This is a genomic window from Arthrobacter sp. MYb23 (assembly GCF_002979775.1).
GTDB lineage: Bacteria > Actinomycetota > Actinomycetes > Actinomycetales > Micrococcaceae > Arthrobacter.
Genome location: NZ_PCPR01000006.1, coordinates 1 through 56,402 on the forward strand (window position 1 = coordinate 1; position 56,402 = coordinate 56,402).

A 56,402-nucleotide genomic window follows, 5' to 3' on the forward strand; every position below is an offset into this window, starting at 1 on the left:
ATGAGCCCCACCCCAACGACGAGGAGTGCCATGACCCATCCTCCACACCTGAGGACCATCAAGCGGTGTGCCGTGGTTGGTGGCGGGATCATCGGAATTGCGGTGGCGAGGGAACTCAGCAACAGGCTCGACGACGTCCAGGTCACCGTCTACGAAAAGGAAGACCGGCTGGCCGCGCACCAGACCGGGCACAACTCCGGGGTGGTTCACGCGGGCCTGTACTACGAACCCGGCGGGCTGAAGGCAAAGCTGTGCCGCAGGGGAGTGGAGCTGCTGCAGGAATTCTGTGCCATGAAGAACCTGCCCTACGATCCCTGCGGCAAGCTGGTCATCGCCCAGACCCCTGAGGAATCCAAGCGCCTGGACAGCATCTTCGCCCGCGCCACAGCCAACGGGGTCCCCGGCGTGCGGATGCTTCGGGGAGAGCAGATACGCGAGGTGGAGCCGAACGCCGTCGGGCTCGCTGCTTTGCACTCGCCGGAAACGGCAATCGTTGACTACACGGCCATCACCAACGCGCTCGCCGACGACGTCCGCAGCTCGGGCGGGACCATCCGTCTGGGGCAGGAAGTCATTGCCCTTGATCAGCAGGACAGTGGCGTGGTGGTCAGTACCAAGGACGGCGGCGAACATTACGACCTTGTGGTGGCGTGCGCTGGTCTTCAGTCGGATCGCGTGGCCGAGGCCACCGGTGAACCGGCAACGCCACGGATCGTGCCGTTCTTCGGACAGTACTTCCTGTTGGGCGAGGAAGCCCGGGATCAAGTGCGCGGCCTCATTTATCCCGTCCCGGACCCCAAGCACCCTTTCCTTGGCGTCCACCTCACCAAACGCATCGACGGCGAAATGATGCTCGGTCCGAATGCGTTCATCTCCTTCGGCCGCGAGTCCTACGCGTGGAATGAGGTGAATGTGCGCGACGTCCTGAATTACACGCTTTTTCCGGGGTTCTGGAATTTCGCTCGACAAAACGTCCCCTCAGCCGTTCGGGAATTCCAGACCGTGGTGAGCAAGAAGAAATTCATCCGCGAGGCCATGCGCTTTGTCCCCTCGCTGGAAGGCGCCACCATTCTTCCCGGCACCCGCGGTGTGCGCGCCCAGGCCATGAACGGTGACGGTTCGCTGGTTGACGACTTTGTCATCGCACGACGCCGGGACACAGTCTTGGTACGAAATGCACCGTCTCCTGGAGCTACTTCGTCCATGGCGATAGCGGAGTACATCGTGGAGCAGGCTTTGCAGGACTGAGGAGTTAACATGCTCGTGATCCACTGGAAACCGCCTCCAAACGCGGGGTGGATACCGTTACCGCATGATTCGATCACTAGCCTCGTTTGCCAGTTCAGTCGGCACCACCATAGCGGCCTGGATCGAGGCCGCCTACGTCTCGGATTGCACGGATCCGTCAGCGGAGGAACACGGGCCGGGAGGGCACGGAACCAGGAGCGACTTGACGTGGCTACCTGCCCTCAGCGGCGTCACTGTTGCCAGCGCGCAGGCCATCCAATCCCACGCCCTGAGGGTGCATTCAGAACCGTAGAACCCGCCAGGAATGCTGCAGAATGTCGCGTTGGGCACACTATTCGTTGATCACGTGTAATATGCCCTAAACTGCTTCACTGAGGTGCCGGAATAGGCACTATGCAGCAACGAAAGCGAACCTCAATGGCTACTGATTACGATGCCCCGCGCAAGACAGAAGAAGAGTCTCCCGCCGAATCGCTTGAGGCCCTTCAGGCATCCCGTGGAAACACTGCGCAGACTGCGGTTATCGACGTCGAGGAAAACGATACCGCCGAGGGAATTGACCTGCCCGGCGCGGATCTTTCCGGTGAAGAACTGACCGTCATTGTGGTCCCGGAGCAGTCTGACGAATTCACGTGCGGCTCCTGCTTCCTGGTCCGTCACAGGTCCCAGATTGCGCTGGAAAAGAACGGTCTTAAGTTCTGCAAGGACTGCGAAGGCTAAGTAACGCAAAGGTCTCGTTATCTTCGGTTACGAACATGGGCGCGAGGACCCTTGATGTGGCCGCTGATCACCCAAAAACTGCTCTTGAATAACTCTCTTGTGACCGCAGCTGCGCCCACTTAACGGTTGCGCCCCGAAGCGGCCACAACCCACCCAAACACCCTGATGCACTCCTACTGTTGAAGTATCAACTTCGCCTGAAGGGGGCACAAAAAATGAGGAAACTTGGAGCGGGTTTGGCAGCGGTCATGGCTGCTGCCGGGCTCGGTCTGGTGGCACCGGGGCCCGCCTCGGCAGCTACATATTGCGGTATCTCGTGGGGTTCCATGGCCAAGGCCGACCTCGACTGGAGTTCCGCCAACGTCACCAATGTTCGAACGGGCCAACAGCCCTGCTACGACCGTCTGGTGATTGACATGACCGGCAAGGTGGCCGGCTACGTGGTTCAGTATGTTCCGGTGGTGACCCAGGATGCTACCGGCTACCCCATCCCGGTGCTGGGGGATGCTGATCTGCAAGTGATGGTCACAGCGCCGTCGTACAACCAGGACAACCAGCCGACGTACATGCCGGCAGCCAAGGCCGAATTGTCCAACGTCTCTGGTTACCAGACGTTCCGGCAGGTGGTTTACGCGGGCAGTTTTGAGGGCACCACCAGCATCGGACTGGGTGTCCGGGCCCGCCTTCCGTTCCGGGTGTTCACCTTGGACGGGCCCGACGGCGGCTCGCGTCTGGTGGTGGATGTGGCGCATCGTTGGTGATTGACGGGGCGCTGAAGTGCCCAGAACGCGGGAAAGCTGCCAATTCGCCCGGAGATATCTGGCGAACTGGCAGCTTTCCCGCGATTTCGCGGGGTTACAGCGGCGTCTTACTCCGGCACCACCAGTGCCGGGGTGTCCTTCCGGATGGTCTCGCCACGGAAGAACCCGGGCCGGACGCGGGACATGATCAGCATGACCACGGCGCCCAACGCCAGGATCCCGATCCCGAGCACAAACACGAGCCCCACTCCGAAGATCTCCGAGCCACTGCCGAACTCAGGAGCCCAGCTGTCCACGGCTGTCTGCAGGAACACCACGAAGAGGCCAACGCCACCCAGCAGCGGGCAGACGAGCCGCAGGAAGAAGTTCCTGGCGCTGGAGAACACGCTGTTGCGGAAGTACCAGACGCAGGCGATGGCCGTGAGTCCGTAGTAGAAGCAGATCATCAGGCCCAAGGCCAGGATGGTGTCGTTCAGGACGTTCTCGCTGATCACGTGCATCACCGCGTAGAAGCCCGCGGACAGGACGCCGGCCGCAATGGTGGCGAAGCCCGGCGTCGAGAACTTCTTGCTCATGTGGCTGAAGCGCTCCGGCAGGGCGCCGTAGTGCGCCATGGCCAGCAGGCTGCGGGACGGCGACGTGAACGTGGACTGCAGTGAGGCGGCCGAGCTGGAGAGTACAGCGAGGGACATGAGGATGGCGAACGGACCCATGACCGGTGATGCCAGTGCTGTGAAGACGTTGGCGTGGTTTTCGGCGTTGTTCAGGCCGATTCCCGTGTCTCCGACTCCCGCAAACATCATGGTGGCGATGGTGACCAGCAGGTAGATGCCCAGGACGATCACCGCTGTGAGCGTACCTGCGAGTCCCGCGGTCTTCTTGCCGTTGGCGGTTTCCTCGTTCACGGTGAGGCACACGTCCCAGCCCCAGTAGACGAAGATCGACAACGAGATGCCGGCGGCGATCTGGCCGAAGGTCTCGATCTTGGTGACGTCGAACCAGTCCCAGCTGAAGGGAACAGCGGACTCGGACGTGGACCAGTTGGCGAAGGCCATGGCAACGAACAGGCCCAGAACCAGCAGCTGGAAACCTACCAAGCCGTACTGGACGATCTTGGTGGTGTGAAGGCCCCGGTAGCTGATCCATACGGCCAGCGCCACGAAAACGAAGCAGGTGGCAACGTTCAACAGCTTGTTTGAGGCGAGGTCGGCGAGTTCGGGTGAGCCCGTGGCCTGCGCCAGGAAGAGGTAGAAGAAGTCCACGGCCACGCCGGCCAGGTTGGACAGGACGATGATGTTGGCTGCAAGCAAACCCCAGCCGCCCATCCAACCAACCCAGGGGCCAAAAGCCTTGGTGACCCAGGTGAATGTGGTGCCGCTGTCCGGGGAGTCCGCGTTGAGCTCCCGGTAGGCCAGCGACACAAGGATCATCGGGATGAAACCGATCAGGAAGATGACGGGCAGTTGTAGCCCCACCTCGTTGACGGTTGGACCGAGCGCGCCGGTGAGCGTGTACGCCGGGGCGATGGTTGAAATGCCAAGAACGACGACGGCGAGGAGCCCCAGCTGCCCCGTCTTCAGTCCCTTGCCGCTGATGTCATGCGACTCTGCGGCTTTACTGCCGCTGCGGTGGATTGTCTGGCTCATGTGAGGCCCTTTCTAGATGGCCGAAGGCTGCTGCTGCGTAATGCAGTGGATGCCGCCGCCCCTGGCGAACAGTTCGCGCGCGTCAACACTGACCACGCGGCGGCCGGGGTAGGCATCGGCGAGAATGCGGAGGGCTTTCTCGTCCATGGGGTCATTGAAACTACAGGCGATGACCCCGCTGTTGACGACGAGGTGGTTGATGTAGCTGTAATCCACATACCCCTCGTCGTCGGTGAGTGTTTCCGGGGCGGGAACTTCGATGATGTTCCAGTCCCGGCCTGCTGCGTCGTGGGTGGTGCGCAGGAAATCGATGATCTCGCGGGACACCTGAAAGTCCGGGTGCTCCGGGTTCTGCTGCGAGTGGACCAGCAATGTGCCCGGGCTCGGAATAGCGGCCACGATGTCCACGTGTCCGCGGGTGCCGAACTTTTCGGAGTCGCGGGTGAGGCCCCGGGGAAGCCACACCACATGGGTGGCGCCGATGGTGCGGGCAAGTTCCTCTTCGATGTCGGCTTTCGTCAGTCCGGGATTGCGGCCCTGATCAAGCTGGACGGTCTCCGTGACAAGGACGGTGCCTTCACCATCAACCTGAATTCCACCGCCCTCGTTGACGATCCCTGAGGGGAGGTGCCGGGCGTTGGCGCGGCCGCTGATCTTCTCGGCAATGAGCGAGTCCTTGTCCCAGGTTGCCCAGTCCTGACCGCCCCAGCCGTTGAAGATCCAGTCCACAGCGCCCAGTTGCTGAGTGGAATCCAGGACGAACGACGGTCCGATGTCCCGCATCCAAGCGTCGTTGAGGTCGGCGGTAATGACCTCAACCCGTGGGTCCAGATAGCGCGCGGCCGTTTCGACGTCGTCGGGCGATACCACCATGGTGACGGGCTCGAACTCAAGGACGGCATTTGCCACCGCCGCCCAGGTGGAACGTGCTGCGTGGGCCTCTTCTTCTGTCTCGCCCAAGGTGTAGCCGCCCGTGGGGAAGGCCATCCAGACGCGGTCTTGGGGTGCCGTTTCCGACGGCATCCGCCACGCGCTCATGCGGTAACTGCCTGGGTTTGCTGCGTTTTTACTGTGCCGAGCGGGGCGTTGGGGTCCATCGCTTCGGCAGGGTGCCGGTAGGTAACCGGTCCGGTGGTCCGGGAAGCGAAGGCTTCCACGTGTCTGATTTCAATCATGGGGGGGGGTTTACTCCGTGAGACGACTGTCACTAAATGAATAGCGTTCATTTAGTATGACGGGAGTCACCCTCCAGCGCAAGACGCGGTGTGAGGCGTCTCAGGGAGTGAACCGGTTTCGTTGGTCGGGCGGGCGCGAACGGCGATTTCGCGCTTCCCTGGATTCAGGGCTCGATGGTTTTCCACATAGAACGATGACCGCCTTATGCCAGCCCGTGCTCGCTGGAAGAGTGAGGGTATGGAGAAAAGACGGGCGGAGCAGGCGGCTGATACGTTCGCGATTCCTCCCGCTCCGGACGTTGGCGGTACACCGTCCGGGCCCCCGGTTTCGGAGCTGATCGCACTCTTGGGCGCTGTCCGCCTGGGTACCGAAAGCGCCGATCTGATTGATCAAATCTGCGGTCTGGAAAACCTGAAATCGGCTATTACCGCTTTGCAGGCGCGGGTTGCCGTGGCTTTTGATCTTGTCCAGCGCGCCGAGCAGGCGGTGGCTGGTGTTCCTGCGTCCGAGCGTGGTCAGGGGGTGGGGGCGCAAGTGGCGTTGGCGAGACGGGAGTCCCCGAACCAGGGGTCACGTTTGCTGGGGTTTGCCAAAGCTCTTGTTACGGAGATGCCACATACGTTGGCGGCCTTGGAGTCCGGGCAACTGAATGAGTGGCGGGCTACTTTGTTGGTGAGGGAGACCGCGTGTTTGTCTGTTGATGATCGGTGCGCGGTGGATGAGGAACTCGCTGCCGATACCGGGACTTTTGATGGGGTCGGGGATAAGGCGATCGTTGCGGCGGCTAAGGCTGCTGCGTATCGGCGGGATCCGCGGTCGGTGGCGGGTCGTGCGGCCCGCGCGGCTTCTGAGCGGACTGTGAGTCTGCGTCCTGCGCCGGACACGATGACGTACTTGACGGCGCTGTTGCCGGTGGCTCAGGGGGTGGCTGTTTATGCGGCATTGACCCGGGCCGCTGACTCGGCTCGCTCCACAGGTGATGCAGGTACACGCGGCCAGGTCATGGCCGACACCCTCGTCGAACGCGTCGCGGGGACTCCGGGCGGGGTTTCGGGGATCAATCTGGACCTTGTCATGACCGACCGGACCCTTTTTCAGGGCGACAGCGAACCGGCCCGGCTCAAGGGTTACGGAATCGTCCCGGCCGAGTGGGGCAGGGAACTTCTCGGACTGGGGCCAGGCGGAAGCTCGAGGCCGCTGGCTGACGTCAGGCCTGCCGGTTCCGATCACGCGACAGCGCCGGACACAGAGTTTGACGTTTGGCTTCGCCGGCTCTACACAGCGCCGGGCACGGGAGAACTCCTTGCCGCGGACTCCAAGGCCCGGCTCTTTACTGGCCGGCTCAGGCGATTGATCGAAACCCGGGACGACACCTGCCGGACGCCGTATTGCGACGCGCCCATTCGGCACATTGACCATGTGGTTTCCTGGCGGTCCGGCGGAAAAACGAACCTGACCAACGGGGCAGGGCTGTGCGAGGCGTGCAACCACACCAAAGAAAACCCCGGCTGGACCACCACGTCCCTGCCCGGCGACACACACGAGGACATACACGACGTGCACACCGTGGAAATCAGCACCCCCACCGGGCACACGTACCAATCAAAAGCCCCACCCCTGCCAGGGCATGAGCGTAGGCCAGCGCACGTACGGGACTCAGCGCCGGAGCCTTCTAATATTTAGGGCCGACTAGCCAGCCAGCGCCCGGCTCAGCGCGTCGGCAGGGTCAGAATTTCGGCTCCGTCGTCAGTGATGGCAATGGTGTGCTCACTGTGGGCAGTCCGGCAACCGGTCGCGCTGCGGAGCGTCCAACCGTCGGCATCGGTGACAAGCTGGGCGGTGTCGGCCATCACCCAGGGCTCCAGGGCCAGCAGCAGTCCAGGGCGTAGCTTGTACCCTCGGCCGGGTCGGCCCATGTTGGGAACGTGAGGCTCCTGGTGCATGGTTGAGCCAATGCCGTGGCCGCCGAACTCGGTGTTGACGGGGTATCCGGCCTCGCTAAGGACTGAGCCGATCGCGTAGGCGAGGTCGCCGATGCGGGCGCCGGGGCGGGCGGCCTCTATGCCCGCGCGCAATGCCCGTTCGGTTGCTTCGATCATCGCGACACTCTCAGCCGGCTTGGACTCGCCCACGATGAAGCTGATGGCCGAGTCCGCCGCGATTCCGTCCTTCAGCACCGCCAGATCCAGGGTCAGGAGGTCGCCGTCGGCCAGATTGTAGTCCGTGGGCAATCCGTGCAGGACGGCATCGTTGACGCCGGTGCAGATGTAGTGGCCGAACGGTCCGCGACCAAAGGAGGGAGCGTAGTCCACGTAACAGGAGACGCCCCCGGCTTCGAGGATCATGCTTTTTGCCCATCGGTCTATGTCCAGGAGGTTGGTGCCCACTTTTGCGCGGCCCTTCAGCGTGTGCAAAATGTTGGCCACCAGGGCGCCGGCCTCTTTGGCGCGGCCTAGTTCTGAACGGCTGAGGATCTCAATCATGCGGGACCTTTCGTGGGGCAACCAATAACTATCCCGGCCATATTATCCCGGTATTACAATTGGAGCCATGGTCAGGTTGCCGCTTACACCCGCAGAGGCCGAGCGCGGGCAACGCCTCGGTGCTCTTTTGCGTCGCGCCCGGGGTGAACGCTCCATGCTGGAGACAGCTCTGGACGCCCGCGTCTCGCCCGAAACACTCCGGAAGATCGAGTCAGGCCGGGTGGCTACGCCTGCGTTCCCCACCGTCGCTGCAATTGCGGATGTCCTTGGACTTTCCCTCGATGAGGTGTGGGCGGAGATCAATCAACGGGAGCAAACGGCCGAGCCGGCAGGGGCGCGTCGAAGCGCACGTGAATGGCTGGCTTCGTAACTAGGGGCGGGCAACAAGGGGGCTAGTGACCAGCGTCCAGTAACCAGCATTTGCCGTCTCAGCGTTTGGGGCGGGCCCGCACGTGGAGCCGTTCGCCTTGCTGCCCGAAGAGGGTGAGGAGCTCCACCGGTTCTGTGGTGGCGCTGGCAAACCAGTGCGGCGTGCGGGTATCAAATTCCGCCACCTCGCCCGGCTTCAGGACAAAGTCGTTCTCGCCCAGCACCAACCGGAGCTTGCCGTTGAGGATATACACCCAGTCGTAGCCTTCATGTGATTGCGGCGTGGGGGTCTCCTTGCCTGTGCCGCCTTTGAGGACCATCTTGAAGGCCTGGATGCCGCCGGGGCGTCGGGTCAGTGGAACGGCCGTACCCCATTCGTGAACGTGCGGTTTGAGATGAATGCGGGGATCACCGGTCTCCGGGGCGTCAATGAGTTCTTCCAGGGGGACCTGATGCAGCCGCGCTATGGGGAGAAGAAGCTCCAAAGTCGGTTTGCGTTGACCCGATTCCAGCCGGGAGAGAGTGCTGACGGAAATACCCGTAACGTCCGAAGCCTCCGCGAGGGTCACGTTGCGTTGGGTCCGCATGGCACGCAGACGAGGGCCGACGGCGTCGAGCATGGTGCTGAAATCGGTAGTCATGCCATTAGTTTGCCATAACGGCAAAATTCCTTGCTGTTCAATATCGTCCTGACCAACCATGGAAGGAGCGGCGCAGGGCCGGTGGATACGTGGAGGCATTCGTGAGTACAAAAACTGAGAACAACATCGTGGCGGAGGAGTACGACGTCGTGGTGGTGGGTGGTGGCGCAGCTGGGTTAAGTGCCGCGGTCACACTGGGCAGGGCCTTGCGGTCCGTCCTCGTCATCGACGCCGGCGAGCCGCGCAATGCGCCCGCAGAGGGGGTGCACGGATTCCTGTCGCGGGACGGAATCAACCCCAAGGAACTGTTGGAACTCGGACGGGCGGAGGCGCTCCAGTACGGGGCGGACATTGTGCCCGGCATCGCAGTCGGGGCACGCTCGACGGCGGACCAGGCAAACGGTTCGAAGATCGCCTTCGAGGTGGACTTGGCAGATGGCCGAACGGTCAAAGCGCGCCGTCTGCTTGTCACCACGGGGCTGGTGGACATCCTGCCCGACGTTGAGGGTATCCGGGAACGCTGGGGACGCGACGTCCTGCACTGCCCGTACTGCCACGGCTGGGAGGTCCGGAACAAAGTGATCGGGATCCTGGGGTCAGTGCCAATGGCGTTGCATCAGGCGTTGTTGTTCCGCCAGTGGAGTCCCAACATCACTCTGTTCCTCAATGACATTGTGGAACCGACAGAAGAACAGTGGGACCAATTAGCTGCCCGCTCCATCAGCATGGTGGACGGTAAAGTCCAGGCCCTGCAAATAACTGACGACGCCTTGACTGGTGTGGTCCTGGCATCGGGAAGCACGATCCCGGTGGACGCTGTAGTCACCGGCCCACGGTTGGAGGCAAGGTCCGGCGTGCTGGAATCCCTCGGTGTCCCCATAGTGGAGCACCCGATGGGGGTGGGAAGCCACGTTGAAGTGAACGCTCTGGGAGGGGCAACATCCGTGCCCGGAGTATGGGCCGCAGGGAACGTGACGGATCTGACCGGGCAGGTGATGGCCTCCGCAGCCGCTGGTGTCATGGCCGGAGCGGCAATCAATGCCGACTTGATGATGGAGGAAACCCGGGCTGCTGTAGAGGAAGCACGCCAGGCAGCCCTCGCCCGCTAAGCCAGCTGATCACAACGCACAAAACCATCGACGTGACGTCCCTGTGCGAGGACGATTTAAGGACAGCCGTTGAAGGAGGTTGGGTATGTGCTACGCGTACTACGACGACTTCGAGCGGCGCACGAAGAAGGACTCCGCGCGCAAGCCCGAAGCACGCACACCAGAACCACCCAAGGACCAGGAACCAGCAAAGAGCCGTCCACGGACGGAAGGAACACTGTGGACTTTCCTGGCCCGCCGTCGCAGTGAATCCGAGGTTACCGAACCGAGGATCCACCGCATCCGCGAGAAAGTCTAGGTATCCCGGGAGCAACTGGGCCGGATAGAAGCTGAACCGGCTCAAGCAAGCAAAGGAAAGGCGTTGCGCTCGCAGCGCCTTTCCTTTGCGCGCTGGTTTGGAGAAAGGGCAACGCTAGGACTTGGTGGCCAGGAACTCCCGGGCAGCCGTCACGAGCGCTTCCGTTCCGCGCGCCAGCGTTGGCTGGATAACAGGCGCAAAGTGCGGCGAGTGATTCGAGGGAATGTCCTCTGGGAGGCGACCCGTCGTGGCGAATTCCTTGAACAAGGCAGGCTCGGCACCTCCCAGGAACCAGAAGACAAGGGGAGCGCCAGCGGCCTTCGCCAGGATTCCCACGTCCTCGCTTCCGGATACGGGGCCGGGGTCAATGATCTGTGTTTCGCCGAACTTTGCCGTGAAAACAGCGGACACCCTGGCTGTTGCGGCTGGGTCGTTGAAGGTCAGCGGGAAACGCTCTTCAAACTGAATCTCGGGGTCCTTGGGCGCGCCTGAGGCTGTGGATTCCCCCTTGGCAATGCGCTCAATGGAACCGAGGATTTTATCCCTGGTGGCATCACTGAAGGTGCGGACGCTGAGGCCTAACGTTGCTGTTTCAGGGATGATGTTGTTCTTCGTTCCCGAGTGAATCTGCCCAACAGTCACCACAGCGGAGTCACTGGCGGCGAGCTCACGCGAGACGATGCCCTGTAGCCGCACAGTAGTTGCAGCAGCCATGAGCACCGGGTCAACAGTGGTCTCCGGACGCGATCCGTGACCACCTCGTCCGTGCAAGGTGATGTTGAGGGAGTCGGCCGACGCCATGGTGACGCCGGGACGCATGCCAAACCATCCGGCAGGGAAGGGGGCCACATGTTGGCCCAGGACGATGTCAGGTTTTGGCACCACGTCATACAGTCCGTCGGCAACCATGGTTTCTGCCCCGCCGCCCCATTCCTCGGCCGGCTGGAAGAGAGCGATCAGTGTGCCTTGCCACTCATCACGCTGCGCGGCCAGGACCTCCACCGCGCCAACAAGGCAGCTCACATGCACGTCATGGCCGCAAGCGTGCATGACCGGCATGTCCTTGCCCTCATGATCAACACCCCTTGCCGAGCTTGCATAGTCCAAACCCGTTGCTTCCTTGACCGGCAACGCATCCATGTCCGCCCTGAGCATCACCACCGGGCCGGGTCCATTTTCCAGAACCCCCACAACCCCGGTCTTCCCGATGTTGCGATGAACGGCGAAGCCAAGATCTTCGAGATATCCCGCAGCGATCCCGGCGGTTCGGGTCTCTTGGAACGACAACTCGGGATGGGTGTGCAGGTCTTTGTAAAGCTCTTCGAGGTCAATGGTCATGAGTCTGCCCTTTTCATTCGACGCCATGGTTTGGCCAGTGTATCCAGCCCAAAGCTGCAAACGCTGGGAAGCCCCGGCAGACTGGATGCATGAACGATTCTGAATCAGTCACCACACAGCTATCCACTGTTGAGGAGTGGACCAAGGCGCTGGCAGAATCCAGCGGGTCCCCGGGAGGCGGCGCCGGAACCGGGGTGATGCTCTCCATCGCGGCCTCGTTGACGTCCATGGTGGCCGGCTACACCGAGGCGGAGGAAGCCCAGCGCGAGCAGCTCACCGGCGTTCATTCCCGTGCCCGTGAACTCCGTCAAACTGCGCTTCAACTAGCCGACGACGACGCTTCCGCCTCCAACGCGTTCGGCGCTGCCTTCCGTCTGGATCCCGGACCTGAACGCGAGAAGGCCATTCATCGGGCGTCCGTCGATGCGGCCAAAGCTTCAGCAGTCCTCGGAGAGCGGGCCATTGATGCCATTGAAGACCTCGGCTGGCTCGCTCTCAACGGCAATCCTGCACTGATCGCCGACGTCGTGGTGGGCTTCGGAGCTCTCCGGGCCGCCATAACTGGAGCCCGAACCAACGTGAGCTTCGACCTGACCTCCGCCGGTACTGACCTGGAGCACGTTCGGGAGGAACATCCGCACTTATGGAACACCGTCAGCCGGCTCAGCGACGCCCTCCGCAGAATCGACGAACTGACCGCTGGCGTCGACAAGAAAGCGGCGCCGACCGAAGCCGTCTAGCCTCGGTCAGCACCGCGTTCACTACTGCTTTACTACTGCGCCTTCGGCGCTGTGCCCGCTACTGCGCCTTCGGCACGCTCCTGAGTACAACGGCGGCGAGCACTGCCGCGCCGGCCATCAGTACCAGCCCAATCGCCGCAGTGATGTGGACGCCGGACTCGAAAGCTGTCCGGGCGGCATGTGTGAGCGCCTCCGACAATGGAGCCGGAAGAGCGCCCGCCGCATCAACAGCGCCGGCGAGGGTTTCACCGGAATTCCCGGCGGCCTGCTCGGAGATGCCGTCCGGCATGATCAGGTTGTGCTGGTAGGACGCCGTGAGGATGGAGCCAAGTACTGCCGTTCCCAGGAGCGACCCCAGTTCGTACCCGGTCTCGGAGATGGCCGAGGCGGCGCCGGATTTGTCGGCCGGCACTGAAGCCAGGATGAGGTCGTTGGAGATGGTCTCCGCAGCGCCCACACCAACAGCCAGGACGGTCAGGGCGGACAACAAGAACACCGGTCCGCTGCCGTGATCGCCTACTACGACGATCAGATAACCCACGGCGCTGAGCGTCAGGCCTGCGGCCACAACGAACCCTGGCCGCACGCGCTTGACCAGCGGTACCACCAGCAGGCCGGCGATGACCGTTGCCAGGAGGGCGGGAATCATCGCGATACCGGCCTCCATGGGGGACTGACCCTCAACAAGTTGCAGGTGCTGGGCGAAGAAGTAGATGAAGCCCGTCATGGAGAACAGGGACAGGACGTTCGCCACGATTGCCGTGCTGAACACTTTGTTCTTGAACAAGGCAACATCCAGCATGGGGTTCTCGATCCGCTGCTGGCGACGCACGAACAGGATGCCCATCACCACGCCAAAGCCCATGAAGGCAACTGCGGACGCCCCGAAACCATGAACCGCGAATTCCTTGATGCCGTAAACGAACGGCGCCATGGTGACAACGGAGAGGAGAATGCTGCGCACATCCACACGTCCGGGATTGGCATCCTTGGACTCGGGAATCAAGACCCGGCCGAAAGCGAGCAGGGGCAAAAGCAGGAACGCTGCGACCAAGAAGACGGCGCCCCACCAGAAGTGCTCCACCAGCCAGCCGCCAAAGATCGGGCCAAGAGCGGCGCCACCGGAGAACCCAGCAGCCCAGACAGCGATCGCGAGCCGGCGACGGTTGGGGTCGGTAAAGATGTTCCGGATCAGGGAAAGCGTGGACGGCATCAGCATGGCACCGAAGACGCCAAGGCCGGCGCGGCCGGCAATCAGCCATTCAGCGGACGGCGCGAAAGCTGTAGCAGCCGAAACCGCTGCGAAGCCCGTGCTGCCGACCAGCAGCAACCGCCGTCGACCAATCCTGTCGCCCAAGTTGCCCATTGACACCAACAGTGCGGCGAGGACCAGTGGATACGCGTCAACAATCCAGAGCAATTGGACGCCGCCCACGTCCAAGGAGCGGGCGATTTCAGGCAGGGCAAAGGTGAGCGCGGTGTTGTCGACGGCCACCAGCAGCACCGGAAACATCAGGAGTGCCAGTGCCGTCCAGTCGCGCCACGGTGCTGCCTGACCCTTGATGGGGTTGGCGGAACGGGGTGCTGGGGTTGAGGACGGCGAGAACATTCCTCTACTGTACCGTCCAGACGGTACAGTTTCAAATACACCCCCATGAACCTTTAGGGAATGATGGACACATGCCACGAAAACCAATTGCCCGGGACGCCGTCCTGGATGCCTTTGAAGCCCTCCTCATTGAAGTGGGGGAGCGCGCTGCCACGCTCGACGCCGTTGCCAAGCGTGCGGGAGTGTCCAAGGGTGGGCTGCTGTACCACTTTCCCAATAAGGAAGCGCTGATCACGGCCCTTTTGGAGCGCCTGGACCTGCTGGCCGATGAAGACACCGAGCTGATGAAAGCGGCGCCGGATGGTTCGGCTGCCTATTTCATCAGGTCCTCGCTCTGGGCGGATACGCCCATGGACCGGGCCTTCGTCGCCGCCACCAGGCTGGCTGAGGTGGCCCACGAGGAAACCCGCCGCAGGTTTGCCGCAATCCAACAGCGGTGGCTGGACGTGCTGGCGGAAGACGTCGGGCCGGAGGTTGCCAAGGCCGTCAGTTACATGGGCGATGGCCTCTACTTCAATGCGATCTTTGAAGGCGGCCAGGAGGGCGGCAACGCCGGGCGGGAGGCCGACGTCGAAATCCTCTTGGGTGTCCTCGAGCGGCTGCGGAAGTAGCAGATCATCCATTTGCTGCTGAGGCCGGAGCGTAGGACAATTAGCTCTTGTGGCGTGCCCAGTGCGGTGCCCATATACAACTGAACATGCCTTTGATCTGCGGCGGGAGAGTCCTGCAAGCAAGTGATGCAGGCGCCGTAGGAGCAAACCCTCCCCAGGAATCTCTCAGGCCCACGCACCGCCGCGGCGAGGCAACTCTGGAAAGCAGCAGGCAATCAGCACCTCAGGGTGAATGAGAGCTGTGCTCACCGACGGTGCAAGCGATGGTTGTTTAGGCAACGGCGCGGAAACTCTCAGGTCCAATACAGAGCGGGGAGGAACCCAGCCGCTGTGGCGTACCCAAACGCTGCCCAAGTAATGGAGTTCCTTCGTGACGGTTAGTTCTGCCTCCACCACCTTCGTCGATCGGCATATCGGCGCCCGCCGCCAGGCTGATATTGAGACCATGCTCAAGTCCGTCGGTTACGACACCGTCGATTCCCTGGTCGACACCGCCGTCCCGAACGATATCCGCCAGGACGTTGCCCTCACCCTGCAGAATGCGCTGAGCGAAGTTGAAGTTCTGGCTGAGCTGCGCAAGCTTGCGTCCAAGAACAAGACCGCTGTCCAGATGATCGGCCAGGGCTACTACGACACTGTGACGCCGCCGGTGATCCGCCGCAACATCCTCGAGTCCCCGGCCTGGTACACGGCATACACTCCCTACCAGCCGGAAATCTCCCAGGGCCGCCTCGAGGCTCTCCTGAACTTCCAGACCATGGTGCAGGACCTGGTTGGCCTGCCGATCGCCAACGCCTCCCTCCTGGATGAAGCAACGGCTGTGGCCGAAGCGGTGCTCATGATGCGCCGCGCCAACAAGAACAAGGCCGTCCAGGATGGCAAGACCGTTCTTGACGCCGACTGCCTGCCGCAGACCATCGCCATTGTGAGGGGCCGCGCCGAAGCTCTCGGCTTCGAAGTTGAGGTCGCTGACCTGTCGCTCGGGCTTCCGGAAGGTGCCATCAACGGCGTCGTCCTGCAGCAGCCGGGTGTCTCCGGCCGTGTATTCGACCACTCTGCCGTGATCGCTGACGCCAAGGAACGCGGCGCGCTGGTCACTGTGGCTGCCGACCTCCTCTCCCTCACCCTCATCACCCCTCCGGGTGAGCAGGGCGCGGACATCGCCGTTGGTTCCGCGCAGCGCTTGGGCGTCCCGCTGTTCTTCGGTGGCCCGCACGCTGCTTACATGGCAGTCCAGAAGGGTCTGGAGCGTTCCATGCCCGGCCGTCTGGTGGGCGTTTCCAAGGACGACGCCGGTGTCCCCGCCTACCGCTTGGCGCTGCAGACCCGTGAGCAGCACATCCGCCGCGAAAAGGCCACGTCCAACATCTGTACCGCGCAGGCGCTCCTGGCCATTGTTGCCTCGATGTACGCCGTTTACCACGGCCCCGAGGGCTTGAAGGCGATTGCGGAAACCGCCCACGGCCACGCCCGCACGCTCGCAGCGTCCCTGAAGGCCGCCGGCGTCGAGGTCCTCCACGGTTCCTTCTTCGACACCATCACCGTCCGCGTTCCCGGCAAGGCTGCTGAGATCGTCGCCGCGGCTGAGGCCAAGGGCATCAACCTCCGCGGCATCGACGCTGACACCGTGGGTATCTCGGTTGATGAGACCACAACCTCCGAGATTGTCGGTTGTGTCCTCGATGTCTTTGGTGCTTCGGTCACTGAAGCCGCTGACGGCCCTGCGCTTGAAGGTTCCGTTGAGCGTACGAGCGACTTCATGCAGCACCCCGTGTTCAACACCCACCGCTCCGAAACCCAGCTCCTGCGCTACATCCGCAAGCTCTCGGACCGTGACCTCGCGCTGGACCGCACCATGATCCCGCTGGGTTCCTGCACCATGAAGCTCAACGCCACCGCCGAGATGGAAGCCATCTCCTGGCCCGAGTTCGCCTCCATTCACCCGTTCGCTCCGGATTCCCAGACAGAGGGCTGGCGTGAACTCATCACCGACCTCGAAGCCCAGCTGACTGAGATCACCGGCTACGACCAAGTTTCCATCCAGCCCAACGCCGGTTCCCAGGGCGAGCTCGCCGGGCTTCTGGCCATCCGCGGCTACCACCGCTCCAACGGTGATGACCAGCGCAACGTCTGCCTCATCCCGGCTTCCGCCCATGGCACCAACGCAGCCTCGGCAGTGCTGGCCGGCATGAAGGTAGTAGTTGTAGCCACGGCTCCTGATGGAACCATCGACCATGTTGACCTCAAGAACAAGATCGAAGCCCACCGGGATGCGCTCTCGGCCATCATGATCACCTACCCGTCCACGCACGGTGTCTACGATGCTGACGTCCGCGAAGTGTGCGACGCTATCCACGAGGCCGGCGGCCAGGTCTACATCGACGGCGCCAACCTGAACGCACTCGTCGGACTCGCGCAGCCGGGCAAGTTCGGTGGCGACGTGTCCCACTTGAACCTGCACAAGACGTTCTGCATCCCGCACGGTGGCGGCGGACCCGGCGTTGGCCCGGTCGCGGCCAAGGCCCACCTCGCCCCGTTCATGCCCGGTGACGCAACGTCCTGGACTGAAGGCAACGACGTCCCGATTTCCGCATCCCGTTTCGGCTCCGCCGGTGTGCTGCCGATTTCCTGGGCCTATGTGAAGCTCATGGGCGGCCAGGGCCTCACCGAAGCCACCAAGTCCGCGCTGCTCGCTGCGAACTACATCGCTTCACGCCTCAACGAGCACTTCCCGGTTCTTTACACCGGCGAAGGCGGACTCGTGGCACACGAGTGCATCCTCGACCTCCGCGAGCTGACGGCCAAGACCGGCGTCACCGCTGAAGACGTCGCCAAGCGCCTCATCGACTTCGGCTTCCACGCACCCACCCTGGCTTTCCCGGTTGCCGGGACCCTCATGGTGGAGCCCACAGAATCCGAAGACCTCGTGGAGATCGACCGCTTCATTGAAGCCATGATCACCATCCGTGCCGAGATCGAGCAGGTGGCTCACGGTGATTTCTCCGTGCAGGATTCCCCGCTTCGCCGCGCACCTCACACGGCAGCCGCCGTCGTAACGTCTGATTGGGACCGCGCGTACCCGCGTGAGCAGGCCGCCTTCCCGGTCCACCACCTCAAGCAGGACAAGTACTTCCCGCCCGTTGGCCGGATCGATGGTGCAGCCGGAGACCGCAACTTGGTCTGCTCCTGCCCTCCGATCGAAGACTTCGAGAACTAGGACGGTCCGCAGAAATGACTGAGAACTACACAGCACTTTACGAAGAGCACAAGAAACTCGGTGCCTCCTTCACCGACTTCGGCGGCTGGCAGATGCCGCTCAAGTACTCGTCCGAGTTGGCCGAGCACCACGCCGTCCGCAAGTCCGCCGGCCTGTTCGATCTCTCCCACATGGGCGAAGTCTGGGTCAACGGTCCGGAAGCTGCCGCGTTCCTCGATTACGCCTTGGTGGGCAAGATCTCCGCCATGGCCATCGGCAAAGCCAAGTACTCGCTGATCTGCCAGGAAGACGGCGGCATCATCGATGACCTCATCGTCTACCGTCGCCCCTCTACCGAAGAAGGCGCCGACAAGTTCCTGGTGGTGCCCAACGCCGGCAACGCTGCGGTTGTAGCTGCGGCTCTTCTGGAGCGCGCGGCCGGCTTCGGCGTCGTTGTTGACGACGCGTCCGCTGACACCTCGCTGATTGCTGTCCAGGGCCCGCTTGCCGAAGCGATCCTGCTCCGTCTTGTGCCCGCCGAACAGCACGCACTGGTCACTGAACTCAAGTACTACGCGGCGGTTGATGTTCCGTTCACATTCGACGACGGCACCCAGGACCTGCTGCTGGCCCGCACGGGGTACACCGGAGAAGACGGCTTCGAGATCTTCGTAGCCAACGAGTCCGCAGCAGCTCTCTGGCAAGCAATCGCCGACGCAGCAGAAGAAGGCGAACTCACCCCCGCCGGCCTTGCTTGCCGCGACTCACTCCGCCTCGAAGCCGGCATGCCCCTCTACGGCAATGAACTCTCCCGCGAAGGCAACCCCTTCTCAGCAGGACTCGGACCCGTGGTGGCACTCTCCAAGGAAAGCGACTTCGTCGGCAAAGAGGCACTCACTGCCCTCAAAGCCGACGGCGCCGGCTCCACTAGCGGACGCAAACTCGTTGGCCTTAAAGGCCTGGGTCGCCGCGCCGGGCGTGGACACTACCCTGTCCTCAAAGACGGCGCAGTGATTGGCGAAGTCACGTCCGGTCAGCCCAGCCCCACGCTCGGCTACCCGGTAGCGTTGGCGTATGTCGACGTCGAACACTCAGAGCTGGGAACGGCGCTGGACATTGACCTCCGCGGTAAGAGCGAGCCGTTCGAAGTCGTCGCGCTGCCGTTCTACAAGCGCCAAAAGTAAGCCGGAGCCGTACCCGACGGGTCGCCCAAAAGCCCGTCGGGTCCTGCATCCTCCGCGGGCTCGGTCGCATTGGCGCCCGCTGAGCGGACGCGATGCTCCCTTGGACGCCCGCTTCCGGATACCGTACCCGAAGGGGCCCGCGTAGTTCCGAAGGTCTGACTCGCGTGGCCGTGCGGTGGGGGAGCGGATTCCGGAAGTGTGCGTCAAAGCGACGGAGTGGGCCCACACCGCCAGGGTTCCCTGACCGAGCTTGCGAGGTTAGGGCAGCGGTGGGGCGCAGCACGCGGAGGAATTCGGTGCCCCACGCCCGCGAATCAGCCACGCTCACGGCCCAGACACGACACAATTAGATGTAGCCACTACACGTAAAGGAAACAGAATGCCCAAAGTAGCGCCCGAACTTCAGTACTCCGACGAGCACGAGTGGGTTTCACGCGGAGACGGGAACTCCGTGTCCGTTGGTATCTCCGAGGTTGCCACCGACGCACTGGGTGACATTGTGTACGTTGACCTGCCCGAGGTTGGTTCTTCTGTGACTGCAGGCGAGACCTGCGGCGAAGTTGAGTCCACCAAATCCGTCTCTGACCTATACTCGCCGGTTACCGGTGAGGTCACCGAGATCAACGACGCCGTTGTTTCCGACCCCGCACTGATCAACAACGATCCCTACGGCGCTGGCTGGCTGTTCAAGGTTGCCGCCGAGTCCGAGGGCCCGCTGCTCTCGGCCGAGGAATACGCCTCCAAGAATGGCGGAGACCTCGCCTAAAGTCCGATCCCGAGCGGACATGGCCCGAGGGGCCGACATCCTCTGCGACCTCGGTCGCTTGGGCGCCCGCTGGGCGGACGCGAAGCTCCCTTAGACGGTCGCTGCCGGACGCCGGTCCCAAGGGGCCAGCATCCGGACGCCACGGGTAGCGCCAGTCCGATTCGGGGGTTGGCTGCGGGATGTGCCGTGCGCACGGCATGTCCGGCAGCTAAGCCCCGTTTTGGGCGACCGAGCCCGCGGAGGAGGTCGGCCCAACGGGCCCGAACTCTCGCAGGCAGCACCGGCCCACAAGGCGTAGCGTGGGATTGTAGAACTGAATAGTATTGCGACGCCGGGTTGCCGCCTTTGGGGGCCATCCGGCGTCGTGCTTCGGTCGCCTACCGCCACAAGCGGTGGAGGCCATCCGGCAGGACCATCTGCCGGACCGTTTCAAGCTGTATTAAGGGATCCCGACCATGGCTGTTGGTGTTTTCGATCTGTTCTCTGTGGGTATTGGTCCGTCGAGTTCTCATACTGTGGGGCCGATGCGTGCTGGGGCGGTGTTTGCTGGTGAGCTGAAGGACGCTGGTGTCCTGGGTTCGGTGGCGTCTTTGCGCGTTGATCTGTATGGGTCGTTGGCTGCGACGGGACGTGGCCACGGGACCATGACGGCTACGTTGCTGGGCTTGGAGGGGTACCACCCCGAGTTGATTCTGCCTGACGAGGTGGAGGAGCGGCTCGCGGCGATCGCGGAGACGGGTCTGCTGAACCTTGCTGGCGCTTCCGGCAAGGGCGTGGAGTTGCCGTATGCGGTGGAGGACATGGTTCTGCATCCGTTGACGGTGTTGCCGCGGCATACCAATGGGATGAAGTTTGCTGTCAGTGATGCTGAGGGGAACGTGCTGCGGGAGGCGACGTTCTTTTCGGTGGGTGGTGGGTTTATTGTCCGGGAGGGTGAGGAAGACGCGGCTCTTGAGGATCTTGAGGAGTCGAAGAAGGAGTTGCCGTTGCCGTTTAGGACGGCGGCGGAGTTGTTGGGCCGGTGCGCGTCCAAGGGGTTGGGGATCAGCGACATCATGTTCATCAATGAGCGGGCGTCCCGGTCTGAGGCGGAGATCCGTGAGGGTTTGTTGCATATTTGGTCGGTGATGGAGGCCTGTGTTGAGACCTCGTTGAAGCGTGAGGGTGTGTTGCCGGGTGGTTTGCGGGTTCGTCGTCGTGCACCTGATTGGTTGGAGCGGCTCCTGAAGGAGGACAAGGACCGGAACGATCCGAAGTATTGGCAGGAGTGGGTGAACCTGATCGCGTTGGCGGTCAATGAGGAGAACGCCACTGGTGGGCGGGTGGTGACGGCGCCGACGAATGGTGCGGCGGGGATTATTCCGGCGGTGTTGTATTACGCGTTGAACTACGCTCCGGGGATGGACAAGGCCACGCAGCAGGATCGCGATGATGTGGTGGTGAAGTTTTTGCTCGCGGCGGGTGCTGTGGGTGTGTTGTATAAGGAGCAGGCGTCCATTTCGGGTGCTGAGGTGGGGTGTCAGGGTGAGGTGGGGTCGGCGTCGTCGATGGCTGCTGCTGGGTTGGCTGAGGTGATGGGTGGTACGCCGGGTCAGGTGGAGAATGCTGCGGAGATCGCGATGGAGCATAATCTGGGGTTGACGTGTGATCCGATCGGGGGGTTGGTGCAGATTCCGTGTATTGAGCGGAATGCGATCGCGGCGGCGAAGGCGATTAATGCTACGAAGATGGCGTTGTGGGGTGATGGGACGCATCGGGTGTCGTTGGATGAGGTGATCGTGACGATGCGTGAGACGGGCAAGGACATGTCCACTAAGTACAAGGAAACCGCGATGGGCGGCCTGGCCGTCAACGTCGTCGAATGCTAAGCCCGGTAGGCTGATTCCTTCACAGCATGTCTCTTGGGGGAACACATGAATGATGAAGTAAATCCCATAATTCCCACGGCCTGGGAGGCCGCGGTAGTGGGAGCCGGGGCAGCCGCAGTTCTCCTGGTTGTGGCTGCCCTGATTCTGGTACTCAGCACGAAATCGTTCTCAACCGGAGTTCGGATTGCATTGGTGTTCCTGGCGTTTGTGGCTCCTGTCGCCGGACCACTGGTGGGCATTGTGTTGGCGCTTCTTGAGCGGCGAAAGGCCCGACGCCCTCTTACTGTCAGTCCCTGATGTCATGCTGTATCCATGAGCGGGGGATACAGCAGGGACTTTCTGCGGGCACGGCTTGAACTGCCCAGTCCGCAGGCAACGACGACACTTTTGGATTACACCCACTTCTCCGTGCGGTTCCGGGTTGCCCGGAAGCTCGCGGCCATTGTGGGGGTGAACATCAACGGCAAGGAACTGGTGCCCCTGGCCCGTGAGGGGTCATGGCATGTGGATGACAGAATCCCCCGGGAGCAGCAGGCTGGCCCGGACCTCTACAAGAACAATGCGTTTGATCGCGGCCACCTGGTCAGGCGCCTGGATCCGGTCTGGGGAGACGCAACAACGGCGAAGAAAGCCAACCAGGACACCTTTAGCTACACCAACGCGGCACCACAGATTGATGACTTCAATCAAGGCAAGGAACTGTGGGTAGGCCTCGAAGACCATGTTCTTGGCCACGCCGACGCTTATGACGCAAAGCTGAGCGTGTTCACGGGCCCGGTGTTCCTCGACGACGACCCCATATATCGGGGTGTTAAGATCCCTCGAAAGTTTTGGAAGATCGCGGCCTGGACCAACGACGCCAAGCTGGCCGCCGTCGGCTTCGTCCTGGACCAATCACCCATGCTGGGCAAAGTGGAGCTGAAGAAGGCGGTCAGCCAGCGACTCCTCGAAGGTGAGCCACCCCCACTGGGACCGTTCAGGACGTTCCAAGTACCTATTGGGCAGATTGCGGACTTGACCGGGCTCAGCCTCAGCAGGCTGATCAGCGCAGACCGCTTGGTGAGTGGACAGCTGGAATCTGGCGTGGCACTGAAGGCAATCAAACTGGAGAACACGGACCAGATCAAGCTCTAAGCCCCCGGTAAACCAGCAGAATCGGGCGATATCCACATACCCCGATAGACTTGGGGCTGCATGTCCGCATGCGCACTACGCTTTTGAACACTGCACCAAAACCCTGAGATTGGACACGGCCACCTTGCGAGAATTTACCGCCCGCTTTGCCACCGCCGAGGAAATCGATAACTGGGACAAGCACGTCACGGCGAATCCGAATGGCGGCAACATGCTTCAGTCGGACGCCTATGCCGCAGTCAAGGACGGCAACGGCTGGCTGGCGCGGAGGCTCGTCATCGAGACTCAGGAGTACTCCAGTTACAACCTGCTCTTGGAGAAGAAGTTCCCCATTCTGGGTCGGCTCTGGTACCTCATCAAGGGCCCGGACGTAGTGGATGTCAGCGACGTCCAGCCTGCCCTGAAGGCAGTAGCCACCCTGGCCCGTGAGAAGAAGATGAACGTCTTCACCATCAAAATCGAACCGGATGTGGTGGCTTCCGCTGAAGCCGCGGCACAGTTCAAAGCCGCCGGCCTGGTGAAGGCGCCCAACATTCAGTCGAACGACTCCACGGCCATCCTGGACATCTCGGCCCCGTCCAACGAGGTCCTGCGCAGTATTTCCTCACGTGCCCGTAACGCTGTCCGCAGGGCGGAGCGTGAGGGGTGCGGGGTCCTGGAGGCTGAGCCGGGCGAAGACAGCTACCGCAAGCTCTACGCCCTCATGCGGAACACCATGGACGCTAAAGGTGCCATGCCGCTGCGAAGCTACGACTACTACTCCAAGTTCTGGGAAGAGTTCTGCAGCCGAGGGCAGGGCCACTTCTTCTTCGTATATGAGGACGGCGCACCAAGTGTTGGTGCTTTCGTCATCAATTACGGCTCCAAAGCGACGTACAAGGATGGCGGTTCCACCCAGAACCGCAAGCAGTACGGGGACTCGCACTTGGCACAGTGGGCAGCAATCCAGCGCATGCAAGAGCTTGGATGTGTGGAGTACGACTTCTGCGGGACTCCGCCGGCAGCACACATCAAGGACAAAACCCACCCGCTGTATGGCCTGGGATCTTTCAAAACCAGCTTTACCAAGACCGTGACGGATTTCGTGGGCTGTTACGACCACGTGGTGGAGCCATTCCGCTACAAGCTGTGGATCAAAGGTGCTGAACGCATTTTCCGTCGACTCGAAACCATGCGTACCGGTGGTCAGTTCTACTGACGGCCACCCGCAGCCAGCAAGCCAACTTCAGGCCCGCCCCGGCCACCAACGGGTGCAATCTACTTTTAGGTGAGGAAATTTCTTTGACTCCGATTGAGGCTGGAACCGCCATGGATTTCGTGATTCTCAGTGACGCTGATTTCGAGACATTCGCCAAGGGACACCCGCAGGGCAGCTTTATTCAGTCCCTGGATCTCACGCGCTTCCAGCGCGCCCGTGGACAGGAAGTAGAGCTCTTCGGTGTGACTCGCGGCGGCAGCCTTATCGCTGCGGGAAAGCTCGTGTATACGTCCAACCGTGTGGGGTACAAGACCGCTGACTGCGCCAAGGGACCACTGATGGACTACAGCGACCCCGCAGTGGTTCGCTTCGTCGTCGAGCAGTTGAAGAAGCACGCGGCCTCGAAGAAGGCTGCCGAGCTGCGTATCTCACCCAACATCCGGTACATCGCACGGGACGAAGAAGGCGCCGAGCACCCCGAGGTTGAGGACAACCGACCGTTGCTGAAGGAGCTCGAAGGCCTGGGCTTCAAGCACCAGGGCTTCGACATGAACTTCGCCAACATCAACTGGATGTTCATCAAGCAGCTCGACGGGATCGCTGATTCTGAAGAGCTCATCATGGGTATGAACTACCGCACCCGCAAGGCCATCCGTAAAGCCGAGAAGAACGGCGTCTACCTGGAACAGGCCACGCTGGAAACGCTGGATGACTTCTACAACGCGCTCAGCACCGCCGGAGACGAGAAGGGCTTCACGTACCGCGAACGTGAGTACTACGAGCAACTCCTCCGGAACACCTCCGATGAGTTCACCAAGCTCATGATGGCCAAGATCAACATTCCTGAGTACCGGGCCTCCATCACGGAACGCCTGGACGCCGAATCCAAAACCCTGGCGGATCTGAAGCGCGAGGTCGAGGAGACCGGCAGCAAAAAGAAGGCCAACCGCGTCAAAGTGGTCCAGGACCTCGTGGACAGTTACGAGCGCAGCCTCAAGGACATTGAACGTTTCCCGGATTCCGTGGGTGTCGCCACCGTGGCAGCCATTCACTTTGCGTGCTCCGGAGACGAACTGGTGTGCGTCATCGGCGGTACCGTGCAGGACTACATCTACTTCAACGGTGCCACCTCCCTGTACTGGGGCATGATGTTGCACGCCTTGAACAACGGCTACTCGCGCTACAACTTCTACGGCACCTTCGGCATCCAAGGCCAGGATGAGACCGGCCACGGCGGATACGAATTCAAGAAGGGCTTCGGCGGCGAGGTAGTTCAGTTGGTGGGCGATTTCGCAGCACCCGTGAACCCCGTCATTTTCCACGGGTACCGCACGGTCAGGAAGCTCGCAGGGGCCGCCCAGACAATTCTGGGACGATTGCCCCTTGAGAAATTGCCGGTAGTAGGAAAATTTCGGAGGAATCGCTAATCACACAAGCCAAGGGAGGATCACCGCGTGACTGAACGCCCCGACGGGTCCGCCAACAGGCCCCATACCGACGGGTTGCCCAAAACCCAGCCGTTGCGGCCGTCCCAGGTCCGGCAGAACGTTAATGCCAAACGCATGCTGATGCGTCTGGTTCAAGGCGACAGCCCGCCCACCGCACCCATGAACATCGTGGACCGGTTGGCCGGAAGTCCCTATGCCAACCCCACCATTCAAGTGGTGGGTGTGGACGCCTCGGCTCGCAAGACCATTGACTTCGCCCTGCATCTGGCTGAAGTCATGTTCCGCTACGGTGCAGGCGCCCTTGAGGTTGAAACCAGCATGATTGCGGTCACAGCAGCCCTTGGCCTGAAGAATGTTGAAGTGGACATCACCAACCAGTCGGTGGCCATCAACTACGCGCCGAAGGATCAAACTCCCATCACGCTGCTGCGTGTGGTGCGTTCCTGGACCAACAACTACGCCGGCCTTGCTCAGGTGCATCAGCTGGTCACGGATATCGTGGCCGGGGGAGTGGGCCGCGATGAAGCCGTGCGCAGGTTGAACGAGATCATCCGAAGCGCCAAACCGTTTCCCCGGTGGATGGTCACCATAGCGTTCGGTATTTTCTCGGCGGTATTTGTGGGCGTACTGGGTGGGGGACTGGGCGCGTCGGCGGTTGCCTTCTGCTCCAATATCCTGATCAGCCTGCTCTCACGGCAGCTCGCACGGTGGCGCACAGCGGACTTCTTCAACACCATGGCGTGCGCGTTCCTGGTTACCTTTATTGCCCTGATGCTGCGATGGGCGGGTGTGGACATTGCTCCTTCCATTGTGGTTGCCGGCGGAATCCTGCTGCTGCTGCCAACGGGTCGACTTGTCTCGTCTGTTCAAGACGCGATCAACGGCTTCCCAGTAACGGCGGCGGGCCGCTTTCTTTCCACAGCGCTGACGTTCGGTGCGATCGTGGCAGGTATCGGCGTTGCCGTCGTCGTGGGAACGCTCATGGGCAGCGCCGTCCTGGATGTCACGCAGACCTTCCCCGACGCGTACCCCCTCTGGATCCAGGCATTCCTTATCGCTGTCGCGGTGGTGGCCATCGGCGTCACCGAGCAGACTCAAATGCGGTTGCTGGTCCCGACGGCGGCAGTGGGCATAGTGGGCTTCTTCGTCTTGTGGGGGGTTGGCCAAGCCGGCCTCGGCGACCGTTTGTCCCCGGCTGTCGCTGCAGTGGTCATCGGCTTGTTGGGCCGCGTGGTGGCGCTCAAACTCGGGGCGCCGCAGCTTGTCGTGGCTGTTCCCGCCGCGCTGATCCTGCTGCCCGGACTGACGATCTTCCGTTCTATGTACGCCCTCACGGTTGAAGGGGGCAACATCTTGCTCGGCGCCGGAGGCATGCTCAACGCCGGCGCCATTGTGCTGGGAGTGGCGGCGGGCATTGTGCTGGGCGACAACCTGGCCAGGCCGCTCACGAAGGGGCTGTCCAGCAATGAACGGCGCCGGGTACGCAGGCGTTAACCACAAAAGCCGAACGGCGCTGCCTTGAGGCGGCGCCGTTCGGCTTTAAGAATGGATCTGGACTGAATCTAGATCTGACCGACGGGGAGCTTCTTCTCAGCCTGGAAGACTTCCTCTACGCGACCTTGCGCCCAGTATCCGGAGAGCGATACCTGCGAACGTTCCAAGCCGCGCTGCACGAAGAAGATCTCACGGAGTCCCTTCATGTAGCCCCGCTCGCCGTGGGCGAAGACATCCACGCGTCCGGGCAGCCATTCGGTGTTCCGTAGTGCCTCAAGAAGCAGGTCGCTGGACCCCGCTTGAACGCCATTGCGGAGCAGCCAGTGCAGTTCCACGCCAGCGGGCGCGGAAATCGGAAGAATGTCGTCCTCGTTATCCACTTCAAGGAAGACAGTGCCACGGGCATCGGCAGCAAGTGCCTCAACACAGGCCGCGATGGCAGGTATGGCGGCGTCGTCACCGGCGAACAAGTACCAATCCGCGTCAGGTGCCGGGTTGTAGGCGCCGCCCGGACCCGTGAAGATCATGGAGTCGCCGGGCTTCGCGGCGGCAGCCCACGGGCCGGCAAGCCCTTCGTCGCCGTGGACCACAAAGTCGATGGCCAGTTCCTGAGCTTCCAAGTCCACCCAGCGGATGGTGTAGGTCCGGGTGTGGGGCCACTGCTCGCGGGGCATGGTGTCGCGGGTGACCCACAAATCCAGCGGGAGTTCGTACTCGACGCCGGGTTGGGGAAAAACGATCTTGACGTAGCGGTCCACAAATTCGTTGTTCGCGTAGTCGCTGAATCCGGGTCCTCCGGCCACGATCCGCACCATGTGCGGGGACAGGCGCTCGTTGCGCAGGACGGTCAGGTTGACCTGCGGACGGGTTTTGCGTGAAGCGGACGAAGTGACGGGGAGTGCAGTCATGTAGGTAAGCCTAAGCTAATTACCTGCGCGCCCGCTGAGTATGAGGCGAAGGTTACAACCGTCGTGACATTACAGAACAGGCAATTCCCAATTGACGGGCTCCGCGCCCAGACCCATGAGAAGTTCGTTGGTCCGACTGAAGGGCTTCGAGCCGAAGAAGCCCCGCGACGCCGAGAGCGGGCTTGGATGGACCGAGACAATCGAGGGCGCACCGCCCAGCAGGGGCACGACGCCCTCGGCGTCCTTGCCCCACAGGACCGCAACCAGCGGGCTCCGGCGCCCCGCGCCATCGGTCCGGCTGGCGACGGCGGTGACGGCCGCCGTCGTGATGGCCTCCCACCCCTTGCCGCGGTGGGAGCCGGCTTTTCCCGCTTCGACGCTGAGGACGCGGTTCAGGAGCAGGACGCCCTGTTCGGTCCAGGCGCTGAGATCGCCGTGCACCCGGGGTGGCAGTCCGAGGTCGTCGTGGAGTTCGCGGTAGATGTTTGCGAGGCTTCGCGGGATGGGGCGCGTTGGGCGGGAAACCGCGAAGGAGAGTCCGACTGCGTGGCCCGGCGTGGGGTACGGGTCCTGGCCGAGAATCAAGACCTTGACGTCTGCCAGCGGCTGTTTGAAGGCGCGCAGCAGGTTCTTGGCCGCAGGAAGAACCTGAGCCCCGCTGGAGGATTGGCTGGACACGAAGCTCAGAGTTTCACGGAGTTGGCCTTCCACCGGACGTAGTGCGTCCGCCCAGTCGGGAGCCACCAGCTCTTCGAGCGGCAGCTCACAGAGCGCGGCGAAGCCCGGGTGGGCCGCGTCGGCAGGTTCAAGATCAAAGAGTGCATCCTCGCCAGTCACCGCACCATTGTCTCCCGCGCGGCGTTGGCCTGCCGAATGACAGCGTTGTTATTCGCCCGTAACATGGGGGTAGGACATTTACCCCCAACAAGCGTCGAAGGAGTGTGCCGTGGCAGAACCAGCACCGGAACCGATGGCGTCGCAGGCTACAGGTTTCGCGCTCGAGGACCTCGCGGCCGAGACCCGCAGTGACTCTCCGTTGAGCGAGCGGGACCAGCAGATGCTGGCGCTGGAACGGCAGTGGTGGAAGTATGCCGGGGCCAAGGAACAGGCTATCCGTGAGCTGTTCGACCTCTCCGCCACACACTATTATCAGATCCTGAACGCTCTGATCGATACCGAGGACGCGTTGGCCCACGATCCCATGCTCGTCAAGAGACTGCGTAGACTACGTACGTCCCGCCAGCGTGCGAGGACTGCACGTCGCCTGGGGTCCGACGCGTAAATCGCCAGGCAGATCTGTCAGCAGCAACCAGCAAGGACACGGCTTCACCATGACCAAATATGCCAAGGACGAATTCGATCAGGTTCCGCAGAACACGTCCCGCCAGGGCGTTCATCGAGACGCCCAAGAGACCCCGCGCCCCACTCTGTGGCCGGTCCTGACAGTTGGGGCAGTGGCCTTGGTGCTCGGACTGGTGGCCTTCCTGATCCTCCCCAACCTTGGCCTCGTAGCGCCGGGCGCTGCATCAAACGTCACGACGCCGGCACCCCAGCAGACATCGACGGCACCGTCAGCTGCACCAACTGAATCCAGTAGCGCGCCCTCCGTTTCCAGCGAACCCAGCAGCGAACCCAGTGCCGAACCAACGCCATCGGAATCTCCTTCAGCGACTCCTTCCTCGGCTCCTGTGGACAAGACCACTCCGGTAGCTGTGTACAACGGCGCTGGAACCGCCGGCTTGGCCGGGCGCGTGGCAGGTCTCGTTCAGGGTGACGGCTGGGCGTTGAGCACGGTTGGTAACTGGGGCGGACTGCCGCAGCAGACGTCCGTGATCTTCTACAACGCTCCCGCGCAAAAGGCGAACGCCGAGGCCCTGGGAACCTTGCTGGGCATTCAAACCATTGTGGAAACGCCTGAGGTCCAACAGCCGCTGGTGGTTGTGGCCGGCCCGGGCTTCCAGTAAGGATCACGCCCGATCTAGGGCGTCAAAGCTCCAACTCGGTTAAGCCTCAATAACAAAAGCGGTGCCCTGCCCCTCCGCGGCAGCGCGGTGATGGTGACAGTGGTTACAGTGGATTGATTCCGGTACGGAGATCCCGGCAACCGGTCTTGGCTACTGCGAAAGTGTGGGCATCATGGCTTTGGGAACCGTTAAATGGTTCAACGCCGAAAAAGGCTACGGCTTCATCACTGTGGATGAATCCGGCGACGACGTCTTTGTGCATTGGTCCGCCATCCAGATGGATGGCTTCCGCGCCCTCGAAGAAGGCCAGCGCGTTGAGTTCGAACTGGGGGAGGGCCAGAAGGGTCCGCAAGCCGAAGGTGTCCGCGTCGCATAGTTTGGGGTCGCGCTGTTCGAGGTCGCGCAGATCGAACGCGACCTTCACACCTCTTCCCGTCAGCCCATGGCTGAAACCACTTTGTTTATAGCGCAAAGTGCAATCTCTGCTTGCACTCTCCCCGGCCGAGTGCTAATTATTGATTTAGCACTCCTACGGTTCGACTGCTAAGTCCGGCCCGGTTAACCCCGGCGGCGGACAGGTAGTGAACCCGCGGAGGATCAAGAAACACCTTGGTGGGGTGAGGTTCGGAGCGCGGGGCATACATAGGCCGCAAGCAAAGAACCGTCCGTCGCGGGCACCCCATCTGACAGGTACCTTCTTAACGACTGTCCCGAAAGGACTACCGCCGTTATGGCCAAGATCATTGCATTTGATGAAGAGGCACGCCGCGGCCTCGAGCGGGGCCTGAACATCCTCGCCGACGCCGTCAAGGTCACCCTCGGCCCGCGTGGACGCAACGTCGTCCTCGAAAAGAAGTGGGGCGCCCCCACGATCACCAACGATGGTGTTTCCATCGCCAAGGAGATCGAGCTGGACGATCCTTACGAGAAGATCGGTGCAGAACTGGTCAAGGAAGTTGCCAAGAAGACGGATGACGTCGCTGGCGACGGTACTACCACTGCAACCGTTCTCGCCCAGGCACTGGTGAAGGAAGGCCTGCGCAACGTAGCCGCCGGTGCCGATCCGCTGTCCCTCAAGCGCGGCATCGAGAAGGCTGTTGAGGCAGTCATCAGCGAACTGCTGGCCTCCGCCAAGGAGATCGAGACCAAGGAAGAGATCGCAGCTACGGCTTCCATCTCCGCCGGTGACCCGGAAATCGGCAGCCTCATCGCCGAAGCCCTGGACAAGGTGGGCAAGGAAGGCGTCATCACGGTCGAGGAATCCAACACCTTTGGCCTGGAGCTCGAACTCACCGAAGGCATGCGCTTCGACAAGGGTTACATCTCCGCTTACTTCGTCACCGACGCAGAGCGCCAGGAAACGGTCCTCGAAGACCCGTACATCCTGATCGTCAACTCCAAGATCTCCAACGTGAAGGAACTCGTCACGGTTCTGGAGAAGGTCATGCAGTCCAACAAGCCGCTGCTGATCATCGCCGAAGACATCGAGGGCGAGGCCCTGGCCACCCTGATCGTCAACAAGATCCGTGGCACCTTCAAGTCCGTTGCCGTCAAGGCTCCGGGCTTCGGTGACCGCCGCAAGGCACAGCTGGCCGACATCGCCATCCTCACCGGTGGCCAGGTCATCTCCGAAGAAGTTGGCCTCAAGCTCGAAAACGCTGGCCTGGAACTCCTCGGCACCGCCCGCAAGGTTGTTGTCACCAAGGACGAGACCACCATCGTTGAAGGTGCCGGCGACGCCGAGCAGATCGCAGGCCGTGTGGCCCAGATCCGCGCCGAGATCGAAAACTCCGACTCCGACTACGACCGCGAGAAGCTGCAGGAACGCCTGGCCAAACTGGCCGGCGGCGTTGCAGTCATCAAGGCCGGTGCCGCAACCGAAGTTGAGCTCAAGGAACGCAAGCACCGCATTGAGGACGCAGTCCGCAACGCAAAGGCTGCTGTTGAAGAAGGCATCGTTGCCGGTGGCGGCGTAGCCCTCATCCAGGCAGGCGCCAAGGCATTCGCCAACCTCAACCTTGAGGGTGACGAAGCAACCGGTGCCAACATCGTCAAGGTTGCCATTGACGCACCGCTGAAGCAGATCGCTTTCAACGCTGGCCTCGAGCCGGGCGTTGTGGTGGACAAGGTTCGCGGCCTGCCTTCGGGCCACGGCCTGAACGCTGCCACGGGCGTCTACGAAGACCTTCTGGCTGCCGGCGTCAACGACCCCGTAAAGGTCACCCGCTCGGCTCTCCAGAACGCTGCTTCCATCGCTGGTCTCTTCCTGACCACCGAGGCCGTAGTTGCCGACAAGCCCGAGAAGAACGCTCCGGCTGCCGGCGGCGACGACATGGGCGGCATGGGCGGCTTCTAAGCCTCCCGGCTGTAGCGATACAGCGCCGGGCCTGCGCTGGAATAGCCTTGCGCTAGACCAGCATTGCCCTGAACAGCATGACGACGGCGGTCCCCATCATTTGGTGGGGGCCGCCGTTTTGCGTCGGCACCCTTGGCTCCCGCAGCCTTGGCTCCGGCACCCTTGGCTCGACACCTTGGCTCCGGCACCCAAGTAGGTAGCAGCAGATGCCCTTTTGAGCGCTCAAAACGGCATCTACTGCTACTTAGTTGGGGGCTAGCACGGTTTTAGTGTCGGTGGGGTCTGGCAGGATTAACCCCATGACGATTATTGCTGCCGCCGATGGGTCCGCCCTCGGTAATCCTGGGCCGGCCGGTTGGGCCTGGTACGTTGATGACTCCTGTTGGCGAGCAGGGGGTTGGCCGCACGGTACCAACAACCAGGGTGAATTGATGGCCGTCCTGGACCTGTTCCGGTCCACGGCCCACGTGCCACAAGAAGAGCTGCGGATCCTCTGCGACAGCCAGTACGTCATTAACTGCATCACCAAGTGGATGCCAGGATGGAAGCGGAAGGGCTGGCGAAAGGCCGACGGGAAGCCCGTGCTGAACGTGGACCTCCTCAAAGAGATCGACCAAGCGATCGTTGGCCGTAAATACACCTTCGAATGGGTCAAGGGCCATGCCGGTCATCCCCTCAACGAAGCCGCGGACGAGCGCGCCCGAGCCGTTGCTACGGCCTACCAGCAGGGCGTCGCCCACCGGTCCGGCCCCGGATTCCCTGGAGCCCAGGAGCAGGGCAAAGCACCGGAGCAGGGCAAGGCACCGGAGCTTGGCAAAGCACCAGAACAAGTGAGGTCTCAGCAGGAGACTGTCCCAGTCCCCGTCCCTGCCAGCGCCGGTGCTGGCGTCGCCTCCGTGAGAGCTGGTTCTGCACCCCTTAAGGCTGACCGCAGTCCCCGGCCGCATTTTGAGCCCACGCTGTTTGGCGAGTCTGGCATCTTTGGCCAAGCCGACCTCTTCAGCGAGCTGGAGGACGACGCTTCTGCACAGCAATTGTCGGCGGAGGACACCGTTTTGGCGTTGGAGCGGGAACTGCTCCGTCCGGATGTGAGGGCGGACATTGGCAGGATCGGTGTGCTGCTCCACCCGGACTTCGCGGAGATCGGCAGTTCTGGAAGGTTCTGGACGCGGGACGCCATGATGGTGGCCTTGGAAGAGGACCCCGGCGAACCGACCGAACTGGAACTGCTCAGCGCTGACCGGCTGAGTGAGAATACCATCTTGCTGAATTACCGCAGCTTCGCGCACACAGGCTCTGCGCTCCGCAGCTCTGTCTGGATGCTGGACCGCGGCCAATGGAGGCTCCGGTTCCACCAGGGGACTGTTGAGGGCTAAACCCCTGAGAGTTGGGCCGGAGAGAAATTTGTGACCTGCGGGGCCGGCTGTACAGGGGGAAGACAGCCGACCCCGCAGGAGTTCATCGGGGAAGACCCGGTTAGGGGCAGCTAGTAGGTGAAGCGCTGGGTGTTGCCCTGCTCCACTTCCGAATAGGTGGTGGCGGCTGAGGACAAGGCCATGGTGATGGACGCCAGGGAGGCCTCAACCTTGCTCTGGGTGAGGGACCACTCCATCACAAGCGCCTGGAAATTTGTGGCAGCTGTTCCCCGCCAGGTCGCCTCGAGTTCCTCCAGGCCGCGCCTCATGGTCAGGACATCGGAACTGATGCGATCAACAGTTCCCTTGACGTTGGCTGACTTGAGCTGGAGCAATTCGGTATCGACGGAGATGACGCTCATGGGTGATGCCTTTCGACGAAGATGTTCCGCTTGTTGCGGGGGATGCGTGGCTACATCCTTGAGCCTAGGCAGCCGCCCGCAAGCGCAGAACAGGCGTTCGTCGCTATGTGGATAACGGAGCTATGTGGATAAGGGCCCCCTATGTGGACAACAGCTCAGCTGACTCCTGGTGGAACGGGAGGCTGACCACCAACGTGGCACCCCCGCCGTCGGTCTCGGCAACCTGGACCGTACCGCCATGCGAGCCCACAATCGCAGCCACAATCGCGAGCCCAAGGCCGCTGCCACCGGTTTCCCTGGTCCGTGAGGTGTCCGCGCGGTAGAAGCGCTCAAAGATCTTGTTGGTTTCGGCCTCAGGAATGCCCGGCCCGTGATCGCGGATCTCAATGATTGAAACGGAGCCGGCAGGTGTTGTTCGAACACCGACAGCCAGTTCTATGGGGCTGCCCTCGGGGGTGTACCTCAGCGCATTTCCCACCAGGTTCCCAATGACTTGCCTGAGCTTGGCTTCGTCGCCCTGGACCGGCGCTGCAGTGGGGGAAGCGCCGTCGAGACCTGTGAGCGTAATGGTCCGGTCTCCGGAGGAGGCCTTCGTATCAACGACAGCGTCATGGGCAAGGAGCTGCAGATCCACCGGCTTGAGCTGCAGCGGCCGCTGCTCGTCGAGCCGGGCAAGCATCAACAGGTCCTCCACCATGGATCCCATGCGCTTGGCTTCGCTTTCGATCCTGCCCATCGCCATGGCCACGTCATCCTTGGTGGCCAAGGCTCCGTGACGATAAAGCTCGGAGAAGCCGCGGATGGTCACCAAGGGTGTCCGCAGCTCATGGGAGGCATCGGCTGCGAAGCGTCGCATACGCCCTTCGGACGCCGCGCGGGCAGCAAAAGAAGCCTCGATGTGGGCAAGCATGGCATTGAGGGAACCGCCAAGCCGGCCAACCTCGGTGTGGGGGTTATCCACTTCCACACGGCGGGACAGATCGCCGGCCGCGATTGCCGCAGCGGTCTTTTCCACTTTGGCGAGCGGGCGGAATGACCGCGCCACAGTCCAGGTGGCGATGAAGAACGCCAGGACCAGAGTCAACAGGCCAACGCCTACCACCACCAAGACGGCATGCTCCATCACTTTGTCCACGGGAGTGAGCGGCAGCCCGATGATCACTACCCCATTTTGGCCGTTGGCCGTGACCCCAATGGCCACCACGCGCCAGTTGGTACCGGCAGTGCCTTTGACTTGGAAGGGGGAGTTGCCACGGAGCTTGGCTTCAGCTGCGGTGATGTTGGTGATCGCCGGGCGATCATTCTGACTGCCGCCGAAGGGATAAGGGTCCAGACCGGGTACATACAGCGTCAGCGAGTAGTCCGTGGGCACGGCGGTGTCGGTAGGAGCCGAGGGGTTGGGCTGGGCCAGCTTGTCAAAGGACTGCTGATCCTGGGCCAAGGCGACGGCGGCCTTGAGTTTGTCATCCACCTGGCCTTGCAGGTAACTCTTGACGAGCGTGAGCGTTCCCGCGCCCGTGGCCGTCAGGGCAAGCAGGAGCAGGCCCATGATGATGGCGACAAGCTGAGACCTCAGGGACGCCGATTTCCAGCGAAGCAGCAAGGGTCAGCGCTTCTCTGCCGTTCGCAGCACGTAGCCCACGCCGCGCTTGGTCTGAATGAGGGCTGCGGCATCGGGATCGATGTCCACCTTGCGTCGCAGGTAGGAGATGTAGGACTCCACGATCGAGGCGTCGCCGTTGAAGTCGTACTCCCAAACGTGGTCAAGGATCTGGGCCTTGGAAAGGACGCGGTTGGGATTGAGCATGAGGTAGCGCAGGAGCTTGAATTCGGTGGGGGACAGCTCGATCACTGTGCCGCCGCGGCGGACCTCATGGGCGTCGTCGTCGAGTTCAAGATCGTCAACGCGGATCACGGCGTCATCGTCCTCCAGCGGCTGCGTGCGGCGAAGGACCGCGCGGATGCGTGCCACCACTTCGTCGAGGCTGAAGGGTTTGGTGACGTAGTCGTCGCCCCCGACGGTGAGGCCGGTGACTTTGTCTTCGGTATCGTCCTTCGCCGTTAGGAAGAGGACGGGGAAGTGCTTCCCGGCAGCGCGGAGGCGCCGGGTCACCGTGAACCCGTCCATGTCCGGCAGCATGACATCCAGGACCGCAAGGTCCGGGGAGTGGAGATCGGCCGCTGCGAGGGCTTCGCGACCGTTGGCGGCCGCAACGACCTCGAAGCCTGCAAATCGCAGCGACGTGGACAGCAGCTCGCGGATATTTGGCTCGTCGTCGACAACGAGAAGCTTGGCTTCAGGACCGTTCTTTTTCATGACACCCATGATGCTCCCAGAAACTGGGAGTTTTCTGGACGCCGCATGGGAGCCCCCTGCGTGGCTGAAGCCGCACAAGCGGCTGGAGCAGCACACTAAGCCCCCAGCGCCAACCCCACCCCCAGCGCGCCCATGGTCAGAGCGATCCCGCCGTCCAGGAATCGCCAGGACAGGGGCCGGGCAAAGAATCCTCGGAGGAAACGCGCACCGAACCCCAAAGAGCAGAACCACAGGATGCTGCCCAGCATGGCGCCGGCCCCGAACCACCATTGCAGTTGGGTGCCCTGGGCGCTGGCTATCGAGCCAAGAAGGGCTATGTCCAGGTAGACGTGCGGGTTGAGCCAGGTCAGGGCGAGCACGGTTGTGACGGCAGCAGCGACACCGCGCTTCGCGCCGCCGTCGTTAGCTCCTCCTTCACTTGTTGTCAGCGACTGCGGGCGGAGGGCGCGCCGGGCTGCCATGATGCCGTACGTCACCAGGAATGCGGCGCCCACGTAGCGAAGAACGACGACGGCGGCAGGGGCTGCCGTCATGAGCGCGCCGGTGCCAAGCACACCGGCCGCGATCAGTATGGCGTCGGACAAGGCGCATACCGCGACGATGGGCACGATGTGCTCGCCCCGGATTCCTTGGCGGAGTACGAAAGCGTTCTGGGCTCCGATGGCGACGATAAGCGCAAGGCCTGTGGCCATGCCGAGGCCAGCGGATTGGAGGAAATCAGTAAAGTTCACTCTTCGAAAGTATGGTCACGCGGACATTTAGACCAGCTAAAGATTCTCATGCTGCATAAGATCTTCTTATGCCACAATTTCCATCCGATCAGCTCCTCACCTTCGCCACGGTCCTCTCAGAGGGGACACTGGATGCTGCCGCGCGCCTCCTCCACATCACGCCGTCGGCGGTCTCCCAACGGCTGAAGGCGCTCGAGCAGTCGGCGGGAAGGGTCCTGCTTCAACGCAGCAACCCCGCCCAAGCCACCGAGGCGGGCGAAGTGGTGCTTCGCTTGGCGAGGCAGGTGGCACAACTGGAAGCCGACGCCGGACGGGAACTGGGGCTGGATACGGACCGGGCGCAGTTGGCCGTGCCCATTGTGGTCAACGCGGATTCACTGGCGGTGTGGTTCCTCCAAGCGTTGGCCCAGGTGCCCGGTGACCTCAATGTCACCTTCGACCTCCACCGGGATGACGAACAGCACTCCACGTCGTTGCTTCGTTCCGGCACGGTCATGGCAGCCGTGACGGCAACTCCCGAGCCCGTGCAAGGATGCCGCGTAGAGAGTCTGGGGGTGATGCGATACCGCGCGGTTGCCGCACCGCAGTTCACGGAGCGGTGGTTCCCTGGACTGCAAGAGGGCTTGGACTCACAAAGGGCTCTGCGCGGGGCCACACTCAACGCGGCGACCACCGTGGATTTCGACCGCAAGGACACCTATCAGTGGGCCTTCGTGCAGGCGGCGTTCACAGCTGAGGGCGAACCGGTCCCGGACCGGAAAGGTCCCAGACACTACGTCCCGGCCTCCCAGGACTTCGGCGACGCGATCCGATTAGGCCTCGGCTGGGGCCTGATCCCGGAAGTCCAATGCGGACCCGAAATCGCCGACCACCGGCTGATCGAGCTCGCCCCCGATCGTCCCTTCGACGTGCCGCTGTACTGGCAGCGATGGAAGACCGCATCCACGGTGTTGGACGTTCTCAGCGATACGGTCCGCGAGGTTTCGGGGCTGTATTTAAGGAGACCCTGAGTATCTGAGGAAGCACTGAATCTTTGAAATCCCAACACGCCTGCGGATGCTTCCAATAATGTCAGTGCCCCGTTCCACACTTTAAACATGGCAAACACAGCAGCTCCCGCAAACATCCACCAGAACCGCACCAGTGACGTCGAGTTCCATGTGACCTATCTGGATGCCGATTCGGGCCGCATCCGGCGCGAAGACTTTGAAGACCTGGCCGCAGCCGAACGGTTCGCCAGTGCACAGCTCCGCGATGAGGACTCCTGGGCCGTGGTGGACCACGTCAAACTCGAGATCACCAGCCGGATGGTCGCCTAAGGCTCACGCCTCTCAAGCCAGCTCACACCTCTCAGCCCGGCTCACTCAGGCCGGTTGTGTGACTGGCCGCCATGCACGAACGGTGATGATACTCCCTGGTACTTCAGGAGCATCATCATCCCCTCGGCCGCGTGGTCCAGATTGTGGCAGTGGTCCATCCAGATACCGGGGTTGTCGGCGTGAAGCAGCAGTTCCCACACCTCGCCTGGCAGCACATCCACGGTGTCCAGGGTGAGCGGTGATCCGCTGGGGACTACGCCGTTCCGGCTCAGAACCTGCACATGGTGACCATGCGGGTGCATCGGATGTGGCTCTGAGGTCCGGTTCACTACAGTTACCTTCACGGTGTCGCCCTCAGCCACCTCAATGGACGGAACCAGCGGATACGCTGCCCCGTTCACGGTGAAGGCATACCGGGGAACCCCGTCAACAAAACGGAACTGCCGGTCCAGCACCATCACCTCTTCCCGGGTGATCGGGCGGACAGGCTCTGAATCAGTACGTTCCTGGATCAGCGGGTTGCCAGGATCCAGCGCGTTGCCAGGATCCAGCGCGTTGCCAGGCACCAGCAGGTTGCCAGGGTCCACCGGCTCGGCACTTTCCAGGGGTTTGCCATACCCCAGGAGGTCGAGCACGGGTGCGGTGGTAAAAATACCTGCTGGCACCTTCTCCGGAGTCACATCATCAGGATCTGCGGCCGCTGAACCAGGCGGAGCAATGATGACGACCGCCCCGGCCGCCGCGTCCGAACGCACGGTGACCGGCGAGGCGGGCATGGTGAAGGCAATGTCCACGCGCCCACCGGCGCCAAGACGGACCAGTTTGCCGGCGACTTCCTGGGGCTGATTCACCTCTGTCCCATCCACCGCCACGGCTTTGAAGGCCGTGCCCTGGATCAAGTACCGCTGCTGCACGGAATCGGTGTTGATGAGCCGCACCCGCACGGTGGAGCCCGGTGTGGCGGTGTGCACGCTGCCACGGTCTGAGGAGCCCAGCAACCCCAGACCGCTGAGGTCGTGCCCCGCCACCACAATGTCCGTATCAGCACGGGCAGAGGTGGGGTGGTGCACGACGAATGTGCCGTAGAGGCCCTTACGGACCCCCTCGGCCGAATCTTGGTGGGTGTGGTACCAGTAGGTGCCTGATTGGGCGGCTGTGAAGCGGTAGGTCATGGACTCTCCGGGCATCACGGCGTCCTGTGTAGCCCCGGCCACCCCGTCCATGGCGTTGGGGACGTCGTAACCGTGCCAGTGGAGTGTTACGCCCGCTGCCACGTCGCGGTTGTTGAGCACCACCTCCATCACTTCGCCTACTTGGGCCTCCAAGGCAGGGCCGGGCAGGCTGCCGAAGGTCCAGGCATCCGTGGTCTGCCCGGATGGCAGCGTGACCTGTTCCATCCGCGCCGTCAGCTCGTAATGCCGGACCACAGCGTCGGGTGAGGCATCTCCGACGAGGCTGGTCACCGGCGTCGGATCCTTCACTGTGACGCCGGTACCGCCGTGATGACCGACGGCGGCAGCAATGGTGGCGCCGTCGGCCGAGCGGCTCCCAAGCCAGGCAAAGACCCCCGAGCCCAAAGCGGTACAGATCATCAGACCGGCCACTGCAGCAGCAGCCGTCGGACGCCTGCCGACGCTAGCGGAGCCGCCGCGCGGTGTGGCAGGTCCGCGCGGTGTGACTTGTCCTAACCGTGGAAACAGCGCGAGCCTGGCGATCACCACAGATGCCGCCATCATGAACAGCAGCACAGCGAGGCTCCATGGAGAAGGGAATGGACCCAGGATGAACGTCAGCGCCAGTGACGCAATGGCTGACGCGGCAGCCGTCACCATGGCCAGGACAGCCCACTCGCGGGATGGTCCGGAACGCCCTGGACCGTTGGGGACGGGTTTGGAGCCGGTGTTCCGCCTCCTCAGCAAGAACGGAACACCGGCCGTCGCGGCCCAAGCCGCGGGGATGGCGGTCAGAGGCACGTTGATGGTTGTGCGTTCGCTGGCAAACCACCAACTGCCCGCCACCAAAGCGGGAAGCAATGCGTACCGTCCCACTGTCACTGCGACGGCTGTAACCAATAACAGCAAGGCCACGTCAATCCGGCGGGACCTGTCCCTCAAAGACGCGGTCATCCATGCGGCGCTGATCCACGCGCCGGCCGAGAGGACGGACAGCAGCAGATCGACCGCCAGCAGCTGCGAGGTGTTCACAGCTGCAGGTGCTCAGGCGGTGCTGGGCGACGTGGAAGCATCCGAAGAGGCAGCCTTGGGAGGCAGCGGCTGGGGGTTGAGGGCGGCCACTCTGGCGCGCTTGAACAACCAATAGGACATGAAAATCATCATCGCGCCAACGATCGGGTGGATGGCGACCACCCAGGAGCCCGCCGGAGTGATGAACTCCGGTGAGGAACCGGTCAACATGCCGCCGATGATGAAGATGAACAGCTGAAGCCAGGTCAGTAGGAAAATGCCTGCGGCCAACCAGATGGTGCGGGATCCAACCTTGGCAATGGCCGCCACGATCGCGGCCAGCAACGCTGCGTACCGCAGCACATATTGGCCGTTGATGGCATGGTAGACGCCCGCTTCACGCTGGGCTTCGATGGTGTTTTGGAAGTGGAAGTATCCGGCGAAAAACAGCTGTGCGAGTGCTGACAACAGGACTATCGCGGAAAGGACCAGGAGGGCTTTGCGCATGGGGAATCCTCTGGTAATCAATTCACAGATTCTTCAAGGCCTTCAAACCGCCGGCTCCCTGGCTGCGGGCTTCCCCCACTGCCGACGGCTGGCCGCCAGGCTGCCTGGACCAGGGGCAACCATTAAGGGCGGAGAGCTTCACTAGGAATCGTAAAGTTGCTGGAGTTCAATAGCAAGAGTCCTGAGGAAGATAGTTCCGGCGGGCTTGCTACTGCTCCTGCCCAACGTCCTTGCCTATGTCTTTGGCGTCCATGATTCGGTAGGCGTAGCCCTGTTCAGCCAGGAATCTTTGGCGTTTCGCCGCGAAATCCTGGTCCAGCGTGTCCCGAGCCACCAGAGAGTAGAACCGGGCTGCGCGGCCGTCCTTCTTGGGTCGCAGGAGGCGTCCCAACCGCTGGGCTTCTTCCTGCCGTGAGCCAAAGGAACCTGAGACCTGGATGGCGACGGACGCTTCAGGGAGGTCGATGGAGAAGTTGGCCACTTTGGACACCACCAAGGTGGTAATTTCACCTTTGCGGAACGCGTCGAAGAGTTTCTGCCGTGCCTTGACGCTGGTTTCGCCTTTGATGAGGGGAGCGTCCAGGCGTTCGGCGATCTCATCCAGTTGATCGATGTATTGGCCGATGACCAGGAGCTGCTCACCTTTGTGGACTGCTACGAGCTCTTCAACCAGGTTGGTCTTGGTCTCCGACGTGGCGCAGAGCCGGTACTTGTCGGCGTCTTCGGCCATGGCGTAGGCCACGCGCTCGTCCCTGGGGAGGTCAACACGGACCTCAACACAGTCGGCAGGGGCAATGTAACCCTGTGCCTCAATGTCCTTCCAGGGGGCGTCGTACCGTTTTGGTCCGATCAGGCTGAACACTTCGCCTTCACGTCCGTCCTCCCGCACCAGCGTTGCCGTGAGGCCAAGCCGACGCCGGGCCTGCAGATCCGCCGTCATGCGGAAGATCGGGGCGGGCAGCAAATGGACTTCGTCATAGATGATCAAGCCCCAGTCGTGGCCGTCCACAAGTTCCAGGTGCGGGTAGAGGCCGCCGCGCTTGGTGGTGAGGACCTGATAGGTGGCAATAGTGACAGGCCGGACTTCTTTGACGGCACCGGAGTATTCGCCAATCTCGTCTTCGGTCAGCGAGGTCCGCTTGAGCAGTTCATCCTTCCACTGCCGGGCAGAGACGGTGTTGGTGACCAGGATGAGCGTGGTGGTGGAGGACGTGGCCATCGCTGCCGCGCCTACCAGCGTCTTTCCCGCACCGCAGGGAAGCACGACGACGCCGCTGCCGCCGGCCCAGAAGTTCTCCGTGGCCAGCTTTTGGTACGGACGCAGCTGCCAGCCGCTTTCGTTCAACATGATGAGGTGTGGTTGCCCGTTCACGTAGCCGGCCAGGTCCTCCGCGGGCCATCCCAGTTTGAGGAGCAACTGCTTCAACTGTCCGCGCTGGGAGGAGTGCACCACCACGGTTTCGCCGTCGATCCGCGGCCCCAGCAGGGGAGCGATCTTCTTGGCGCGTATGACTTCCTCCAAAACGGGGTAGTCATCGGTCCGCATCACCAGTCCGTGCTGGGGGTCCTTCTCAAGCCTCAACCGGCCGTAGCGGGACATGGTCTCTTCAACATCGATCAGCAGGGCGTGGGGGACGGGGAAGCGGGAGTACTTCAGGAGGGTATCGAGCACCTGCTCCGCATCCAGCCCTGCAGCCCGGGCATTCCACAGACCCAGGGGCGTCAGCCTGTAGCTGTGCATATGTTCGGGGGCGCGCTCCAGTTCGGCGAAGGCGGCGATTGCGTGCCGGGCCTCGGTGGCCAGTTCATGGTCCACTTCCAGGAGGATGGTCTTGTCACTTTGTACGATCAGCGGACCGTCGGTCACTGTTGAGTCCTTTTCACGAGCGCAGCTCTCCTGCGGGTTCCACATCAATGATCCGGTGGATGGATAGCACCCGTTCGGTGTCCTTGGCAGGATCGAACACCCTGACGCGCCCACCGGAGACGGATACAGGAACAACGGTTTCAGTGTTGGCATTCCCCAGGCTGTCCACCACGTTCATGGTGACCGCTTGTTTGAGCCGGATGGCCGTTTGCAGGGTCTCCAAGCCGAGCTGGGTTGACGCCTCGCCGGTAGTCTCCGCCGGGACCGCACGGTGTTGCCGCAGGACAGAAAGCTGTGCCTCGACGTCGTCCTCCGGCGGAGCCGTTCGGGGCGCGGTGTAAACCGGGCGGGCGCTCCCGGGCAGAGCCGTGGTTCGTTTGAAACGCACGACGGCGGTTTCGGCCTCCTGCACGGCAGGCGAGAGTCCCAGCTCGCGAAGGACACGTGCAGTTTCGCGCGGGCTGGCAGAGGAGGTCAGGACAGTGGGTGCAATGCGGACCAAGCTCAAAGCCGATGTCCGGGCTTCGCGTAGAAGATCGGTAATGGCCGTTTCATCGTCGCTCTGGATGAAGCTGGCACTCGTGCCGATCCGAAGGCGGCCGTGCCGGGAAGCTGTGTCCTGGACGAGGTACTCCAAAGGTTGGGGCACGTCCGTGGCCGAATGCTCACGGAGGAACGCCAACAGCGATTCCGCATCCTGTCCGGCGTCGAGCGCCCTCCGGATGGAGGTGGCCGAGAACCGGTAGATCGACGCCGGCCCCTGGCCTTCGGCGTCGGCCATCAACACCAGCGTTTCGCTCAGTTCGGGGGCGAGGTATCCGGGGGCCACAGCCGTGAGATCGGCCTGGAGAAGGATGTGGTTCACGGCAGCCGGCAAATGCTCACCAAGGATGGTCATGGCCTTTTCCGGCTGGCCATCAGCCATGGCAGAACCGAGCTGCGTCAACGCTCCGGATCCCATCAGGCCCAGGAGCGTGGCTTCTTCAAGGATGCCGCGGACCAGGGAACTGAACCGGCGGGACATCCGCGGCTGGGCCCACTCGGCCCGCTGCAGCACAGCTCTTGCATCCAGGACGGGCGCTTTGCCATCAGGGGCTGCAGCCTCCGCCGTGAGCTCATTCAAAATTTCCAGGACCCGACGGCGGACCACCGGGGCGTCGGGCCGTTGCGCTTCTGCGGACAGAGCGTTGATTGTGGTGCCGGCTGCCCCTTGGTGCGCGGCCGACGACGACGGGCCGGTGAGGGGCTGCCCCACCAGGGAAGGGGCCCGCTCGCTGGCCAGCCAGGCATTGACCAACCATAGCCACTGTTCCTGGCGGGGCAGGTTGAGCCATTCGAGGGAGGGCGGTTGTACCCACGTGGAGCTGTCCACATCCAAACGGAGCAGCCCGGCCATGGCGCACAATTCCAGGAGGACGGCCGTCTCATGGACGCCCAAACGGATGGATTCCGCTAAACGCCGCAGCTCGCGCACACCCACACCGCCGCTCCGGAGCGTAGCCAGGGGTTGTTCCCGGACGGCAAACAACAGCTCGGCAGTCAGCCGCAGGATTTCGGCGATGGCCCCCATGGCCGCATTGCGTCGCAACGCCGCACTCGTATGGCCGAGTTCCGGAACGGGCGGGGTCAGCATGAAGTCATCCACGATCGCACCCCCGCGCAAGGCAAGACCCACACTGTGGGGCAGCTCCACATGGCCGGCGTCCAGGGGCACCAGCAAACCGCGGGCCAACAGCCAATCGATAGGGCCGACGTCGTGACTTTCGTGGGTGACCGAAGCGCGGCGCTGTGCTTGAGGTACTGCGCCCATGGCCCAGCTGCCGAACTTGTCCAACAAGCCCACCGTCCGGTCCGGGGCAGTGGCGAGGATGGCGCGCAGACCATCAGGGGTAGAGGTCCACCGTTGAAGGGCGAGGGCTGCATCCATCGGTGTACTGGCGGGGTGGATGCCCTCGCCGCTTTGATGAAGCTCGGCCACTAACTGCACTACCCGCTGGGCAAACGCCGGCTGAAGCCGCACAAGTTCGGTGTAGCTCCGGCCCAGACCCGCCGGGTAGATTCCGATCACGTCCTTGAGGCTGCCCACCGGAAGGTAAAAGCGCTGACGGGACGAGGTCACCGGCGATCCCGCGGGCGGATCTGCCCTATGGACCAGCGCCAACTCCTGCAGCTTTGCGAGGATGGGATCCAGTGCCGAAAGAGTGGAACCGGCAATGACCTTCTTCAGCCCGGCCGCCGAAATACTGTGGCCGGTATCGGCATTGGTGCACAGGTGAAGTGTTTCCAGTACCTGCATCTCAGGCTTGTTCAACCGTTCCAAGGCCCGCTGGACGCTGACCCGGGCGCTGGCCCTCGCAGCCAGGGCTGCGAAGTCGGGAGCCATGGGGGAGATGAGGTCCGGCCGCGCGGCAAACAAGGCCCGCAGCGAATCGTCGCTGCGCGCTTCAAGTTCCTTGCTGAGCGCGCGTATAAGGGACATCAATCCAACGTTACCGCCCCGGGGCCGCTGGTGCCCGCCGGTGGAGCCGGAGGTTACTGCCGGCGGCGCTGGCGAACAGCGTCAAGGACCAGAATGATGGCCAGCATGAAGGCCACCGGCAGTCCGTAAAGGGCCGTCCAGGTCACCCATACCGGCGCCACGCCCTCATTCAAAGCCACAGCCATGACCGTGCCAACGGCTGCCAGGGAGATGACGGCAATGACGGCGGCGATGATCATGAGGGGGCGGCGGTAACCCGGGGAAGTCATGGACACAACGCTAGCAGCAGCCCGTGGGAGGACTCATGCCCGCACCATTGCTGCCGCTCTTGTCTTGTTCGGGCATGGCGTGTGTCTTGTTCGGGTGCTGCGTGATCGCGGCAAAGCGGGAATAGGGGGTCCGGCAGGATAACCTTGAAGGAACAGACCAACACGGACCGGGCTGTCACCCTCGATCCCGCAGATCCCTGCGGATGCGGTGATGGGCCCGACGTGTCTCCCACAGCAAGAACGAAGAAGGTTGATTACGTGCCTACCGGCAAGGTCAAGTGGTATGACAAGGAAAAAGGCTTCGGCTTCCTCGCAGCTGAAGACGGCCAGGAAGTTTTCCTGCCCAAAACATCCCTGCCCGCGGGCATAACAGAACTCAAAGCCGGAACCCGGGTTGAGTTCGGTGTGGCTGACGGCCGCCGTGGAGCACAGGCACTGGGACTTCGTGTCCTGGAGAAGACGCCCTCCATTGCCAAGGCCAAGCGCATGAACGCCAAGGACCTCGCACCCATGGTGCAGGACCTGGTCACGGTGTTGGACAACCTCTCCGGCTCCTTGTCTTCAGGCAAGTACCCCGACGGCAACAAGGCCAAGGCCATCAGCCTGGCATTGCGCAAGGTTGCCGACGAGCTGGAAGCTTAGGACCGGCCATGACATCGGAATCCGCACAGGACACCAAGGCCGGCCCTGAGGCTGCCCAGGCTCCTGGAAACGGGGACGCCCCCGCGCGGAAGTCCGGCGCGGTCAAATCCCGCACCGGTTTACCCGTGTGGCGCACCGGCAAACCGGATGCGTTCCTGGCCGCCGCCGTCGATGCTGCCCGTGTTGCAGTTGAAGGCATCGCCAACCCGGGTGAAGTCGGGGCGCACCTTGGCGCCAAGTCGGAGGGCGACCGTGTGGTGACCCACCTGTTCGAGTCCCGGCTCGCCGGCTACGGCGGCTGGCAGTGGTACGCAGTGGTGACCCGCAACTCGCGCTCGAAGATCGTGACGGTGAGCGAGCTCGGTTTGCTGCCGTCGGAGGATTCCATCCTGGCTCCGGAGTGGGTGCCGTGGGCCAAGCGCGTCCGTCCCGAGGATGAGACGCCGCTGGTGGAAGAGACCGTTGAGGACGTCACGGAAGAGTCCGTGCAGGCCGCTGAAGATGAAGCCACCGAATCCGCCGACGCGGCTGCGGATACCGACGAAGACGACGCTGACGCAGCCGAAAACTTCGACGGGGACGAAGCTGATGACGACGAAACCGGGGCTGAATAGGCATTGCGGAAACCCGGGGTGACCACAGTGAAGGCGGACGCTGATGTCCACCTTTAGGTCACTCGGAATCCTCAACTACCGCATCTGGTTCTTCGGTGCGCTGATCTCCAACATCGGCACCTGGATGCAGCGGACGGCGCAGGACTGGTTGGTCTTTGACCACTTGACCGCGCACGACGCCGGGGCCATGGGCATTACCCTGGCACTCCAACTCGGTCCCCAGCTTTTCCTTGCTCCGTGGGCGGGGCTTCTGGCCGACCGTTACAGCCGGCGGAAGCTCCTGCTCATCACCTTGGTGGCCATGGCCCTCCTCAGCACGGGGCTGGGCGTGTTGGTACTGCTGGGCGTCGCTGAACTCTGGCACGTCTACCTCTTCGCCCTCATGCTCGGAATTGTCACTGCCGTGGACGCCCCCGTCCGGCAGACCTTCGTCTCCGAACTGGTCACCGACGATTACCTGCCCAACGCGGTTGCGCTCAACAGCGCCTCCTTCAACGTGGCCCGGATGATCGGCCCCGCTGTTTCCGGTGTTTTGACGGTGGTGGTAGGCCCTGGCTGGGTGTTCCTTATCAACACCTTGTCCTTCGTGGCCATGCTCTGGGCTCTGAAACTCATTCCGGCGTCCTCGCTCCGCATCCAACCCCGGGCGGCCGCGGGCAAAGGGCGCATCCGGGAGGGTTTACGGTACGTCAAGAACAGGCCGGACATCCAAGTGGTCTTGGTGGCGATCTTCATTGTGGGCACGTTCGGGCTCAACTTTCCCCTGTTCATTGCCGCGATGGTGGGGACCCAATTCGGCATGGACGCAGGCGCATTCGGAGCGCTGAACTCGGTCATGGCCATAGGCTCGGTGACAGGTGCACTGTTGGCTGCCAGACGCGGCAGGCCGCGGCTCAGGCTGATCTTCGGGGCCGCTGGCGGCTTCGGTGTTGCCAGCGCACTGGCCGCGCTGGCACCCAACGCCCTGCTTTTCGGGCTGGCCCTGATTCCTTGCGGACTCTTCGCGCTCACCCTGATCACCAGCGCCAACGGCTACGTACAATCCACCACGGAGGCTGTGATGCGCGGGCGGGTCATGTCCCTCTACATGGCCATCTTCATGGGCGGCACCCCCATCGGGGCGCCGTTGGTGGGCTTGGTGGCGAACGTCGGCGGCCCACGCTGGGCCGTTGGCGTCGCAGCGGCGGCCGGCGTCAGCACCGCCGTCGTGGGTTTGCTGTGGATTATCCGCGCGAAGCAGCTGCGGCTGCGCTTTGACAGGCGGGCCCGTGGACTGAAGCACTTCCGGGTGGAGTCGCTGCTTGCTCGTCCGGAAACTGACGACGACGGCGACGCACGCCGGCAGGGCGGGTAACGCGTTTTAAACGGCGGCGGCGCCGTCCGGTAACTACCCGCACGACGCCGCCCGCAGCTTGTGGTGCTACTTCTTCAGTTCGCCCACCACGTAGTCGATGCTGGCGAGCAGCGCGGAAACGTCGTCCGGCTCGATGGCGACGAACGTGGCAATGCGGAGCTGGTTGCGGCCGAGCTTGCGGTACGGTTCGGTGTCCACCACGCCGTTGGCACGCAGGACCTTGGCGATGGCTGCGGCGTCAATGGAGTCGTCGAAATCGATGGTGGCGATGACGTTGGAGCGGTCTTCGGCGTTGGCGACGAAAGGCGTTGCGTACTCTGAGGCCTCAGCCCAGGAGTAAATGCGGTTGGCGGAATCTGCCGTGCGCTTGCTGGCGAAGTCCAGGCCGCCATTGCTGTTGAGCCACTGCACCTGGGCATCCAGGGTCACCAAGGTGGAGAGCGACGGGGTGTTGTACGTCTGGTTCAGCTTGGAGTTGTCAATGGCGGTCTGCAGGTCCAGGAAGTCAGGGATCCAGCGGCCGCTGGCTTTGATGCGGGCTGCGCGCTCCAAGGCGGCGGGGGAGAAGAGACCAAGCCACAGTCCACCGTCGGAGGCGAAGTTCTTCTGCGGGGCGAAGTAGTAAACGTCCGACTCGGCGACATCAACGTCCAGTCCGCCGGCCGCTGAAGTAGCGTCCACCAGGACGAGGGAGCCCTCGTCAGCACCCTGGACCCGCTTCACGGGAGCAGCTACACCCGTTGACGTTTCGTTCTGCGGCCAGGCGTAGACGTCAACGCCGGCTTCGGCCTGTGCCACCGGGCGGGTTCCGGGTTCGGCCTTGATGATGGAGGAAGCATCAAGGAAGGGTGCCTTGTTGGTGGCGGAGGCGAACTTGGAACCGAACTCACCGAAGGAGAGGTGCTGTGCCTTCTTCTCCACCAAGCCAAACGCAGCCACATCCCAAAACGCCGTTGAACCGCCAACGCCGAGAACAACTTCATAGCCTTCCGGAGCGCGGAAGAACTGGCTGAGTCCTTCACGGACCGAACCCACCAGGTTCTTGACAGGAGCCTGGCGGTGGGAGGTACCGAGGATGGTGGACGATGCTGCAGACAACGCCTCGATCTGTTCCGGGCGAACCTTGGACGGTCCCGCGCCGAAGCGTCCGTCCTTGGGCAGCAGGTCGGCGGGAATGGTGATGCTGTTGTCGCTCACGTGGCGCTCCAATGGGTGTCGGCTAGAGATGGGAGGTGGCATGGGACATCAACTGCCCCTTCGACACCCCAATTCTGCCTGACACGGCCCGGGCGCAGGAACCTGTGGCCGTCATAGTCCGCCACGTGGAATGCGGGCTCACCGAATGCGACCGGAATTATCCAGAGTAATTCCAAATAAGCTAGGCTGGGGGTTGGCGTTCAGGGGGCGGCGGTGCACACCGTCCGCCCTGGCAAGGGACGCGGTACGGTGGAGATTACGCAAGGAACTGCGTTCGAGGAGAGCTGAGCTGGATGACGGATCTGATCGATACCACTGAGATGTATCTTCGGACCATTTTGGAGCTTGAAGAGGAAAACATTGTGGCTCTCCGGGCCCGCATCGCCGAGCGCCTGCGTCACTCCGGGCCCACTGTTTCCCAGACCATTGGACGCATGGAGCGCGATGGCCTGGTGATTGTGTCCAACGACCGCCACTTGGAACTGACAGAGGTGGGCCGGAAGCGCGCCACCGAAGTCATGCGCAAGCACCGGTTGGCGGAGCGCCTGCTTGCTGACGTCATCGGGCTGGACTGGGCCTATGTTCACGATGAAGCGTGTCGCTGGGAGCATGTCATGAGCGAGCGTGTGGAGCGCAGGCTCTACGAGCTCCTGGAGCACCCCACAGAATCGCCTTACGGCAATCCCATCCCCGGACTGGAAGCGCTCGGCGGCCTTGCCAGCCAGCCCTTCCCGCGGCTCGATGTCAACCTGCTTCAGGCCATGGACGGATATGCCACCGACTCGCGCGTGGTGGTCAGCCGGCTCGCGGAGCCCATCCAGGTGGAGCCGGAGCTCCTTACCCAGCTGGACGAAGGCGGAATCCGCCCGGGGGCAAGTGTCTCGCTGGAACGCGTAGGCGAGTACATTTCGGTCCGGGTTCCCGGAATTGAAGGGGCCCTGGAATTGCCTCCCGAGGTGGCCTCGCACGTCTTCGTCTCCGTCAGCTGACCCGAGCCGGGCCGCACCGTGTCAAACCTCACTTCCGTGCCCTTTCTGCGCGTGTGACCTGCGGTTTTCCGAAAAAGATGATAAAGGCCTTCCGTGCTGAGTGCGTTCCTGTTGATAACGAATTTATTACCGAAGGCCTTAATCCCCTATAGTTATCTACTAGCGCCGATACCAAAGCGTTACCTGATCCGGAGCCGAGCTCTGCCAGCGGATCAGGTGTGTCACCCACCACTGGCAGAGGCGGGGGAACCACAAGCGGCTGTCTAAAGAAGCAGCCTTGGGGTGAAGTCCGCAGCAGAAGTGCCCACGTATACAAGTCCCTCTTGGGATACCTGTGTGCCGTGAGCGCCTCGTGCGGACCGGGTCTTTGTACTCTCTGACCCGAATCCGACAGCTAACTTCGCAGGCTTTTGAGAGAGGAACAGAGTTTGACATCGCAGAACGTCAGGGGCCGCCGCCGTGCGTCCGGCCCCGCTGCTGAGCTGCGGCCAGCCACCGTCGTAACGGAGATCCGGCCCCGTGACACCGAGCGTCAGGTGCGCCGCCGTAAGAGCCCGCTGCGCCAGGTTGCCGACTTCGCCGCCGCCAGCGGCGTCGGGCAGAAGGCCGGTGTCGCGCTTGCCGCCACCGGACTCGCCCTGACTGTCGGCCTGCCGGCCACCAGCCCGGTCATGGCCACCTCGGAATCAGGCCAGACCGAATCCGCCCTCGCTGTTGCAGCCCCCGCCGGCAGCCAGCCAGAGGTTTCCGCTGCCGCCTCGGCCAAGATCGACTTCAGCCGCGCCGCCGTCGCTACTGCCGCTGACCCCGATGGGAAGCTGAAGCAGCTGCTCAGCGCCCAGTCGGCTGGAAGCATCCAGCGCGCCTCATCAGTTGGCACCATGGCCAGCCCGCTCGACTCGCTCGCCACGGCATCCCCCTTCGGCTACCGCGTCAGCCCCCTCACGGGCGGCGCCGGCGACTTCCACCGGGGCCAGGACTTCGTGGCCCAGTGCGGCACCGCTGTGCACGCAGCAGCCACCGGCAAGGTCACCTTTGCCGGATGGCACGAGTACGGCGGAGGCAACCGCGTGGTCATTGACCACGGCAACGGCCTCGAAACCACGTACAACCACCTGTCGTCATTCACTGTCCAGGTGGGCCAGACCGTCAACCGCGGCGATACCGTCGCGCTGAGCGGCACCACGGGCGCTTCCACCGGCTGCCACCTCCACTTTGAGGTCCAGGTCAACGGTGAAGTAGTAGACCCCATGGGCTGGCTCTAAGCCAGATGATGGTCGCCTCTCGCATTTGCGGGACGCCCCGTGACCTGAATGTGACATTCGCGTTCAACTGTTGTAGCGTACAGAGCGCATCGGCTTTTTAGGGGGCCGGTGCACTTGAGTGGATTGCCTAGCTCTGCCACCGCTCAAGGTCCGTTCGCATAAATCGTCTGGCAGGGGCGGGGGAACCACTTCTGGTCTTCGAGAGAAGGCCTTGGGGTTAAGTCGCAAAACTTCCTTTGGAAGCAGCGCGGCCGGATGACTCCCATCCGAATCCGACAGCTCACCTCGCAGGCATTGGGAGAGGCTACCTACGTGTCATCACGCACTACCCCTGCGCGCCATCGCGCCCAAACGGTTCGTACGAACCCGTTGAACACGCTTTCCAAGGCTGTTTCCTCCAACGCCGGAACCGTAGGCCGTCAGGCCGTCGTTCTGGCCGCAGCCTCAGGCCTCGTCCTCACCGTCGGATTGCCCGCACACGCAGCAGACGCCGACGTTTCCAAGACCGAAGCCTCCAGCACCCAACAGCTGGTTGTTACGGCAGTGGTCACCGCAGAGCCAACAGCCACCGTTTCCTTCGAGAGCCCCACCGTGGCCACCAAGGAAGCCCCCAAGGTAGTCCAGCGCGCAGCCCAGGTTACTGAGCGTGCAGCGGCCACCACCGAAGAAGCTTCTGAAGCCGTGACGGCGAAGTCCTCCGAAGCCAAGGATCCGGCTGCCAGTGCAGCTGCCTCCGGCCTGGCCGCCATTGCCTACACCGGAATCGGCTCTCCCTACGTTTGGGGCGGAACAACTCCCAACGGTTGGGATTGCTCCGGCTTCACCCAGTGGGTCTACGCGCAGGCTGGCATCAGCATCCCCCGCGTGAACGCCTGGACGGCCATGACGCCCACCAGCACCCCTTCTCCCGGCGACCTCGTCATGCAGAACGGCGGAGCCCACGTGGGCATCTACGTCGGCAACGGCATGATGATCAGCGCTTTGAACCCCGGTCAGGGAACGCTGCTGCACTCCGTAGCTTCCACCGGCACTTCCTCGTTCTACACCCTCCGCTAAATAACCCGGTTCGGGGTAGGCCGGCATGCCGGCCAACCCACTACCCGAGTGCACCCCAACTGCATTCGGATACGAAAAGAGAAAATCATGACCAGTGCAAACAAGCTTGCACGGCACCGCGCTGAGGCCCCTAAGACCAGCTCGCTTGCCGTCATTGCCAAGGCTGTCAGCTCCAACGCCGGCGGCGTCGGCCGTCAGGCAGCAGTAATTGCCGCAGCTTCAGGCCTGGTCCTGACCAGTGGCATCGCAGCAAACGCTGCCGACACCAACGTTGATCGCGAATCGACCTCCACGTCCACCTTGGACGTCCAGTCGGTAGTCCAGGCCACCATCGCCGCGGACTCCACTGTGGCGATCTCCTACGAGCGCCCCGTGGTCACCACGGTGGAAGCCCCCGCTCCCGTAGTAGTGGAAGAAGCACCGGCCAAGGTTGAATCGAAGGTCGAAGCCAAGGAAGCAACCGCTGTAGCCGCCAAGGCCGCTCCTGCAGCCAACGCTACTGTGGCAGTCAACAACGCAACTCCCGCCCCGGCTGCTCCGGCGGCCTCCAGCGGGCTCGGTGCCTCCATCGCTGCAGCTGCATACGCCCAGCTCGGCGTCACCCAGGACTGCACCATGCTGGTGACCAACTCCCTCGCGGCCGTGGGCATCAACTTCCACGACTGGCCTGCAGGCTACCTCTCCCTGGGCCGCACGGTCAGCGCAGCAGAAGCCCAGCCCGGCGACCTCGCCTACTACGCCAACGGTGGTTTGGCTGGCCAGGCCCACATCGCTGTATACGTCGGCAACGGCCAGGCAGTCCACGGTGGATGGAACGGATCCACCACGGCACTGTTCAGCGTGAACGTGGGCTCCGGCCCGGTTTTCATCCGCGTCAACGGCTGATACACCTTTTTCAGAACACCCCGCAGGCTTCGGCCGGCGGGGTGTTCTGTTTTAACCGCTGCCGACTTCCTGGGCACTGCCCTTAGGTTTGCCCCGCTTTCGGGGCCGGTCACAGCGGGTCTCTGCTCGCCGCCGTCGGGGGCAGGTGGTTGGTTGCGCCAACGCGTGCGGTCACCACCGACTTTGATCTTGGAAGCTGCCCGACACGCGCCTAATAGGGTGCGTTGCGGCCTATCTGCCGCCGAAGTAGGTGATGGCCGCACACGAACAGTCCTCGGTTCCACGCCCCAGCGCTTTAACCGCTGCCGACTTCCTGGGCACTGCCCTTAGGTTTGCCCCGCTTTCGGGGCCGGTCACAGCGGGTCTCTGCTCGCCGCCGTCGGGGGCAGGTGGTTGGTTGCACCAACGCGTGCGGTCACCACCGACTTTGATCTTGGAAGCTGCCCGACACGCGCCTAATAGGGTGTGTTGCGGCCTATCTACCTCCGAATTGGGTGATGGCCGCACCCCGCAGGCTTCGGCCGGCGGGGTGTTCTGTTTTAACCGCGCGTGAATTCTTGCCGACACTGTGAGCGAAACGACAGAAAAATTCGTTGATACGGCATATAAGTGCTTACCCTTATGGTGTCGATCCACAGCCCGTACAAGCAGAGGGCAGCCGGCCCTCGTGCCCCTGACGGGTGCGGCCGTGAAGAGGTACGTGCATGCGCACACTCGTTCTGAATGCTGGATATGAACCGCTGGCGGTAATAACATTCCGCCGGGCGCTGGTCCTTGTGCTGACCGGGAAAGCTAGCGTGGTGGCCGAAGGCGACGAGCCTGTCGTCGGGCCACAGGAGATCCTCGGAAGACCTTCCGTGATCCTTCTCAACCGCTACATCCGTCCCCGGTACAACAGGATTACCGCCGTGAGCCGTCGCGGGGTCCTTCGCCGCGACGGTCATCGCTGCGCCTACTGCGGGAAGACAGCCCACACCATAGACCACGTCCACCCCAAATCCAGGGGCGGCGCGGATTCCTGGGAAAACCTGGTCGCGGCGTGCTTGAAATGCAACAACGCCAAGAGTGACCACACGCTGGCAGAGATGGGTTGGAAACTCCGTTTCACGCCCGGCGTGCCCCAGGGAACCATGTGGCAGATCAAAGAACTCGAGAAACCTGCGCCGGACTGGGACCCGTTCCTGTTGCCGGAATCCGCTGCCTGATCGATTTCTGCTGGACTCCGTCCGTCCCGGGTAATCTGGGCAGATGGAGTTCAATGCCGTGATTTTGGCGGGTGGCAGGGCCACCCGCCTCGGTGGCGTGCCCAAGCCAACCTTGAAGTACGACGGCGACACCCTCCTTTCCCTTGCCCTGCACGCTGCCCGGGGTGCTTCTGCTGTAGTGCTGGTGGGCCCGGATGCACCCGGTTCAGGAGACGGCCGTGAGCAAGGCGCCGGTGGCCATGTACCAGACGGCGTCCGTCTGCCGGATTCCGTTCTGCGGACACGCGAAGAACCTGTCTTCGCTGGGCCGGCGGCAGCTATTGCGGCCGGTCTGGCTGCGCTGAAGAAAAATGGTCATAGTAGCCCATGGACGCTGGTGCTGGCCTGCGATATGCCGCATGCATCCCGCGGTGTTGGCCTCCTTTGGGCCGCACTGGAATCCAGTCCAGGGGTGGAAGGCGCCATGGCTGTCTCTCTGGACGGGCGGAAGCAACCACTCCTGGGGGCGTACGGAACAGCCGCCTTGGAAAGGGAAGTGGGCTTAGCGTCAGAAGGTTCCGGCCTAACGGACTCTTCAGTGTTCCGGCTGCTTGCTAGGCTGAACGTGCTGGACGTTGAGGTCCCCGCAGGGTCCACGGATGACGTGGACACCTGGGAGGACGCGGCGGCCTTGGGAATTAACTACGAGGGGCATTGACTACGAGGTGGAGGCGGACGTGAAGAGCCAGGAAGAGACGCTCGAGGAATGGTGCCGGACACTGCTTCAGGCTTTCGAGCTGGAGGGCGTGGAAGTGGACATCAACCAGGTCCTGGCGGTCGCCGGTGTTGCAGCGCACTCCGTGGTGCGCCCGGCCGCACCCTTGACTACATTTATTGCCGGATACGCGGCTGGCATGGCGCGGGGGATTGGCCAGGCCAGCGATGAGACGTCCATGAACGCTGCCTTGGAACTGGCCCGCAAAGTTTCCAAGGAGTACTCGGAGTCCGGGACCGGCACCGAATGACGGTGGCCCCCCACGAGGGCCATCACGCGGCACACACATGGCATGAGGCCCGGCAGCGCGCTTTCGATGCCGCGGCTCCCATTCCGTCAGGTCCCGTGCCGCTCAGTGCAGCCCTGGGGCGCACTTTGGCCTCGGACGCCCTGGCTGTGCAGGACATGCCGCACTACGCCTCGTCCGCTATGGATGGGTGGGCCGTCAACGGCAGCGGCCCGTGGATCCTCAGCGAGCCGGGGCAGAGGCTGGCACCTCACCAGGCGAGTCCCATTGTTACGGGTGGGCTGATACCGCCCGGCGCCAAAGCGGTGCTGCGGAGCGAGAGCGGCGTGATGACCACCGACGACGACGGCCTGCCGGTTCTTGCGCTGGGCGGCAGCGCCAAACCGGGGGAGCCCCGGAACGGTCAACACATCCGCAAAGCTGCAGAAGAGGCCGCCGAGGGTGACGTCCTGCTCAAGGCTGGGACGATGCTGAATCCGG

At 62.8% G+C, this 56,402-nt stretch carries 56 protein-coding genes and 3 riboswitches (1 of these 59 running past the window's edge); of the genes, 37 read left to right on the top strand and 19 right to left on the bottom strand.

Going from position 1 to position 56,402, the window contains the following annotated elements; genetic code table 11:
* The first annotated feature begins 30 nt into the window (after window positions 1–30).
* The 4 genes from lhgO to CQ020_RS08745 all read left to right on the top strand — a co-directional run bounded on the left by lhgO (window position 31) and on the right by CQ020_RS08745 (window position 2,729).
* A complete protein-coding gene (lhgO, locus tag CQ020_RS08730) occupies window positions 31–1,248 on the top strand; it encodes an L-2-hydroxyglutarate oxidase (protein ID WP_105691645.1) in 1,218 nt (405 codons plus the stop codon).
* Window positions 1,249–1,312: 64 nt separating this feature from the next.
* Entirely contained in the window at window positions 1,313–1,540 is a 228-nt protein-coding gene (locus CQ020_RS08735) for a hypothetical protein (RefSeq protein ID WP_105691497.1), read from the top strand.
* 125 nt (window positions 1,541–1,665) lie between these two features.
* A complete protein-coding gene (locus tag CQ020_RS08740) occupies window positions 1,666–1,968 on the top strand; it encodes a DUF4193 domain-containing protein (protein WP_024819766.1) in 303 nt (100 codons plus the stop codon).
* Between the two features lie 215 nt (window positions 1,969–2,183).
* Window positions 2,184–2,729, top strand: coding sequence for a hypothetical protein (locus tag CQ020_RS08745; protein ID WP_105691498.1), 546 nt, complete (start codon window positions 2,184–2,186; stop codon window positions 2,727–2,729).
* A 107-nt stretch (window positions 2,730–2,836) separates the two neighbouring features.
* On the opposite strand, the gene CQ020_RS08750 is transcribed toward CQ020_RS08745, so the two are convergent.
* From CQ020_RS08750 to CQ020_RS24130, 3 genes are read right to left on the bottom strand one after another with little or no spacing between them, the layout of a single operon-like run.
* A complete protein-coding gene (locus CQ020_RS08750; RefSeq protein ID WP_105691499.1) occupies window positions 2,837–4,375 on the bottom strand; it encodes an APC family permease in 1,539 nt (512 codons plus the stop codon).
* A gap of 12 nt (window positions 4,376–4,387) precedes the next feature.
* Window positions 4,388–5,413: an agmatine/peptidylarginine deiminase gene (locus CQ020_RS08755; protein ID WP_105691500.1), complete on the bottom strand. Its 1,026-nt coding sequence runs from the start codon at window positions 5,411–5,413 to the stop codon at window positions 4,388–4,390.
* Window positions 5,410–5,550, bottom strand: coding sequence for a hypothetical protein (locus CQ020_RS24130; RefSeq protein WP_181151819.1), 141 nt, complete (start codon window positions 5,548–5,550; stop codon window positions 5,410–5,412). Before CQ020_RS24130 ends, CQ020_RS08755 begins: the two co-directional genes overlap by 4 nt.
* A gap of 238 nt (window positions 5,551–5,788) precedes the next feature.
* On the opposite strand from CQ020_RS24130, the gene CQ020_RS08760 reads away from it, so the two are divergent.
* Window positions 5,789–7,234 (top strand): HNH endonuclease signature motif containing protein, encoded by a 1,446-nt coding sequence (locus CQ020_RS08760; RefSeq protein ID WP_105691501.1) that lies wholly within the window; start codon window positions 5,789–5,791, stop codon window positions 7,232–7,234.
* Between the two features lie 26 nt (window positions 7,235–7,260).
* Here the strand turns inward: CQ020_RS08760 and map are convergent, their stop codons facing one another.
* Entirely contained in the window at window positions 7,261–8,034 is a 774-nt protein-coding gene (gene map, locus CQ020_RS08765) for a type I methionyl aminopeptidase (RefSeq protein ID WP_105691502.1), read from the bottom strand.
* A gap of 67 nt (window positions 8,035–8,101) precedes the next feature.
* Between map and CQ020_RS08770 the strand changes: the two genes are divergently transcribed.
* Window positions 8,102–8,404: a helix-turn-helix domain-containing protein gene (locus CQ020_RS08770; protein WP_105691503.1), complete on the top strand. Its 303-nt coding sequence runs from the start codon at window positions 8,102–8,104 to the stop codon at window positions 8,402–8,404.
* Between the two features lie 58 nt (window positions 8,405–8,462).
* On the opposite strand, the gene CQ020_RS08775 is transcribed toward CQ020_RS08770, so the two are convergent.
* Complete coding sequence (locus tag CQ020_RS08775) at window positions 8,463–9,044, bottom strand: helix-turn-helix domain-containing protein (RefSeq protein ID WP_219844544.1); 582 nt, start codon at window positions 9,042–9,044, stop codon at window positions 8,463–8,465.
* 101 nt (window positions 9,045–9,145) lie between these two features.
* Here CQ020_RS08775 and CQ020_RS08780 point away from each other — a divergent pair, with 101 nt between their 5' ends.
* Window positions 9,146–10,153, top strand: a complete 1,008-nt coding sequence (locus tag CQ020_RS08780) for an NAD(P)/FAD-dependent oxidoreductase (protein ID WP_105691646.1) — start codon at window positions 9,146–9,148, stop codon at window positions 10,151–10,153.
* Window positions 10,154–10,238: 85 nt separating this feature from the next.
* Window positions 10,239–10,451: a hypothetical protein gene (locus CQ020_RS08785; RefSeq protein WP_105691505.1), complete on the top strand. Its 213-nt coding sequence runs from the start codon at window positions 10,239–10,241 to the stop codon at window positions 10,449–10,451.
* A gap of 114 nt (window positions 10,452–10,565) precedes the next feature.
* Here the strand turns inward: CQ020_RS08785 and CQ020_RS08790 are convergent, their stop codons facing one another.
* Window positions 10,566–11,789, bottom strand: a complete 1,224-nt coding sequence (locus CQ020_RS08790; protein ID WP_105691506.1) for an amidohydrolase — start codon at window positions 11,787–11,789, stop codon at window positions 10,566–10,568.
* Window positions 11,790–11,878: 89 nt separating this feature from the next.
* On the opposite strand from CQ020_RS08790, the gene CQ020_RS08795 reads away from it, so the two are divergent.
* Entirely contained in the window at window positions 11,879–12,529 is a 651-nt protein-coding gene (locus tag CQ020_RS08795) for a cyclodeaminase/cyclohydrolase family protein (RefSeq protein ID WP_105691507.1), read from the top strand.
* Window positions 12,530–12,587: 58 nt separating this feature from the next.
* On the opposite strand, the gene CQ020_RS08800 is transcribed toward CQ020_RS08795, so the two are convergent.
* Window positions 12,588–14,138: an MFS transporter gene (locus CQ020_RS08800; RefSeq protein WP_105691508.1), complete on the bottom strand. Its 1,551-nt coding sequence runs from the start codon at window positions 14,136–14,138 to the stop codon at window positions 12,588–12,590.
* A 71-nt stretch (window positions 14,139–14,209) separates the two neighbouring features.
* Here CQ020_RS08800 and CQ020_RS08805 point away from each other — a divergent pair, with 71 nt between their 5' ends.
* The 10 genes from CQ020_RS08805 (at window position 14,210) to CQ020_RS08850 (ending at window position 27,037) form a co-directional block, all read left to right on the top strand.
* The gene (locus tag CQ020_RS08805; RefSeq protein ID WP_105691509.1) at window positions 14,210–14,749 is read left to right on the top strand and encodes a TetR/AcrR family transcriptional regulator; all 540 of its coding nucleotides are present in this window, start codon (window positions 14,210–14,212) and stop codon (window positions 14,747–14,749) included.
* A 93-nt stretch (window positions 14,750–14,842) separates the two neighbouring features.
* Window positions 14,843–14,940, top strand: a riboswitch (glycine riboswitch).
* A 179-nt stretch (window positions 14,941–15,119) separates the two neighbouring features.
* Window positions 15,120–17,966: an aminomethyl-transferring glycine dehydrogenase gene (gcvP, locus tag CQ020_RS08810; RefSeq protein WP_105691510.1), complete on the top strand. Its 2,847-nt coding sequence runs from the start codon at window positions 15,120–15,122 to the stop codon at window positions 17,964–17,966.
* Window positions 17,967–17,980: 14 nt separating this feature from the next.
* Window positions 17,981–19,129 (top strand): glycine cleavage system aminomethyltransferase GcvT, encoded by a 1,149-nt coding sequence (gene gcvT, locus CQ020_RS08815; RefSeq protein ID WP_105691511.1) that lies wholly within the window; start codon window positions 17,981–17,983, stop codon window positions 19,127–19,129.
* Window positions 19,130–19,508: 379 nt separating this feature from the next.
* Entirely contained in the window at window positions 19,509–19,895 is a 387-nt protein-coding gene (gcvH, locus tag CQ020_RS08820; protein WP_105691512.1) for a glycine cleavage system protein GcvH, read from the top strand.
* A gap of 455 nt (window positions 19,896–20,350) precedes the next feature.
* Window positions 20,351–21,763, top strand: a complete 1,413-nt coding sequence (locus CQ020_RS08825; RefSeq protein ID WP_105691513.1) for an L-serine ammonia-lyase — start codon at window positions 20,351–20,353, stop codon at window positions 21,761–21,763.
* 45 nt (window positions 21,764–21,808) lie between these two features.
* Window positions 21,809–22,060 (top strand): hypothetical protein, encoded by a 252-nt coding sequence (locus tag CQ020_RS08830; protein WP_105691514.1) that lies wholly within the window; start codon window positions 21,809–21,811, stop codon window positions 22,058–22,060.
* Window positions 22,061–22,075: 15 nt separating this feature from the next.
* On the top strand, window positions 22,076–22,897 hold the full coding sequence (locus CQ020_RS08835; protein WP_105691515.1) for a DNA/RNA non-specific endonuclease: 822 nt from the start codon (window positions 22,076–22,078) through the stop codon (window positions 22,895–22,897).
* Between the two features lie 109 nt (window positions 22,898–23,006).
* Window positions 23,007–24,095, top strand: coding sequence for a peptidoglycan bridge formation glycyltransferase FemA/FemB family protein (locus CQ020_RS08840; RefSeq protein WP_105568124.1), 1,089 nt, complete (start codon window positions 23,007–23,009; stop codon window positions 24,093–24,095).
* Window positions 24,096–24,205: 110 nt separating this feature from the next.
* The gene (locus CQ020_RS08845; RefSeq protein WP_105691647.1) at window positions 24,206–25,522 is read left to right on the top strand and encodes a peptidoglycan bridge formation glycyltransferase FemA/FemB family protein; all 1,317 of its coding nucleotides are present in this window, start codon (window positions 24,206–24,208) and stop codon (window positions 25,520–25,522) included.
* Between the two features lie 27 nt (window positions 25,523–25,549).
* Entirely contained in the window at window positions 25,550–27,037 is a 1,488-nt protein-coding gene (locus tag CQ020_RS08850) for a threonine/serine exporter ThrE family protein (protein WP_024819785.1), read from the top strand.
* Window positions 27,038–27,105: 68 nt separating this feature from the next.
* On the opposite strand, the gene CQ020_RS08855 is transcribed toward CQ020_RS08850, so the two are convergent.
* Window positions 27,106–27,945, bottom strand: coding sequence for a siderophore-interacting protein (locus CQ020_RS08855; protein ID WP_105691516.1), 840 nt, complete (start codon window positions 27,943–27,945; stop codon window positions 27,106–27,108).
* Window positions 27,946–28,014: 69 nt separating this feature from the next.
* Window positions 28,015–28,782, bottom strand: a complete 768-nt coding sequence (locus CQ020_RS08860) for a uracil-DNA glycosylase (protein ID WP_105691517.1) — start codon at window positions 28,780–28,782, stop codon at window positions 28,015–28,017.
* 109 nt (window positions 28,783–28,891) lie between these two features.
* Here CQ020_RS08860 and CQ020_RS08865 point away from each other — a divergent pair, with 109 nt between their 5' ends.
* The 5 genes from CQ020_RS08865 (at window position 28,892) to CQ020_RS08885 (ending at window position 33,641) form a co-directional block, all read left to right on the top strand.
* Window positions 28,892–29,227, top strand: coding sequence for a DUF3263 domain-containing protein (locus tag CQ020_RS08865; protein ID WP_024819788.1), 336 nt, complete (start codon window positions 28,892–28,894; stop codon window positions 29,225–29,227).
* A gap of 49 nt (window positions 29,228–29,276) precedes the next feature.
* Window positions 29,277–29,909, top strand: a complete 633-nt coding sequence (locus CQ020_RS08870) for a LytR C-terminal domain-containing protein (RefSeq protein ID WP_105691518.1) — start codon at window positions 29,277–29,279, stop codon at window positions 29,907–29,909.
* A 172-nt stretch (window positions 29,910–30,081) separates the two neighbouring features.
* Window positions 30,082–30,285 (top strand): cold-shock protein, encoded by a 204-nt coding sequence (locus tag CQ020_RS08875; protein ID WP_011773737.1) that lies wholly within the window; start codon window positions 30,082–30,084, stop codon window positions 30,283–30,285.
* 354 nt (window positions 30,286–30,639) lie between these two features.
* A complete protein-coding gene (gene groL / locus CQ020_RS08880; RefSeq protein WP_024819790.1) occupies window positions 30,640–32,265 on the top strand; it encodes a chaperonin GroEL in 1,626 nt (541 codons plus the stop codon).
* 299 nt (window positions 32,266–32,564) lie between these two features.
* Window positions 32,565–33,641 carry a ribonuclease HI family protein gene (locus tag CQ020_RS08885; protein WP_105691519.1) on the top strand — a complete coding sequence of 359 codons (1,077 nt, stop codon included), beginning with the start codon at window positions 32,565–32,567 and terminating at the stop codon, window positions 33,639–33,641.
* Window positions 33,642–33,751: 110 nt separating this feature from the next.
* Here the strand turns inward: CQ020_RS08885 and CQ020_RS08890 are convergent, their stop codons facing one another.
* From CQ020_RS08890 to CQ020_RS08905, 4 genes are all read right to left on the bottom strand, one after another.
* Window positions 33,752–34,042: a WXG100 family type VII secretion target gene (locus tag CQ020_RS08890; protein ID WP_105691520.1), complete on the bottom strand. Its 291-nt coding sequence runs from the start codon at window positions 34,040–34,042 to the stop codon at window positions 33,752–33,754.
* A gap of 139 nt (window positions 34,043–34,181) precedes the next feature.
* Window positions 34,182–35,645 (bottom strand): HAMP domain-containing sensor histidine kinase, encoded by a 1,464-nt coding sequence (locus tag CQ020_RS08895; protein WP_105691521.1) that lies wholly within the window; start codon window positions 35,643–35,645, stop codon window positions 34,182–34,184.
* Between the two features lie 3 nt (window positions 35,646–35,648).
* Window positions 35,649–36,359, bottom strand: coding sequence for a response regulator transcription factor (locus tag CQ020_RS08900; protein ID WP_024819794.1), 711 nt, complete (start codon window positions 36,357–36,359; stop codon window positions 35,649–35,651).
* A 95-nt stretch (window positions 36,360–36,454) separates the two neighbouring features.
* Window positions 36,455–37,090 carry a LysE/ArgO family amino acid transporter gene (locus tag CQ020_RS08905; RefSeq protein WP_105691522.1) on the bottom strand — a complete coding sequence of 212 codons (636 nt, stop codon included), beginning with the start codon at window positions 37,088–37,090 and terminating at the stop codon, window positions 36,455–36,457.
* A 68-nt stretch (window positions 37,091–37,158) separates the two neighbouring features.
* Between CQ020_RS08905 and CQ020_RS08910 the strand changes: the two genes are divergently transcribed.
* A complete protein-coding gene (locus CQ020_RS08910) occupies window positions 37,159–38,100 on the top strand; it encodes a LysR family transcriptional regulator ArgP (RefSeq protein ID WP_105691523.1) in 942 nt (313 codons plus the stop codon).
* Window positions 38,101–38,187: 87 nt separating this feature from the next.
* Window positions 38,188–38,409, top strand: a complete 222-nt coding sequence (locus CQ020_RS08915; protein ID WP_105691524.1) for a hypothetical protein — start codon at window positions 38,188–38,190, stop codon at window positions 38,407–38,409.
* 41 nt (window positions 38,410–38,450) lie between these two features.
* Here the strand turns inward: CQ020_RS08915 and CQ020_RS08920 are convergent, their stop codons facing one another.
* The 5 genes from CQ020_RS08920 to CQ020_RS08940 all read right to left on the bottom strand — a co-directional run bounded on the left by CQ020_RS08920 (window position 38,451) and on the right by CQ020_RS08940 (window position 45,714).
* The gene (locus CQ020_RS08920) at window positions 38,451–40,613 is read right to left on the bottom strand and encodes a multicopper oxidase family protein (RefSeq protein WP_105691525.1); all 2,163 of its coding nucleotides are present in this window, start codon (window positions 40,611–40,613) and stop codon (window positions 38,451–38,453) included.
* Between the two features lie 12 nt (window positions 40,614–40,625).
* Entirely contained in the window at window positions 40,626–41,099 is a 474-nt protein-coding gene (locus CQ020_RS08925; protein WP_105691526.1) for a hypothetical protein, read from the bottom strand.
* 208 nt (window positions 41,100–41,307) lie between these two features.
* A complete protein-coding gene (locus tag CQ020_RS08930) occupies window positions 41,308–42,966 on the bottom strand; it encodes a DNA repair helicase XPB (RefSeq protein WP_024819800.1) in 1,659 nt (552 codons plus the stop codon).
* Window positions 42,967–42,979: 13 nt separating this feature from the next.
* The gene (locus CQ020_RS08935; protein ID WP_105691527.1) at window positions 42,980–45,445 is read right to left on the bottom strand and encodes a helicase-associated domain-containing protein; all 2,466 of its coding nucleotides are present in this window, start codon (window positions 45,443–45,445) and stop codon (window positions 42,980–42,982) included.
* A 53-nt stretch (window positions 45,446–45,498) separates the two neighbouring features.
* Entirely contained in the window at window positions 45,499–45,714 is a 216-nt protein-coding gene (locus CQ020_RS08940; protein WP_105691528.1) for a hypothetical protein, read from the bottom strand.
* A 258-nt stretch (window positions 45,715–45,972) separates the two neighbouring features.
* Between CQ020_RS08940 and CQ020_RS08945 the strand changes: the two genes are divergently transcribed.
* Genes CQ020_RS08945 through CQ020_RS08955 form a run of 3 tightly spaced genes read left to right on the top strand, consistent with a single transcriptional unit; the run spans window position 45,973 to window position 48,324 of the window.
* Window positions 45,973–46,356, top strand: a complete 384-nt coding sequence (locus CQ020_RS08945) for a cold-shock protein (RefSeq protein WP_024819803.1) — start codon at window positions 45,973–45,975, stop codon at window positions 46,354–46,356.
* A gap of 8 nt (window positions 46,357–46,364) precedes the next feature.
* Window positions 46,365–46,970: a DUF3027 domain-containing protein gene (locus tag CQ020_RS08950; RefSeq protein WP_105691529.1), complete on the top strand. Its 606-nt coding sequence runs from the start codon at window positions 46,365–46,367 to the stop codon at window positions 46,968–46,970.
* 43 nt (window positions 46,971–47,013) lie between these two features.
* Window positions 47,014–48,324, top strand: a complete 1,311-nt coding sequence (locus tag CQ020_RS08955; RefSeq protein WP_105691530.1) for an MFS transporter — start codon at window positions 47,014–47,016, stop codon at window positions 48,322–48,324.
* 66 nt (window positions 48,325–48,390) lie between these two features.
* Here CQ020_RS08955 and serC read toward each other — a convergent pair whose 3' ends face one another.
* Entirely contained in the window at window positions 48,391–49,521 is a 1,131-nt protein-coding gene (gene serC, locus CQ020_RS08960) for a phosphoserine transaminase (protein WP_105691531.1), read from the bottom strand.
* A 293-nt stretch (window positions 49,522–49,814) separates the two neighbouring features.
* Here serC and CQ020_RS08965 point away from each other — a divergent pair, with 293 nt between their 5' ends.
* From CQ020_RS08965 to CQ020_RS08995, 8 genes are all read left to right on the top strand, one after another.
* A complete protein-coding gene (locus tag CQ020_RS08965; protein WP_024819807.1) occupies window positions 49,815–50,510 on the top strand; it encodes a metal-dependent transcriptional regulator in 696 nt (231 codons plus the stop codon).
* A gap of 182 nt (window positions 50,511–50,692) precedes the next feature.
* A riboswitch (cyclic di-AMP (ydaO/yuaA leader) is annotated at window positions 50,693–50,934 on the top strand.
* 4 nt (window positions 50,935–50,938) lie between these two features.
* Window positions 50,939–51,775 carry a M23 family metallopeptidase gene (locus CQ020_RS08970; protein ID WP_024819808.1) on the top strand — a complete coding sequence of 279 codons (837 nt, stop codon included), beginning with the start codon at window positions 50,939–50,941 and terminating at the stop codon, window positions 51,773–51,775.
* 138 nt (window positions 51,776–51,913) lie between these two features.
* Window positions 51,914–52,083, top strand: a riboswitch (cyclic di-AMP (ydaO/yuaA leader).
* Window positions 52,084–52,087: 4 nt separating this feature from the next.
* Window positions 52,088–52,831 (top strand): C40 family peptidase, encoded by a 744-nt coding sequence (locus CQ020_RS08975; RefSeq protein WP_258141792.1) that lies wholly within the window; start codon window positions 52,088–52,090, stop codon window positions 52,829–52,831.
* A gap of 87 nt (window positions 52,832–52,918) precedes the next feature.
* A complete protein-coding gene (locus tag CQ020_RS08980) occupies window positions 52,919–53,716 on the top strand; it encodes an NlpC/P60 family protein (protein ID WP_105691533.1) in 798 nt (265 codons plus the stop codon).
* A 704-nt stretch (window positions 53,717–54,420) separates the two neighbouring features.
* Window positions 54,421–54,921 (top strand): HNH endonuclease, encoded by a 501-nt coding sequence (locus CQ020_RS08985; protein ID WP_024819811.1) that lies wholly within the window; start codon window positions 54,421–54,423, stop codon window positions 54,919–54,921.
* Window positions 54,922–54,964: 43 nt separating this feature from the next.
* Complete coding sequence (locus CQ020_RS08990) at window positions 54,965–55,618, top strand: molybdenum cofactor guanylyltransferase (protein ID WP_219844501.1); 654 nt, start codon at window positions 54,965–54,967, stop codon at window positions 55,616–55,618.
* 19 nt (window positions 55,619–55,637) lie between these two features.
* Entirely contained in the window at window positions 55,638–55,925 is a 288-nt protein-coding gene (locus CQ020_RS24320) for a DUF6457 domain-containing protein (RefSeq protein ID WP_219844500.1), read from the top strand.
* Window positions 55,922–56,402, top strand: partial view of a molybdopterin molybdotransferase MoeA gene (locus tag CQ020_RS08995; protein WP_105691534.1) — the beginning only. 878 nt of this gene lie beyond the right edge of the window; only the first 481 of its 1,359 coding nucleotides appear in the window; it begins with the start codon at window positions 55,922–55,924; its stop codon lies beyond the right edge, outside the window. The genes CQ020_RS24320 and CQ020_RS08995 overlap by 4 nt, the downstream gene beginning before the upstream one ends.

Excerpts from the sequence above, each read along its gene's own strand:
- lhgO (WP_105691645.1), top strand. The coding sequence starts at position 31 with ATGACCCATCCTCCACACCTGAGGACCATCAAGCGGTGTGCCGTGGTT.
- CQ020_RS08735 (WP_105691497.1), top strand. The coding sequence starts at position 1,313 with ATGATTCGATCACTAGCCTCGTTTGCCAGTTCAGTCGGCACCACCATA.
- CQ020_RS08740 (WP_024819766.1), top strand. The coding sequence starts at position 1,666 with ATGGCTACTGATTACGATGCCCCGCGCAAGACAGAAGAAGAGTCTCCC.
- CQ020_RS08745 (WP_105691498.1), top strand. The coding sequence starts at position 2,184 with ATGAGGAAACTTGGAGCGGGTTTGGCAGCGGTCATGGCTGCTGCCGGG.
- CQ020_RS08750 (WP_105691499.1), bottom strand. The coding sequence starts at position 4,375 with ATGAGCCAGACAATCCACCGCAGCGGCAGTAAAGCCGCAGAGTCGCAT.
- CQ020_RS08755 (WP_105691500.1), bottom strand. The coding sequence starts at position 5,413 with ATGAGCGCGTGGCGGATGCCGTCGGAAACGGCACCCCAAGACCGCGTC.
- CQ020_RS24130 (WP_181151819.1), bottom strand. The coding sequence starts at position 5,550 with ATGATTGAAATCAGACACGTGGAAGCCTTCGCTTCCCGGACCACCGGA.
- CQ020_RS08760 (WP_105691501.1), top strand. The coding sequence starts at position 5,789 with ATGGAGAAAAGACGGGCGGAGCAGGCGGCTGATACGTTCGCGATTCCT.
- map (WP_105691502.1), bottom strand. The coding sequence starts at position 8,034 with ATGATTGAGATCCTCAGCCGTTCAGAACTAGGCCGCGCCAAAGAGGCC.
- CQ020_RS08770 (WP_105691503.1), top strand. The coding sequence starts at position 8,102 with ATGGTCAGGTTGCCGCTTACACCCGCAGAGGCCGAGCGCGGGCAACGC.
- CQ020_RS08775 (WP_219844544.1), bottom strand. The coding sequence starts at position 9,044 with ATGACTACCGATTTCAGCACCATGCTCGACGCCGTCGGCCCTCGTCTG.
- CQ020_RS08785 (WP_105691505.1), top strand. The coding sequence starts at position 10,239 with ATGTGCTACGCGTACTACGACGACTTCGAGCGGCGCACGAAGAAGGAC.
- CQ020_RS08790 (WP_105691506.1), bottom strand. The coding sequence starts at position 11,789 with ATGACCATTGACCTCGAAGAGCTTTACAAAGACCTGCACACCCATCCC.
- CQ020_RS08795 (WP_105691507.1), top strand. The coding sequence starts at position 11,879 with ATGAACGATTCTGAATCAGTCACCACACAGCTATCCACTGTTGAGGAG.
- CQ020_RS08800 (WP_105691508.1), bottom strand. The coding sequence starts at position 14,138 with ATGTTCTCGCCGTCCTCAACCCCAGCACCCCGTTCCGCCAACCCCATC.
- CQ020_RS08805 (WP_105691509.1), top strand. The coding sequence starts at position 14,210 with ATGCCACGAAAACCAATTGCCCGGGACGCCGTCCTGGATGCCTTTGAA.
- gcvT (WP_105691511.1), top strand. The coding sequence starts at position 17,981 with ATGACTGAGAACTACACAGCACTTTACGAAGAGCACAAGAAACTCGGT.
- gcvH (WP_105691512.1), top strand. The coding sequence starts at position 19,509 with ATGCCCAAAGTAGCGCCCGAACTTCAGTACTCCGACGAGCACGAGTGG.
- CQ020_RS08825 (WP_105691513.1), top strand. The coding sequence starts at position 20,351 with ATGGCTGTTGGTGTTTTCGATCTGTTCTCTGTGGGTATTGGTCCGTCG.
- CQ020_RS08830 (WP_105691514.1), top strand. The coding sequence starts at position 21,809 with ATGAATGATGAAGTAAATCCCATAATTCCCACGGCCTGGGAGGCCGCG.
- CQ020_RS08835 (WP_105691515.1), top strand. The coding sequence starts at position 22,076 with ATGAGCGGGGGATACAGCAGGGACTTTCTGCGGGCACGGCTTGAACTG.
- CQ020_RS08845 (WP_105691647.1), top strand. The coding sequence starts at position 24,206 with ATGGATTTCGTGATTCTCAGTGACGCTGATTTCGAGACATTCGCCAAG.
- CQ020_RS08855 (WP_105691516.1), bottom strand. The coding sequence starts at position 27,945 with ATGACTGCACTCCCCGTCACTTCGTCCGCTTCACGCAAAACCCGTCCG.
- CQ020_RS08870 (WP_105691518.1), top strand. The coding sequence starts at position 29,277 with ATGACCAAATATGCCAAGGACGAATTCGATCAGGTTCCGCAGAACACG.
- CQ020_RS08875 (WP_011773737.1), top strand. The coding sequence starts at position 30,082 with ATGGCTTTGGGAACCGTTAAATGGTTCAACGCCGAAAAAGGCTACGGC.
- groL (WP_024819790.1), top strand. The coding sequence starts at position 30,640 with ATGGCCAAGATCATTGCATTTGATGAAGAGGCACGCCGCGGCCTCGAG.
- CQ020_RS08885 (WP_105691519.1), top strand. The coding sequence starts at position 32,565 with ATGACGATTATTGCTGCCGCCGATGGGTCCGCCCTCGGTAATCCTGGG.
- CQ020_RS08890 (WP_105691520.1), bottom strand. The coding sequence starts at position 34,042 with ATGAGCGTCATCTCCGTCGATACCGAATTGCTCCAGCTCAAGTCAGCC.
- CQ020_RS08900 (WP_024819794.1), bottom strand. The coding sequence starts at position 36,359 with ATGAAAAAGAACGGTCCTGAAGCCAAGCTTCTCGTTGTCGACGACGAG.
- CQ020_RS08910 (WP_105691523.1), top strand. The coding sequence starts at position 37,159 with ATGCCACAATTTCCATCCGATCAGCTCCTCACCTTCGCCACGGTCCTC.
- CQ020_RS08915 (WP_105691524.1), top strand. The coding sequence starts at position 38,188 with ATGGCAAACACAGCAGCTCCCGCAAACATCCACCAGAACCGCACCAGT.
- CQ020_RS08925 (WP_105691526.1), bottom strand. The coding sequence starts at position 41,099 with ATGCGCAAAGCCCTCCTGGTCCTTTCCGCGATAGTCCTGTTGTCAGCA.
- CQ020_RS08935 (WP_105691527.1), bottom strand. The coding sequence starts at position 45,445 with ATGTCCCTTATACGCGCGCTCAGCAAGGAACTTGAAGCGCGCAGCGAC.
- CQ020_RS08940 (WP_105691528.1), bottom strand. The coding sequence starts at position 45,714 with ATGACTTCCCCGGGTTACCGCCGCCCCCTCATGATCATCGCCGCCGTC.
- CQ020_RS08950 (WP_105691529.1), top strand. The coding sequence starts at position 46,365 with ATGACATCGGAATCCGCACAGGACACCAAGGCCGGCCCTGAGGCTGCC.
- CQ020_RS08955 (WP_105691530.1), top strand. The coding sequence starts at position 47,014 with ATGTCCACCTTTAGGTCACTCGGAATCCTCAACTACCGCATCTGGTTC.
- CQ020_RS08965 (WP_024819807.1), top strand. The coding sequence starts at position 49,815 with ATGACGGATCTGATCGATACCACTGAGATGTATCTTCGGACCATTTTG.
- CQ020_RS08980 (WP_105691533.1), top strand. The coding sequence starts at position 52,919 with ATGACCAGTGCAAACAAGCTTGCACGGCACCGCGCTGAGGCCCCTAAG.
- CQ020_RS08985 (WP_024819811.1), top strand. The coding sequence starts at position 54,421 with ATGCGCACACTCGTTCTGAATGCTGGATATGAACCGCTGGCGGTAATA.
- CQ020_RS08990 (WP_219844501.1), top strand. The coding sequence starts at position 54,965 with ATGGAGTTCAATGCCGTGATTTTGGCGGGTGGCAGGGCCACCCGCCTC.